The sequence below is a fragment of the Prevotella sp. TF12-30 genome, from assembly GCF_003436715.1.
GTDB lineage: Bacteria > Bacteroidota > Bacteroidia > Bacteroidales > Bacteroidaceae > Prevotella > Prevotella copri_A.
Window position 1 is genome coordinate 1 of sequence record NZ_QSQJ01000018.1, and the last position, 57,671, is coordinate 57,671.

The following is a 57,671-nucleotide window of genomic DNA, read 5'->3' on the forward strand; positions in this document are numbered from 1 at the left end:
CTGGTGGAGCTGCTGATATCCAAGACTCCGGAAATCTATCAGCCTGCTGTGGCGCACGCTATTTTTCCTTCGCTCGCTACCCATCTCTGGAGAACCAGATTCAGATATATCGACAACGTGGAGCACGAAGCTACCCTGATGACTTGTCTGCTTGCAGGCACAGGCGCAGGTAAAAGTTGTGTGCAGAAACCTATCGATTTCATCATGGAGGATATCCGTAAGCGCGACCAGGAAAACCTGAAGCGTGAGAAGGAATGGAAGGATGAAATGATGCGCAAGGGTGCCAACAAGGATAAGCGCAAACGTCCTGAGAATCTGATTATCCAGGAGATTGATGCCGATATGACCAACCCAGCCTTCGTGATGCGTACCGCTGAAGCCAAGGAACATTTCCTTTATACTTCGCTGAACGAAATCGACCAGTTTGATGCACTCAAGGGTATCGGCAATCAGCAGTTCCGTATTATGTGCCTCGCCTTCGACCCAGGTAACTTATATGGACAGACGCGAGTCGGAACCCAAAGTGTAACCGAGCGTGTTACCATCCGTTTCAACTGGAATGCTTCTACCACCATCCATAAAGGCATCAGGTATTTCAAGCGTGTGCTGACCGATGGTCCGGTTTCCCGAATCAACTTCTGTACCATCCCCGAAAGAGATATCGGCGAGGACATTCCCGTCTATGGAACCTACGACGATGAATTCAGAAATTCTCTGAAACCTTACATCGATAATCTCTGCATGGCTTCGGGTCTGGTGGAGTGCAAGGAGGCTTTTCAGCTTGCTGAGGTGCTGAAGGATGAGAATGCGGAGTTCTCCCGTCTGTCGCAGGACAGAGTCTATGAGAATCTGAGTTTCCGAGCCAACGTAATCGGCTATCTGAAGGCTTGTGTGCTCTATGTGGCGAACGGTTACCAGTGGGAGCCGGAGATTGAGGATTTCATCCGCTGGAGCGAGCGTTACGACCTCTACTGCAAGATGCGTTTCTTCGGTGATGCCATCAAGAAGGCGGAGCGTGACGGTGATCAGGAAAGCAAGAAGGGACCTGCGAGCATTCTGGCATTCCTGCCCGACAAGTTCAGTTATCAGCAGGTAGAGAGCCTGCGTCTGAAAAACGACATGAACGCCAAGGGTACTGCCAAAATGTTGAGAAACTGGCTGCATCGCGGGTATATCGAGAAAGAAGAAAGTGACTCAGTGACTCAGAAACTCAGTGACTCAGTTTATTTCAAGACCCATTCCTAGAGTGGGGAATGAATCGCATCAGGAAAATTTTCCTGAAAATAATGAACGAAAAAAATCTTTTGTTTATGGAAATAGTTTTAGAGCGTATAGCGAAGAAGAATACTTATACCATCGGCCGACTGTATCTGTTGGCTGATGGTGATGTGAAGCGCAAGGTGCTTTCCGGCAAGTTTGCCGGCGACAAGCGCAGTTTCGAACATACTTTCGACTTGAAGAAGTTGTCTAAGGACAGCTACTTCTGTGACACCCTGGAGCCTACGTGGCGCAACCTGAAGGGGGATAGCGCTGAAGCCCGAGGAAGTGAATGCCAAGTACAGCCGTCAGAGCGGCAAGGTGGCAAGAAAGATTCCGGGGCATACTGCCATCCCCGAGGGATCGTATCGTGTGCTCGTTACCCTATCGCCCCGATTCAAGAAGTGGCTGCCGTATGTGCAGGGTGTTCCGGGTTTCGAGGGCATCCGTATCCATACCGGCAACTATCCCGACGATACGCAGGGCTGCATTTTGGTGGGCGAGAACAAAGTGAAAGGTATGGTGGTGAACTCCCGTATCTGGCTCACCCGACTGATGAAGCGCATCCAGGCGGCTGAGAATCAGGGAGAAGGCATCTGGATTACCATCATCTGATTTTCGGATTATCATCATCTGATATCGCATAACCGTATGAAAAAAAAGCGGCAGCCGTATCTTCCGGTTGCCGCTTCTTTTACATTATACGCTTTTACAAGCTTATCTTTTTTCCAAATCCTTATTCAGCATCCTCAGCCTTCTTGCGGCGGGAAATGCGCTTGCGCTTTGGCTTCTCATCTGTATTCGGAGTCTCGATCTTCACACCTGCCAACTCTGGGTCGATGAGGATACGGCCGCAGTACTCACAAGGGATGATCTTCTTGTGCATCTTGATATCCAACTGGCGCTGAGGTGGAATCTTGTTGAAGCAACCACCACATGCATCACGCTGCACGTAAACGATACCCAGACCATTGCGGGCACCCTTGCGGATACGCTTGAAGCTGGCGAGCAGACGTGGCTCAATCTTCTTCTCAAGCTCGAGAGCCTTCTCCTTCAGGCGCTCCTCCTCCTCGTGAGTCTCCTCCAGGATGTCTTCCAGCTCAGCACGCTTCTCTACCAGTCCGTGCTCCAGGTCAGCCTTCTTCTCCTCAGCCTTGTGGAGGTCGAACTCGCGCTCGCGCATCTTAGCCATGCCCTCGCGGATCTTCTTGTTGCAAAGCTCGATTTCCAACTCCTGGAACTCGATCTCCTTGCTCAAGGTATCATACTCGCGGTTGTTGCTCACGGTATCGAGCTGCGCATGATAGCGCTCCAGGCTAGCCTGTGCATCAGCAATCTCGTTCTGCTTCTGGTAAACAGCATGGTCGAACTGCTCGATTTCGCGCTGGATGTTCTCAATACGAGTGGTGAGACCGGCGATATCATCTTCCAAGTCCTGAACTTCGAGAGGAAGCTCACCACGCAACTCACGGTTCTCGTCGATGCCCGACAAGGTTACCTGAAGCTGGTAAAGAGCCTTCAACTTCTCTTCAACTGTCAAATCTGTAGGATCTTTCTTTGCCATAATTTCTTTATTTTATCTTTAAACCTTATTTTTTATTTTATAAATAGATGATGGGATTGGTGTTGATCTCCGAGATGCAGCATTTGGCATCTGGGAAATGAGAGAGGATGATGCTACGGAAGATTTCGCTGGTAAACTGCTCACTCTGATAGTGGCCGATGACGCAGATCTGAATCTCCTGCTCATGACCGAAATACTCGTGATAGCTCATCTCGCCCGTGATGAAGGCATCGGCTCCCGCCGCAATGGCATCGCCCAGCAGGAACGAACCCGAACCGCCGCAGAGCGCCACCTTGCGGATAGGGCGACGCAAGAGTTGGTTGCACTGCACGCACTCCACTCCGAAACGATCCCTGAGCAGCAGCACCAGGTCATCGGCAGCGATACCCTCGGCGAAATGCTCCTTCACCTCATCCGAAAGCTTGCCAGCCTGGGCAGCCTTCAGGATATCCTCGTCAGAGATCTCTCCTATTACGCCGCTGCCGCCTTTCACGCCATCCACTTCCTTCTCGCCACCGAAAAACTGCACGTTCTTCAGGCCCAGCTTCTCGGCAATCTTGAAGTTCACTCCGCCTGCCGCTGCATCCATGTTGGTATGCATGGAGACGATGGTAACATCATTCTTGATCGCCTTGCGAACGGTGCGCTGCACATAGTTCTCATCCGATATCCTGGAAAGCTTTCTGAAGATGAGCGGATGATGGCTTACGATGAGGTTGCAGCCCTTCTGGACCGCCTCATCCACCACCGCCTCAGTGACGTCAAGACACAACAATGCCCCTGACATTTCTACCGCCTCTGTCAATCCAACTTGCAGGCCGGCATTATCATATCCTTCCTGCAAGGGCAGAGGCGCGTAATGTTCAAGGGCATCAACTACTTCTCTTATTTTCACGCTCCTAATATGTCTTATTTTATAATTTAGGCTGCAAAGTTACGCATTTCTCACGAAATTAGCAAGCGTTTCACTAAAAATTTTCAAAAAATTATGTAAGTTGCCGATTTTTTTAGTATATTTGCACGCATAAAACATTAAAAATACAAAAGCTTATGCATCACTCAATATTACCTTGCGATTTCGCACTTCCCGCAGAATGGGAACCACAGAGCGCCATCATGCTCACGTGGCCACACGGCGGAACGGACTGGAAGCCGTATCTGAGACAGATAACCAACACGTATCTGCAGCTCGCAGACATCATCACCCGCTACGAAGACCTGCTGGTGGTGACACCTATCCTGGAAAGCACCCAGAGAATGCTCGCCGAAAAGCTGTCGGAGGGACAGATGGACCGCGTTCACCTCTACGAGATGGATACCAACGATACCTGGGCGCGCGACCACGGACCTATCAGTATGGTTTCGCGCGGCAGACACAATTCGCACATCATCCCTATCCATCTGCTCGACTTCAAGTTCAACGGATGGGGCGAGAAATTCGCATGGAAGAAGGACAATGCCATCAATCTGCAGCTCTACTATCAGGGAGCCTTCAATGCGGCGCTGGAGAATCACCAGGGCTTCGTGCTCGAAGGCGGAAGCATAGAGAGCGACGGCAGGGGTACGCTCTTCACCACATCGCAGTGCCTGCTGGCACCTCACCGCAACCAGCCTTTAACACGCGAGAACATCGACAGCCTGCTCAGGAATTTCTTCCATGTAAGAAACGTAGTATGGCTCGACCATGGTAATCTGGTGGGTGATGACACCGACGGACATATCGACACCATCGTGAGAGTGGCTCCGCACGACACCTTATTATATGTAGGGTGTGATGATGCGGAGGATGATCAGTATGAGGATTTTCAGGCGCTGGAGAAGCAGCTGCAGAAGCTCTTCACCTACGAGGGATACCCTTACCGACTGCTGAAGCTCCCAATGCCGGATGCCATCTATGACGAGGGCGACAGACTGACCACAGACAGGAACAGCAAGGGCGACAGACTGCCTGCCACCTATGCCAACTTCCTGATTCTGAACGGCGCCGTGATTTATCCTACGTACAACCAGCCTGAGAAGGACGAGGAGGCGAAGCGACAGATTCAGCTTGCCTTCCCAGACAGAGACGTGATAGGAGTAGATTCGCTCACCATCATCCGCCAGCACGGAAGCATCCACTGCCTCACCATGCAGCTGCCGGAGGGGGCTATCAAATAAAGTATTAGAAAAGACACAGACATAAATGAAACTCGGATTATTACAACTTCACATTACGGCGGACATCGCCGATAACAAGACCCGACTCGCTGAGGGCATCATCGACCTGGCGAAGCGTGGCGCAGAACTCATTGTACTGCAGGAACTTCACAACACGCTCTACTTCTGCCAGGTAGAAGATGTAGAGAATTTCGACTTTGCCGAACCGATTCCCGGTCCATCTACCGAATTCTACGGCAGGCTGGCAAAGGATCTGGGCGTGGTGATCGTTACTTCGCTCTTCGAGCGCCGTGCTCCGGGGCTGTACCACAATACGGCAGTGGTGATAGAGAAGGACGGAAGCATAGCCGGAAAGTATCGCAAGATGCATATTCCGGATGATCCTGCCTACTACGAGAAGTTCTACTTCACCCCTGGCGACCTCGGATTTAAGCCGATACAGACTTCCGTGGGCAAGCTTGGCGTATTGGTGTGCTGGGACCAGTGGTATCCGGAAGCAGCCCGCCTGATGGCGCTGCGGGGCGCAGACATCCTGATCTACCCTACTGCCATCGGCTATGCCACCTACGATACAGAGGAGGAGCAGCAGCGCCAGCGTGAGGCGTGGACCACCGTGATGAGAGGTCATGCCGTGGCAAACGGTTTGCCGGTAGTGGCTGTAAACCGAGTGGGATTCGAAGCTGACCCAAGCGGTCAGACCGACGGAATCCAGTTCTGGGGCAGCAGTTTCGTGGCAGGTCCTCAGGGCGAGCTTCACTATCGTGCGAGCGATGATGAGGAAGAGAGTCTGGTGGTGGATATCGACCTGAAGCACAGCGAGGATGTACGCCGCTGGTGGCCATTCCTGCGCGACCGCCGCATCGAGAACTACGGCGATATCACCAGAAGATTCATAGATTAAGGTAAAAGAGATTAGATTTTCGGGATAATGGAGAATTTGGAAGTGATGGTGGTTCTGTTCATCATCGTAGTTTTAGGTTACGTCGCCTGCAAGCTTGGCTATATGGGCGACAAGTTTGACAAGAAGCTGTCCAGCATCGTGGTAGATATCACCTGCCCGCTGCTGGTGCTCTCGTCTGTGATGGGAGATGAACTGCCCGACCGCACGCTCATTCTCCCGCTCCTGGGTGTAGGCTTTCTCACGTACATCTTATTACTGGTGTTCGGATTCGGGGTGCCTCGGCTCATCAGCAAGAACCATGACGACCAGGGAATGATCGGTTTCGCCCTGATGTTTGCCAACGTGGGATTCATCGGATATCCTATCGTTTCGAGCATCTTCGGACCCAAGGCAATCTTCTACGCCGCCCTGCTCAACATGCCGAACACGTTTTTCATCTTCACGGCTGGCGTGATGCTCATCAAGGGCGAATACAGCGTGAAGCAGTTTAACCCGAAGGTATTGCTGAGTCCGGCTCTGATTGCGGCTGCCGTGGCAGCCCTGCTGGTGGCGCTGGGGGTTCATACGCCTGATGTCATCGCCCGTCCGGTAACGATGGTGGGCAACGTAACGGTTCCTGTCGCCCTGATGATTATCGGAAGCAGCATGGCGAAGCTGCCCCTCAAGGAGATTATCGGCAGCCCGAAGGTTTACGTAGCCTCGCTGCTCCGCCTGGTAGTGGTTCCGCTGAGCCTCTACTTCTTCTTCAAGGTATGCGACGTGAGCGATGTGGTGAATAATATCAACACCGTGGTGATTGCGATGCCTGTAGCTAGCTTCGGCACCATGTTCTGCCTGAAATACGGCAGGAACCCGGCGCTCATCACAGAGTTGACATTCATCACTACGCTGGGCAGCATCATTACCATCCCGCTTATCACCCTGCTTTTCGGGTAGGGACAGGCGATGGGACAAAACCTAAATGCTACAACTTAACATAAAAAAGAAAGTATGAGAAAAAATAAAATGATAAAAACCAGCCGCCTCCTGCTGCTCGCTATGGCGCTCGGAGGCTTTACTAATCCTACAATGGCGGCACCGATAGAACACATCGGCGACCGCTACATCATGCACGTATCAGAAATGGAACTCACAGGCGAGGAATCGCTCCTCGACGTGCTGATGATGTGCCCCGAAGTCCTTACGATAGACGGCAACAACATCATCGGCGGTGATCCTTTCGCCAATCTCTACGGCAAGTTCGTCATCCGCATCGACAACCAGGAATATGGTCTCGACTACGCTACCCTGCTCCATCATTTCAAGGCGAGGGAGATAGAGAGCATCAAGGTTTGCCAGAACTCTGAGGTGATGAAGGGATGCAGCAGTCTGAAAAAGGTGATTGACATCACCCTGCGCAAGGGTGAGAACGGAGTGAGCGGAAGAGTAGGTTTCTTCGGCGACACCTATGGCGGAGGAAAGGGCATCGTGAGCGTATTGAGCCAGCAGGACAAGCTGCGCATCCTGAGCCACGTAGAGGGCAACATGCAGCGCACATCCAACAACGATCTGGGTTCCTATGCCGGTGATGGCCCAAGCCTCATCAATCACTATTCGCACGAGGGAGCCAAGATGAACATTCTCTGGACTCCTACCGAAAAGGACATGCTGGAAGTGGATGCGATGCAGACCTACACCCGAAACCATATTACCGGTACGCCAGCCGACTATGTGCGCGCCTACCATCTCCAGGCAGACTATACCCGCCTGCTGGGCGACAAGGGAGCGAGCATCCTCTTTACCCTGGGTGCCGAGAACATCAGCGACAACGGCGGAAATGCGGCAGATGCCAGTGCGGCACCTTATCGCAGCCATGCCACCTATCCGTTTATGGTGGTGGAATATGCCACTCCGGTGATTTCAGAGAACCTCTGGCTTACAGCCGGTTTCGAGGGCGGACTGTCTATCGAGAAGAACTGTGTGGCTGATTACACCAACCACTCCAACTATCAGGATCTGTATGCGCAGCTGGATTATACCATCGGCAAATGGGGCTTCATGGTGGGCGACCGATTCCGCACCATCAATTTCCGTCCGAAGCAGATTGCTACAGAAAAGAACTGGAAGCATAGTACCCACAACCATAGCTATACGGTGAGCGTATATCACAACTTTGCACCGGGCCATACCCTGCAGGGCACCTTCTGCCGCCGAATCTTCAATGCCGATTTTGGCGATTTCATTACAGCAGGCGATATGGAGGGGGCTTGGCGTCCATACTACACCAAGGACATCAGCGAGCGCCTTGCTTACGTGGCAGAGCTGAAGCACACCTACAGCAAGCCGAATCTCGTGGTAAGCAGTTCTATCAAGAATATCCATCAGGATCTTCCGGGTATAGATCGCGACAATACACTGGGCATCGGAACTACTGCCTTCTGGCATAAGGGAATGCTGAGGATTACCGCCGGAGTGAATTACTTCTGGGAAAAGGCTGAGATTTTCAGAGAAGAAGAAGGAATGAACTCTAAAACCAGCAAATACAGCAATTTTGCGATATTCAAGCTGGCTCCACAGCTGTCATTGCCTGCTGGCTGGCGCCTGACATCCAATATGATCTGGTGCACACGTCGCCACACGCTTACACCAGCCTATACGCCAGCCAATCTCTATGCCGAGGTGGGCGTATATAAGAACATAGGCAAGCATCTTACCCTGGAAGGCAGGTTCCACGATATTGCCGGTCAGCATTTCGGCAACCGTGCAGCCACCATGGGTTTCACCTATTACTTCTAGTTTTTTTCGGAAACAATTCTATCTGTACGGTCGAAACAATTCGGAAAACCTCAGGAAAAAACAATCATAAAAAGATATCCCGACTCTCCAAGAAAAAGGAGGGTCGGGATTCTCTTTATATAATATTTATGAACTTATAATCGTATGTTGATCCTAAATACATTTATGTTGATAATCTCTCTTTACTAAATCTTATGATCTTATGCTGAATCTCTCTCAACTATATCTTATAATCTTATGCTGAATCTCTCTCAACTATATCTTATGCTGATATCTCTCTTTATAGAGAATCTCTCTGATATTCATTAAAAAACTATGTTGATATGACCAGGATTCTAACCCAACAATCTTTTCTTATCTTTCTTATCTTTCTTATCTTTTTAGATGAGCGGCATTCCAGCCTTCTCACATTCTTTTCTCATATCTTCCGGCCAGATACTAGCCTGAATCTCGCCGATGTGCGCCTTGTGGAGCAGCACCATGCAGAGACGGCTCTGACCGATACCACCACCGATACTCAATGGCAACTTGTCGTTCAGGAGCTGCTGGTGGAAATAGAGCTTCTCTCTATCTTCCTTGCCTTCCAGCTTCAACTGGCGAAGCAGGCTCTCCTTGTCAACACGGATACCCATAGAGCTCAGCTCGAAGCTTCTGCCCAACACCGGATACCAGATCAGGATATCACCATTCAATCCCTCCTTGCCATTCTCGGCTATGGTACTCCAGTCGTCATAGTCAGGAGCACGGCCATCATGCTTCTTTCCATCGCTCAACTTTCCGCCGATACCCTCTACAAATACGGCACCATATTTCTTGCAGATAGCATCCTCGCGCTCCTTAGGAGTCTTGTCAGGATACATATCGAGCAAATCCTGCGCATGGATAAAATGAATCTCCTTTGGCAGGAAAGGCTTCAGCTGTGGATAGTGCTCGCAAGCCAGGAACTCGGTGCGGAGGATGGCTGCATAGATGCGGCGAACCACATCTTCAAGGAATGAAATGGTACGATCACCCTTCGTAATCACAGCCTCCCAGTCCCACTGGTCCACATAGAGCGAATGAAGATTATCAAGCTCCTCATCGGCACGGATGGCATTCATATCGGTATAGACACCATAGCCCGGCTCTATCTCATATTCTGCCAGGGTCAAGCGCTTCCATTTAGCCAGAGAGTGAACCACCTCAGCCTTTGCATCACCCAAATCCTTGATAGGGAAAGTTACAGGGCGCTCCACTCCATTCAGGTCGTCATTGATACCCAAACCCTTCAATACGAAGAGAGGGGCGGTGACACGGCGCAAGCGCAACTCTGTGGACAGGTTCTGCTGGAAGAACTCTTTTATCATTTTGATACCCATTTCGGTCTGGCGCATATCCAGCAGCGCCTCATACCCTTCGGGTTTTATCAGATTACTCATTTTATCTATTATATATCGTTTATAGTTTCTTATTTTACTGTTTATCTTACTTTCACGCTGCAAAGATACAAATTTATTATTAATCTGCAAGCGTTTTTCGAAAATATTTCGCAAAATGATAGCATTTTTTAGATTTTAAGTATCATTTTGTAGAGAAATTCACCGCATTTTCTCCCTATACATTATATATATAGAAAAAAAATGAGCCAAATATTTGGTTATTCGAAATAAAAAATGTACTTTTGCAGTCAATTACTCCTAAAGGGTAGGCGGCGTTTGCCGATTAATCGCCATTTCTGGTCTCGTAGCTTAGTTGAATAGAGCGTCAGATTCCGGTTCTGAAGGTCGTGGGTTTGAGTCCCACCGAGATCACTACTACATTAAAATTTAATTTAAGAACATGGATTTAGTAGAACGTTTCATAAACTATACAAAATTCGACACACAGTCGAGCGAAGACTCTGAAAGTGTGCCAAGCACGGCAAAACAGTTGGATTTTGCCAAGTACCTGAAGCACGAACTGGAGGAAGAAGGTCTGAGCGACGTAGAGATGGACGATATGGGCTACATCTACGCCACCCTGAAGGGCAATACCAAGAAAAAGACTCCTACCATCGGCTTCATCTCTCACATGGACACCAGTCCTGATGCCAGCGGAAAAGACATCAAGGCACGCGTCATCAAGAACTACGACGGCGAGGATATCGAACTCAGTCCGGGCATCATCTCCAGCGTAGAAAAATTCCCAGAACTCAAGGCGCACAAGGGCGAGGACATCATCGTAACTGATGGAACTACCCTGCTCGGTGCAGACGACAAGGCGGGCATCGCTGAAATCGTACAGGCAATGTGCTACCTCCGCGACCATAAGGAAATCAAGCACGGAGACATCCGCGTGGGCTTCAACCCAGACGAGGAAATCGGCATGGGCGCCCATCACTTCGATGTAGAGAAGTTTGGCTGCGACTGGGCTTACACCATCGACGGCGGCGACCTGGGCGACCTGGAATACGAGAACTTCAATGCTGCTGCTGCCAAGATCTACATCAAGGGCGTGAGCGTGCATACAGGCTATGCCAAGGGCAAGATGATCAACGCAAGCCGACTGGCTGTGGAATTCCAGAACATGATTCCTGAGGCAGAAACACCTGAGCAGACCGAAGGTTACCAGGGCTTCTATCACCTGCTCGGCATCGAAAGCCGCTGCGAGGAAGCCAAGCTCAGCTACATCATCCGCGACCACGACCGACAGAAATTTGAGGCGCGCAAGGATTTCATCGAAGACTGCGTGAAGAAGATGAACGAGAAGTACGGTGAGGGAACTGTTACGGCAGAAATCTACGACCAGTACTACAACATGAAGGAGAAAATTGATCCAAACATGCATGTCATCGACATCGTGCTCCGTGCCATGCAGGAGAGTGGTGTTCCACCTCGCGTAGAGCCTATCCGTGGCGGTACAGATGGTGCGCAGCTCAGCTTCAAGGGTCTTCCTTGTCCAAACATCTTTGCCGGTGGCGTCAACTTCCACGGTCCTCACGAATTCGTGAGCGTACAGGTGATGCAGAAGGTAGTGGATACCATCGTGAAGATTGCGGAAATCACAGAAGAGTATAACGACTAATATATATGGGGAATTTAGGAGAAATCTAAATTCCCCATTTTCATAAACTGACTATTTTTTAGAAAGAACATCATTTTCATAAAAAGAAAAATATGGCAGAAATTCCCTATTTAGTAAAAGACCTCGCCCTCATCCTGATGGTGGCTGGCATTGTTACCCTCATCTTCAAGCGGCTCAAGCAGCCCCTGGTGCTGGGTTACATCGTGGCGGGCTTCCTCGTGTCGCCCCACATGCCATATACCATGTCGGTGATGGACGAGACGGATATCCAGACCTGGGCAGACATCGGTGTCATCTTCACCCTCTTCTCGCTCGGTCTCGATTTCTCCTTCAAGAAAATCGTGAAGATGGGAGCCTCGCCCATCATCGCCTGCATCGTCATCGTCTTTTCCATGATGATGCTGGGCATCAGCGTGGGTCACAGCTTCGGCTGGGGCAGGATGGACTGCATCTTCCTGGGTGGTATGCTCGCCATGAGTTCCACCACCATTATATATAAGGCTTTCGATGATATGGGACTGCGGCAGCAGAAGTTTGCCTCTATGGTGATGAGCGTGCTCATCCTGGAAGACATCCTTGCCATCGTGATGATGGTGATGCTTTCCGCCATCGCCGGAGGCAACAATCCGGATGGCGAACAGATGTTTACATCGGTACTGAGGATTGGCTTCTTCCTGGTATTATGGTTTATCGTGGGCATCTTTGCCATTCCGCTCTTCCTGCGTTCGGTCAGGAAGTTCATCAATGGTGAAACCCTGCTCATCGTTTCCCTGGGACTGTGCTGCGGCATGGCGGTATTATCTACCAAGGTAGGTTTTTCAAGCGCTTTCGGAGCCTTCGTCATGGGTAGCATCCTGGCGGAAACCATTGAGGCAGAGAAGATTATCAAGCTGGTAGAACCGGTAAAGAATCTCTTCGGAGCCATCTTCTTCGTATCGGTAGGTATGCTGGTAGATCCCAACATTCTGGTAGAATATGCCGTTCCTATCCTCGCACTCGTGGCAGCCATCCTGATAGGACAGGCAACATTGGGAACCTTCGGATTCATGCTGGGCGGCGAATCTTTGAAGTCGGCAATGCGCTGCGGATTTTCGATGGCGCAGATTGGCGAGTTCTCCTTCATCATCGCCTCGCTGGGATTGTCGCTGGGAGTTATCAGCAACTTCCTCTATCCGGTAGTGGTGGCAGTTTCAGTCATCACCACCTTCCTCACCCCTTATATGATCCGACTGGCGCAGCCTTCCTATCAGCTGATGGAGAAGCATCTGCCTAGCAAATTCATCAATATTCTGAACCATTTTGCGATGAGCCGCCCCTCTACCCAACAGCAGAGCAAGTGGAAATCGCTGATTCGGCAGATGGTCATCAATACCGTGGCATACTCCATCCTTTCGGCTGCGGCGATAGCGATGATGTTCACCTTCGTCTTGCCTCTGATGCGCAATATGCTGCCAGGCTGGAATCTCCACTGGTATGCCAACGCCATCACGGGTCTGCTCACCATCGTACTCATCTCGCCTTTCCTGCGAGCCATCGTGATGAAGAAGAATCACAGCCAGGAATGGAAGCGACTGTGGGTGGAGAGCAGCATCAACCGCATTCCGCTGCTCTTCACGATATTCGTGAGATACGTCATTGCCCTGGGCTTCATCTTCTACATCATCAACTATCTGTCTCGCTTCACCAATGCGCTGATGGTATGCATCGGAGCCGTGATCGTACTGCTGATGTTGGGGTCGCGCCGCATCAAGAAACGAAGCATCGTGATGGAGCGCCTCTTCCTGCACAACCTTCGTTCGCGCGACATTGCCGCACAGGTAAACGGCGAAAAGCGCCCGCTCTACGAGGGTCATCTGCTGGATAGAGATATCCATATCAGTGAAATCGAGGTACCGGAAGACAGCATCTGGTGTGGCAAATCACTGAAGGAACTGCACCTCCGCCAACGTTTCGGCATCGATATGAGCAGCATCCGAAGGGGTTCGCAGCGCCTGAACATCCCGAATGGCGACACCGTGATATTCCCTGGCGACAAGCTTCAGATCATCGGTAACGACGACCAGGTACACAAGTTTGCCCAGGCGCTCACCACCGAGCTAGCCCCGGAAGATCTGGAGATAGAGAAGCGGGAGATGAAGCTCCGCCAGCTCATCATCAGCGGCGGCAGCGAATTTCTGGGCAAGACGCTGGAAGAGAGCGGAATCCGCAACAAATACAACTGTATGGTTGTAGGATTGGAAGAGGGTCAGGAGAACCTTACCCACATCCTCCCTTCCCGCGTATTCGAAAAGGGCGACATCATCTGGCTGGTAGGCGAAGAAGCCGACCTGCAGAAGATTCAGGAAAAGAGCTAAATAAAAGAACGAAAAAAGCTAGCAGGAAAAATCTGCTAGCTTTTTTGTTTTTTTGCCATAAAAGATTAATCTTATGGTAATAACCTTATCTTACGGTGATATGGAAGCAACCCTGTTTTACCTCGTATTTGATATAACAGCGGTTCTTCTCACGGAAATCCCTCAACACCTCGCTGAAAACCCACTTCAGGGTATCATTCTGCACCTGACGGCGAGGCTGCTTCTCCGTCTGAATCTGCTTATACCGATTGTAGCAGACATCAAAGGTAGTACCATAAAGATGGCACGAATTCTCGGTAGCATTGCCGTTTCGGGTTCTCAGTTTCGACACATCATCCTTGGTACGCAAGATACTGGTAACGATGATCTTATGCAAAGGAATGCCCTTAATCTGCAACGAATCAAAATACGCCCTACCGATATCCTGCAACAATACCGAAGCCCTAGGCACCAGATAAGGAATACTGTTGTTCAGCTTATCCACATAAAAGAAAGGATTGCTGCCCACATACACCAGCTTGCCCTTGCTATGCTCAGCCTCCTCACGGTTCTGAACCGGAGCCACGCCATGCTTGCTGGCAGCCACAATCTGTACATCCTGCTGATCAGGGAAGGTATTTCCGAAATGAGGCACCGAGAAAATGCGATGCTTCACCTCCTTGCCATTCTTATCGAAAAATATCGAAAAACTGCCATCAGAGGCAGTATCAGGAGTTACCGACAGTTCATCCTTCTTCAAATCCTCAGCCACAGTTTCAGCAGAAGAAGCATCAGAAGCCTCACCGGAAACGGCATTCTGAGCACCAGCCGAAGCCATTAAATCTCCTCTCAATGAATCGATTGCCGTACTATCTTTCCCTTCCGAATGAGCCGTCAACCTAGGCTCAGCCACACTCGGAAAAATAACACGGACCAGTGCCAGCAACAGCACGACTACCAAAAAACCTTGCAAATATCTATTCTTACTAATCTTCATAACTAAAAATTTCCTGCAAAGGTAACAAAAAGTATTGAAATATTTGCTCAATTCACAGAAAAGTAGTAATTTTGCAGCGTTATATAACATTATTTAGAACATTAAGGTTGCAAACCAAATAAGAAATATAAATATTTTGATAGAGAAACATATTATACTCGAAGATATAGATCCAGTGATGTTCTATGGCGTAGGAAATGGTAACCTACAGATGATTAAGTCACTGTATCCTAAGTTGCGTATCGTTGCACGCGACAACGTGATTCGTGTGCTCGGCGACGAAGAGGAAATGGCGAAAGCAGAAGAAGACATTGAGCTGATGCGCAAGCACTTAGCTAAATACAACATGCTCAATGAAGAGGATATCCTTGATATTGTGAAAGGCAAACAGACCAAAGCAGACTCCGTGAAAGGCGTGCTGGTATATAGCATCAGCGGCCGACCTATCAAGAGCCGCAGCGAGAACCAGCAGCAGCTCATCGAGGCTTACGAGAAGAACGATATGATATTTGCTGTGGGTCCTGCCGGAACCGGCAAGACCTACCTCAGCATCGCCCTTGCCGTGAAAGCCCTCAAGGAGAAGGCTATCAAGAAAATCATCCTCTCAAGACCTGCCGTAGAAGCAGGCGAAAAGCTCGGATTCCTGCCGGGCGACATGAAAGATAAGATAGACCCTTACCTGCAACCGCTCTATGATGCGTTGGAAGATATGATTCCTGCCGTCAAGTTGCAAGACATGATGGAAAAGCACATTATCCAGATTGCGCCACTCGCCTTCATGCGTGGACGCACCCTCAGCGACGCCGTCGTCATCCTCGACGAGGCGCAGAATACAACCTCACAGCAGATTAGAATGTTCCTCACCCGTATGGGTATGAACACCAAGATGATCATCACCGGCGACCTGACACAGATAGACTTGCCTCGCGAACAGCGAAGCGGACTGAAAGAGGCGCTCAAGATCCTGGAAGGAGTAGAAGGAATCGGAGTCGTGAAACTGGGGCAGAAGGATATTGTGCGACACAAGCTCGTAACCCGCATCGTCAACGCATACGACAAGTATGACAAGGAGAGAGCGGAAGCACGGGAAGCTCAAAAAACAAATTAATTATAAATTAAATAAAATGAAAGCATTAACAAAAACAGATTTCCATTTCGATGGACAGAAGAGTGTTTACCACGGTAAAGTACGTGATGTGTATGACATTAACGACGACATCCTCGTGATGGTCGCTACCGACAGAATCTCAGCATTCGATGTTGTTCTGCCAAAGGGTATTCCATTCAAGGGTCAGGTGCTCAATCAGATTGCAGCTAAGTTCCTGGACACAACTACAGATATCTGTCCAAACTGGAAGTTGTCTACTCCAGACCCAATGGTTACAGTAGGTTTGAAGTGCGAAGGTTTCCGCGTGGAGATGATCATCCGTTCTATCCTCACCGGTAGTGCATGGCGTGACTATCAGAAGGGATGCCGCGAGATCTGCGGTGTGAAGTTGCCTGACGGAATGCGCGAGAACGAGCGTTTCCCAGAGCCTATCATCACCCCTACTACAAAGGCTGACGAGGGTCACGATATGAACATCTCTAAGGAAGAGATCATCGCCCAGGGTATTGTTAGTGCAGAGGATTACGCTGTAATGGAGGACTATACACGCCGCATCTTCGCCCGTGGTCAGGAAATCGCAGCCAAGCAGGGATTGATCCTCGTTGATACCAAGTACGAGTTCGGTAAGCGCGACGGTAAGGTTTATCTCATCGACGAGATTCACACTCCAGACTCTAGCCGCTACTTCTACGCTGATGGTTACGAGGAGAAGTTTAAGAAGGGTGAGCCTCAGCGCCAGCTTTCTAAGGAGTTCGTTCGCCAGTGGCTCATCGAGCACAACTTCATGAACGAGCCTGGTCAGACTATGCCAGAGATTACCGACGAGTATGCAGAGAGCGTATCTGACCGCTACATCGAGCTGTACGAGCACATCACAGGCGAGAAGTTCGACAAGGCTGCTGAGGAAGGCGACATCGCTGCCCGCATCGAGAAGAACGTAAGCGAGTGGCTTGCTGCACACAAGTAATATATAATAAGGTATATTGCTCGACAAAAGTAAGTAATATATAAATAATGTATAAACAAGAACAGATTAAGCCCTACGAGGGCACAGGAGAAAAGGGAAAGTTGGTAGAGGAGATGTTTGATAACATCGCCCCTACCTACGATACCCTGAACCACCGACTCTCGTGGGATATCGATAAGGGATGGCGCAAGAAGGCAATCAAGCGGCTTGCGCCCTTCTCTCCAAAGAAAATGCTCGACATCGCCACAGGCACCGGCGACTTCGCCATCCTATCCGCACAGATGCTGCATCCCGACAAACTCGTGGGAGCAGATATCTCGCAGGGAATGATGGAGATAGGAAGACAGAAAGTGAAGCAGCTGGGACTGGACCACGTGATCCGCTTCGACAAGGAAGACTGCCTCAACCTCTCATACGAAGACAACACCTTTGATGCGGTAACAGCCGCCTTCGGCATCCGCAACTTCCAGAACCTGGACCAGGGACTGCGCGAAATGTGCCGAGTACTGAAGAAGGGAGGACATCTCTGCATCGTGGAACTCACCACTCCGGTCAGCTTCCCGATGAAGCAGCTGTTCCACATCTATTCGCATACCGTATTGCCTATCTACGGCAAGCTGATATCGAAAGACCAGAGTGCCTACAGCTATCTCACCAAGACCATCGAGGCATTCCCACAGGGAGAAACGATGATGGAGGTATTCAAGAAGGCTGGATTCGAAAAGGCTGAGTTCAAGAGACTCACCTTTGGTATCTGCACCCTTTATTTCGCAACAAAATAAAACAAAGATATTATGGACAAGTATGGACTCATAGGTTATCCCCTAGGACATTCGTTCTCAAAAGGCTACTTCAACGAGAAGTTTGAGAACGAGGGCATCGACGCCCAATATATCAACTTCGAGATTCCATCTATCGAAGATCTCACCGAGATTCTCGACTCTAATCCGGAGTTAAAAGGCCTCAATGTAACCATCCCTTACAAGGAGAAGGTAATCAGTTATCTTGATCAGGTTAGCCCCGAGGCAAATGCCATCGGAGCTGTCAACGTGGTAAAAGTGGAGCATAAAGGCGACGAGACTATCCTCAAGGGATACAACAGTGATGTCATCGGTTTCACCCAGAGCATCGAACCATTCATCGAGTCTTTCCACAAGAAGGCTTTGATTCTCGGTACTGGCGGTGCTTCAAAAGCGATTAACTACGGCTTGAAATCGCTCGGACTGGAGACTGTCTTCGTGAGTCGATACGAACGTCCTGGTACTATCCAGTACGATAAAATCACCCCTGAGGTCATCAAGGAATACAATGTCATCGTGAATTGTACTCCTGTAGGTATGTATCCTCATGTAGATGAGTGCCCTCCACTGCCTTACGAGGCGATGGATACCCACACTCTGCTCTACGACCTCATCTACAATCCCGATGAAACCCTCTTCATGAAGAAGGGAAAAGAGCACGAAGCCACAGTGAAGAATGGCTTGGAGATGCTCTTGCTGCAAGCTTTTGCATCATGGGATTTCTGGCAAGAAGAAAAATAAGCATATCATAAAGTTCAATGTTCAAAGATCAAAATAAGAATATGAGTAACAATAGATACATGATGCGCGGTGTAAGCGCAGCAAAGGAAGATGTTCACAACGCTATCAAGAACATCGACAAGGGTATCTTCCCACAGGCTTTCTGCAAGATTATCCCTGATATCCTGGGAGGTGACCCAGAGTATTGCAACATTATGCATGCCGACGGTGCAGGTACCAAGTCTAGCTTGGCATACATGTACTGGAAGGAGACTGGCGACCTCTCTGTATGGAAGGGTATCGCTCAGGATGCTATCGTGATGAATACCGACGACCTGCTCTGCGTGGGTGCCGTAGATAACATCCTCGTCAGCTCTACCATCGGCCGCAACAAGATGCTCATCCCTGGCGAGGTAATCTCGGCTATCATCAACGGTACCGACGACCTGCTCCACGAGATGCGCGAGATGGGTATCGGCATCTATCCTACTGGCGGTGAGACTGCCGATGTAGGCGACCTGGTACGTACCATCATCGTTGACTCTACCGTAACCTGCCGCATGAAGCGCAGCGACGTCATCGACAATGCCAACATCCGTCCGGGTGATGTTATCGTAGGTCTTTCTTCTACCGGTCAGGCTACTTACGAGAAGAAGTACAACGGCGGTATGGGTAGCAACGGTTTGACTTCTGCCCGCCACGATGTATTCGCCAAGTATCTCGCTGAGAACTATCCAGAGAGCTACGACCACGCCGTGCCAGACGAGTTGGTTTACAGCGGTAAGTATAAGTTGACCGATGAGGTTGAGGGTTCTCCTATCAACGCCGGAGAGCTGGTACTCTCTCCTACCCGCACCTATGCCCCAGTAATCAAGAAGATTCTGGATGAGCTTCGCCCAGAGGTTCACGGTATGGTTCACTGCACAGGTGGTGCCCAGACCAAGGTTCTGCACTTCGTAGGCGAGAACTGCAAGGTAGTGAAGGACAACATGTTCCCTGTACCTCCACTCTTCAAGGCAATCCACGACTGCTCTGAGACCGACTGGAAGGAGATGTACCAGGTATTCAACATGGGTCATCGTATGGAAATCTACGTTCGCCCAGAGGTAGCCGAGAAGGTTATCGCCATCAGCAAGAGCTTCAACATCGATGCCCAGATTGTGGGTCACATCGAGGAAGGCAAGCGCAGCCTGACCATCAAGAGCGAATTCGGAACATTCGAATACTAAAAAAGAATTTAAAATTAATGGATAATAACAACATATTACAGAAGCTAGAAGGCTTAGAGAGCCGATACGAGGAAGTAAGCACCCTCATTACCGACCCTGATGTCATCGCCGACCAGCCACGCTACGTGAAGCTCACCAAGGAGTGGAAAGACCTTGGCGACATCATGGACGCACGCAAGCGATACATCAACTGTCTGAACAGCATCAAGGAGGCTAAGGATATCCTCGCCAACGAAAGCGACCCAGAAATGAAGGAGATGGCGCGCGAGGAACTCAACGAGAACGAGGCGCTGCAGCCTAAGCTCGAAGAGGAAATCAAGATTGCCCTGGTTCCTAAGGACCCAGAAGATGCCAAGAATGTTCAGATGGAGATTCGTGGCGGTGCCGGTGGCGACGAGGCTGCCCTCTTCGCTGGCGACCTCTTTGCCATGTATAAGAAATATTGCGAGTCTAAGGGATGGACCATCAGCGTGACATCTGTCTCTGAGGGCGCTGTGGGTGGATATAAGGAAATCGACTTCGCCGTAAGCGGAACAGACGTTTATGGTACCTTGAAGTATGAGTCTGGTGTTCACCGTGTTCAGCGTGTGCCTGCCACAGAGACTCAGGGCCGTATGCACACCTCTGCCGCTACCGTGGCTGTATTGCCAGAGGCAGATAAGTTCGAGGTGAACATCAACGAAGGCGATATCAAATGGGATACCTTCCGAAGCTCAGGTGCCGGTGGTCAGAACGTGAACAAGGTGGAGTCTGGAGTTCGCCTCCGCTATCCTTGGAAGAACCCTAACACAGGCGAGGTAGAGGAAATCCTCATCGAGTGTACCGAGACCCGTGACCAGCCAAAGAACAAGGAGCGTGCCTTGAGCCGCCTCTATACATTCATCCACGACCGTGAGCATCAGAAGTATGTTGACGATATCGCCAGCCGCCGCAAGAGCCTCGTATCTACCGGCGACCGCAGTGCGAAGATTCGTACCTACAACTTCCCACAGGGCCGTGTTACCGACCACCGTATCGGTTACACCACCCACGACCTCAATGGTTTCCTGGCTGGTAACATCCAGGATATGATTGATGCCCTGACTGTGGCAGAGAATGCTGAGAAGCTGAAAGAAACAGAATTGTAAAACCTTACCAGGGTTTCGTATGTGGCTCCGCAGTTTTAAAGCTTTTGCCCTTACAGGGCGACAGGCTTGATGCCATGACTACCCAGGGTGTTGCCCTGGGCTAGGGGCTTCTGCCCTTTCAGGGCGTGTGGAGCAAACATCTGAAATTCAAATAACTTAAAAAGAAATGAACAGAAAAGAACTTGTAGAGCAGATTTTCGCCAAGAAGAGTTTCTTGTGCGTAGGTCTTGATACAGATATCAATAAGTTGCCTAAGTGCATCACTGAGAGTGAAGACATCCAGGGCGCAGAAGCCGAGATGATGTTTAAGTTCAACCAGGCTATCATCGACGCCACCGCTCCTTACTGCGTGGCTTACAAGCCAAACCTGGCTTTCTACGAGAGCCGCGGCATCGACGGCATGATCGCCTTCGAGAACACCATCAAGTATCTCAAGAGCCACTATCCAAACCACTTCATCATCGCTGATGCTAAGCGTGGCGATATCGGCAATACATCCAAGATGTATGCCCAGACTTTCTTCGAGGAGTATAATCTCGATTCTGTAACCGTAGCTCCTTACATGGGCGAGGATTCTGTCAAGCCTTTCCTCGAGTATGAAGGCAAGTGGGTCATCCTCCTGGCTTTGACCAGCAACAAGGGTAGCCACGACTTCCAGCTCACAGAGGATAAAGAAGGCGAGCGCCTTTTCGAGAAGGTTCTGAAGAAGAGCCAGGAATGGGGCAACGATGAGAACATGATGTACGTAGTGGGTGCTACTCAGGGTCAGATGTTCGAGGACATCCGCAAGGTAGCTCCTAACCACTTCCTTCTCGTACCAGGTGTAGGTGCCCAGGGTGGAAGCCTCCAGGAGGTTTGCAAGTATGGCATCATCAAGGATTGCGGTCTGCTCGTCAATTCATCTCGCGGCATTATCTACGCCAGCAATGGCGATGACTTCGCAGAGGTTGCAGGTCAGAAGGCAAAGGAACTCCAGGAGGAAATGGCAGCCGAGCTTGCCAAGCTGGGCTAAGCCTCCCCTAGGAATCCCGCTAGGAATCCCGCTAGGCGTCCCGGCAAGAAAGTCTTCCGCTAGGCGTCCCGGCGGATTTGAAATCCGCCGTAAAAAAGGTTCGACCTATTAAACCTGGGGATTTGCAATCCCCACCAAAAATAAGATTTTAGGCGCAAAGTATCTTGAAAAAGAGGCTTTGCGCCTAAAAAATACCCATTTGTTGGCGAAAAAAGCAAAATATTACGAAAGAATGACGAGAATCTAAATTTATTTTGTTATTTTTGCAAACAAAATGTGTTTCCTAAAAGAGAATCTTGCAAGGAGACCCTAAGTAAAACAAACTAGAAGATTGATAAATATGGAATTTACCGCAGCGCAAATAGCCCAGTTCGTTCAGGGCCGTGTGGAAGGTGATGAGAACGCAACAGTCAACACCTTCGCTAAAATCGAAGAAGGCAAGGAAGGCGCTATCTCGTTCCTTTCAAACCCTAAATATACTCACTTCGTGTACGACACAAAGTCGAGCATCGTACTCATCGACGAGAACGTGGAATTGGATCATCCTGTTTCTACCACCCTCATTCGTGTGAAGAATGCATACGAGTGCGTGGCAAAGTTGCTCCAGATGTATGAATCAATGAAACCTAAGAAGACGGGCATCGATCCATTGGCTTTCGTTTCTCCAAAGGCTAAGGTGGCTGAGAACGTCTATATCGGTGCTTTCGCCTATATCAGCGATGGCGCAGAGGTGGGCGAAGGTAGCCAGATTTATCCTCACGCTTACATCGGCGAGGGTGTGAAGATCGGCAAGAATGCCCTCATCTACCCTCACGTAACCATTTATCACGGCTGTAAGCTCGGCGATAACGTGACTTTCCATGCAGGTTGCGTCATCGGTGCTGATGGTTTCGGCTTCGCTCCAGGACCTGATGGATACGACAAGATTCCTCAGATCGGTATCGTAACCATCGAGGATGATGTGGAGATTGGTGCCAACACCTGCGTTGACCGCTCTACCATGGGTTCTACCTATGTTCGCAAGGGCGTGAAGCTCGACAATATGGTTCAGATTGCCCATAATACCGACATAGGTGCCAACACCGTGATGTCTGCACAGGTGGGTGTAGCCGGCAGTACCAAGGTAGGCGAATGGTGCATGTTTGGCGGACAGGTGGGTCTCGCCGGTCACATCACCATCGGCGACAAGGTGTTCCTCGGAGCACAGAGCGGTGTGCCAGGCAGCCTCAAGAGCGGTCAGCAGCTCATCGGTACTCCTCCTATGGAGCAGCGTGCTTACTTCAAGTCACAGGCCATCTTCCGTCGCCTGCCTGAGATGTACAAGGAACTCAACGACCTGAAGAAGCAGATTGAAGAATTAAAGAAAAATAAATAAAACTATATATAATTATGTCAAAACAGAAGACACTGAAAGGTAGTTTCTCTCTTTGCGGCAAGGGATTGCACACAGGCTTGAGCCTCACCGTGACTTTCAATCCTGCACCAGAGAACACCGGTTATAAGATACAGCGCATCGACCTCGAAGGCGAGCCTATCATCCAGGCTGTGGCAGAGAACGTCGTTGAAACCCAGCGTGGCACCGTACTCGGTAAGGGCGATATCCGCATCTCTACCATCGAGCACGGTATGTCAGCACTCTATGCCCTCGGCATCGACAACTGTTTCATCCAGGTAAACGGTCCTGAGTTCCCTATCCTCGACGGCTCTGCATCCATGTATGTAGAGAAGATTCAGAGCGTGGGCATCCAGGAGCAGAATGCAGAGAAGGACTACTATATCATCCGTCATAAGATTGAGGTGAAGGACGACAACGGTTCTGTCATCACCATCCTTCCAGACGAGGAATTCAGCATCACGGCGATGTGTTCTTTCGAGAGCAAGTTCATCAACAGCCAGTTTGCCACCCTCGACAAGATGGAGACTTATGTTGACGAGATTGCTTCGGCACGTACCTTCGTATTCGTTCGCGATATCATGCCATTGCTCCAGGCTAACCTTATCAAGGGTGGCGACTTGGACAATGCCATCGTTATCTACGAGCGCCAGGTAGAGCAGGCTCAGCTCGATCAGCTCGCCGACCATCTCAAGGTGCCTCACATGGATGCCAGCAAATTAGGCTACATCCAGCACCGCCCATTGCAGTGGGAGAACGAGTGTACTCGCCATAAGCTGCTCGACATCATCGGCGATATGGCGCTCATCGGTAAGCCTATCAAGGGTCGCATCATCGCTACCCGTCCTGGCCACACCGTGAACAACAAGTTCGCCCGTCTCATGCGCAAGGAGATTCGCAAGCACGAAATCCAGGCCCCTATCTATGATCCAAACGAGGAGCCAATCATGGATAACATCCGCATCCGACAGCTCCTGCCTCATCGCTACCCTATGCAGTTGGTAGATAAGGTCATCGCCATGGGTCCTACCAGCATCGTGGGCGTTAAGAACGTAACCAGCAACGAGCCTTTCTTCACCGGTCACTTCCCTGAGGAGCCAGTAATGCCAGGCGTTCTCCAGGTAGAGGCGATGGCACAGTGTGGCGGTCTGCTCGTATTGAACCAGCTGGAAGAGCCTGAGCGCTGGAGCACTTACTTCATGAAGCTCGACGACGTAAAGTTCCGCAAGAAGGTGGTTCCGGGCGATACCCTCCTCTTCCGTGTGGAGTTGCTCGCACCCGTACGTCATGGCATCAGCTCTATGAAGGGCTACATGTTCGTAGGCGACCAGGTGGTGGCAGAGGCTACTTTCACAGCACAGATTGTTAAGAACAAGTAATAATAAGATAGAAATATGAATCAGATTAGTCCATTAGCGTTTGTTCATCCAGAGGCAAAACTCGGTAACAACAACATTATCGGTCCTTTCTGCTATATCGACAAGGACACCGTTTTGGGCGATAACAACGTATTGCAGAACAGCGTTACCATCCACGTGGGCGCTCGTATCGGCAACAATAATGAATTCTTCCCAGGCGCCAGCATCTCTACCAAGCCTCAGGACTTGAAGTTCAAGGGCGAGGTGACAACCTGCGAGGTGGGCGACAACAACAGCATCCGTGAGAACGTTACTATCTCTCGTGGTACAGCCTCTAAGGGCAAGACCGTGGTAGGCAGCAACAACCTCCTGATGGAGACTGTTCACGTGGCTCACGACTGCGAGCTGGGCAGCGGCTTGATTATCGGTAACTCAACCAAGTTTGCCGGCGAGGTGGTTGTAGATGACAATGCCATCGTCAGTGCCAACGTTCTCGTTCATCAGTTCTGCCACATCGCAGGCTACGTGATGATCCAGGGCGGTTGCCGTTTCTCTCAGGACATTCCTCCTTATATCATTGCCGGCAAGGAGCCTACCCGCTATTGCAGCATCAACCTCATCGGTTTGCGTCGCCGTGGTTTCAGCAACGAGACCATCCAGAACATCCACGAGGCTTATCGCCTGCTCTACAGCAAGGGCATCCTGAAGGAAGGTATCGAGGAAATCAAGAAGAATCTTGAGGTGACTAAGGAAATCCAGTACATCATCGACTTCGTAGAGAGTTCTCAGCGAGGCATCATCCGATAATGAAAACTTTAATTGTAGTGCTCGGTCCTACCGGTGTAGGTAAGACCGAGCTCTGTCTTTCTCTGGCAGAGCATCTCTCTATACCTATTATCAATGCCGACTCCCGCCAGATCTTCGTCGAACTCCCTATCGGAACCGCAGCGCCTACTGCCGAACAGCAGCAGCGGGTGAAGCATTATTTCGTAGGAAACCACCACATCGAAGATTATTACAGCGCAGCCCAATACGAGGCCGATGTGATGAATCTCCTGGAAGAAGAAATCTTCAAGAATCACGATGTGGCGCTTCTTACAGGCGGCAGCATGATGTATATCGATGCCGTATGCAAGGGTATCGACGATATTCCTACCGTGCGGGATGACATCCGTACCTGGATGAAACAGCGCCTGGAAGACGAAGGCTTGGAAGCGCTGGTAGAAGAACTCCACAAGATGGACCCGGAGCATTGGGCGATAGTAGATAAGAAGAATCCACGCCGCGTGGTACATGCCCTGGAAATCTGTCACCAGACCGGCAAGACCTACACTTCTTTCCGTGTAGCCGAGAAGAAGCAGCGTCCTTTCCGCATCATCAAGATAGGCCTGAACCGCGACCGTGCCGAACTGTACGACCGAATCAACCAGCGTGTGTTATTGATGATGGAGAAAGGCCTGGAGACAGAAGCCCGCAGCGTATATCCACACAAGGGTCTCACTGCCTTGAGAACCGTGGGCTACAAGGAGATGTTTGCCTATTTCGATGGCGAGATAGACAAGGAAGAAGCCATCCGACAGATACAGTCGCATAGCCGTGAATACATGCGCAAGCAGCTCACCTGGTTTAAGCGAGATGCCGAAATCCACTGGTATCATCCCGACCAGCAGGAAGAAATCATCCGATTGATTGATGATACAATAGGGAAATAAATGTATACACCCACACGCCCTGAAAAGGGCAGAAGCCCCTAGCCCAGGGTAACACCCTGGGAATATAGCAAATAACCAAGTCGCCCTGAAAGGGCAAAAGCTTTAAAAACAATATGCTTTTGTTCCTTCAGGGCGACTTTTTATTCCTACATTTCCACCTGATTCACAATCTCACCATCAAACATATTGATGATTCTATCAGCATAATTGGCATCGTGCAGCGAGTGGGTTACCATTACGATGGTGGTACCTTCCTTGTGCAACTCAGAAAGCAGTTCCATCACCTCCTTGCCATTCTTGGAATCCAGATTTCCCGTAGGCTCATCGGCAAGTATCAGCTTAGGATGCGGAAGGATGGCACGGGCGATAGCGGTGCGCTGCTGCTGACCGCCCGAAAGCTGCGACGGGAAATGCTTGGCACGATGGGATATCGCCACTCGCTCCATCACATCCTCTGCACGCTTACGGCGCTCCTTGCCCGAAACTCCCATATACAGAAGCGGCAACTCGATGTTCTCCACCACATTCAACTCATCTATCAGGTTGAAACTCTGGAACACAAAACCTATCATTCCTCTTCTTATCAAGGTGCGCTCACTCTCCTTCAGCGTGCTCACATCCTTGCCGTCGAGCAGATAGCTGCCGCTTGTAGGATTATTCAGCAAACCTATTATATTAAGTAATGTGGATTTGCCACATCCCGAAGGTCCCATGATGGCAACAAACTCGCCTTCCTTCACCTCCAGACTGATATTACGCAAAGCCCAGGTCTCCACTTCCTCTGTCTGAAATACTTTCTTGATATTATCTAATTGAATCATAATCATTATCTTTTCTTTAAATTCATATTATATTTTATACTTTCAAATTACACATTTTATTCCTTAGCCAGAATCTCCGAAGGATCCACCTTCATGATCTTACGTACCTGACAGGCGATGATAGCTGCAATGAAGCCAATGACTATCACAACACTCAAACTAATAGGGAAGGCAGGATTGATTTCTACCATATCGAAAGTCTGACTCAGAACGATATGGAACAGCAACATGGCTACCACCGCAAATACCATGGCGATGAGCGAAATCACCAGATAAGTTCTTCCGAAGAGTTTGGTAATATCCTTTGTCAGGGCACCATTCACCTTGCGGATAGCCACCTCCTTCTTCCGGGTCTGCGTATCCAGCATCACCGTACTGAAGATGCTTATCAGACAGATAGCCAGACTCACGATAGCCAGGATCCACGCAATATTTTGCAGTATTTCCAACGCAAACATGCTCCTTGCCATATAGTCACGCAGATTGGATGACATCGGTTTTACCACAGCAGGCTCCAATTTCTGTATCATTCTATCTACAGCAATCTGCATCTCCTTATATTCACCCGGCTTTGCCACAAGAATATAATGTGTGGCACCATAAGCCTCTTTGGGGTCTATGACTATGAATGAGTATATATCAATTTTAAAACTCCCCTGATAAGGTATCGACTGGAACGTTCCGGCTATCTGATACGAATCCATCTCATCTACGGTCAATATATCATTAGGAGCAACATGATGCTGGCGCATCTGCTTATACAACTCCTCATTTACCAGGATGCATTTCTTCCGGTTTGCCTTCGGCTTCCAATTCACCTTGATCTTGAAGAAATCGAGATAGGAGGTATCTGATGTAATCCGAATTTTATAACTCGTCACATTATTATAGCTAGCATAAGGATCGCCTTGCCAAGCCGCCTTGCTGAACTCCTCGTTCTCTGCCAGCTCGTTAACTTGCAAAACTCCCCAGCTATAAGGAATCCATCGTTCCACCTGCGGCAAATGGATGAGCTTGTCTCTAAGGCGCTGACCATTTTCTGCCGCATTTGTCTGCAGATACAGACTCTGCTCGTATGCACGCTCGTCATCAGGAATATGATTGAAATCAGCCATCTTGCCCACCCAGCACAGGAGGCAGAAAGTAACACCCAGGAAGAACATACTGATCATCACCTGCACACCCAGCATCGTATTGCGGAACCAATGGTTATGGCTTCTTCTCATTCCTGATTCGAGTGCTTGCGTATGCTTACAAATGCGACTCAGCACAACCCAGATGATGGCGAGACACAACATCATAACCACCAGCCCAATCACCAGACTATAGAGATACAGATGACTGATGGTTCCTAACTCGGAGGTGACTTCTGCAAACTGAGGCCTTGCCAGATAATCACAAATCCAGGATCCCATCAATACTGCTACAAAATAAGCCCCCAGCACGATCATCACCACCTCGGTAGCAAACATAGAGAAGAGTTGGAGGCGTGTGGCACCATTGGTAATTCGAAGCGAGATTTCACGTCTGCGCATCCTGAACAGCTGCGTCTGCATCCTCAGAAAACCGATGATGGCAGCCAGCAGAATCAACGAGCCTATCAGATAAGTGATGGAACAAGCAATAGCAACGCTTGAATACTCTTTGCTCAACCGATCTTTCAGCTTTTCTATTTTTACCTTCAACCCCAATGGTTTCAACCTGCCGTTCACCTCAGCTTTCAACTGCTGTGGCGTGCATCCCTCTTTCAACACCACATACAAATTCCCAGCATAAAATTGATCAGAATCCATATCTTCCAACTCACATGGCGAGTAAAAGAGAGCGGAAATGGATATGTCTGGCTCAGTCAATGATAAGTCTTGATAGACATCCACCAATCTCAACTGATAATTCCCATAGTTCTTAGTCAAACGAATGCTTGCACCCACAGGATTCTTGTCACCAAAGATTTGCTTTGCCTGCTTTTCGTTGATAATGGCATCATGAGGACCCAGCACCTTTATCTTTTCTCCCGTAATGGCAGAACGGATACCTACAAAGTTGGGATAATGACGATCAAGGGGAACTGCATCCAACTGCATCTTTCTCCTTGTCTTGCCGCTTAGGGTAAACTCAGCCCAGCCGCCTGTTAGCGTACCATTAGGAGCATAAGGTCCCTGCTCTATGCAACGAGGTCCTCCATTCGCCTTCACCGCCCTTACGATATCACCATTAATACGAATTGAATTTTCCGATTGATGTTTTTGGATGGAATCGAATCGGAGGTTATAAACCCTGTCATAATAAGGTTCATGGTTAATGGAAGCCATGCGGAAATTCAGCAGAAACGAATGCACCACGGCAAGCGTCACCATACCGATGGCAAGCGACAGGATGCTGCCCAGCGTCTGCACCTTGTACTTGAGAATGTTGCGCAGGGCAACCTTCAGGTTGTGTAATAACATGTTCATATTTTTTAGTCTTTATAATTTATTTACGTGAAATATTGAATTTTATTATCTATGAGAGATTTTGTTTTTTATTATCTCAGATAAAAATCTATCTCAAATCTATTTCTTTTTCGCTGGCGATTTGGGTATATCCGCTTACGATAACCTTGTCGCCCGGCTTCAAGCCGGAAGTAATTTCGAATTGCTGCGGATTCTGTCTGCCTACATTGATATTCACCCGCTGCGCCTTTTTGCCATCGTCAGATACCCGGAATATCCAATATCCGTTGGTCGTTTGGAAGAAATCACCATTCGGAATCACCAAGGCTTGTTCCGGCTTGCCCAATTCCAACAGCACCCGATAACTCTTGCCCAAACGGATATTGGCGGGAGTCTTGCCGCTGAAAGTTAATTCGCAGACAAACTGATGGTCTTTCACTTCAGGAATCACCCGCGATACACGAAGTGGAAACTGATGACCGTCATACTCAATATGGGCAGGAAGTCCGGCGATAACGCGGTCGATGTAATACTCAGCCAGCGAAATCTGCAATTTAAACTGGCTCATCACCTTGATCTGTCCGATGCTCGCCCCAGACGAAACCTGCTGACCTTGGGTTACCCCCAAATAACTCAGTTGTCCACTTACGGGAGCCCGAACCACCAACTGCTGGGTACGGCCCTTCATTCTCGATAATTTCTTGTTGGCTTCCATCCGGTTGGCAGCAATCATCTCGCGCTTCAATCGGGTAGATACGGAATCATGCTTCAGGTTTTGCATCTGCAAGAGCACCTTCTGCCGCTGATATTCGTAATCTTCCTCAGCCACTTCCAGTTCCGCCTTACTCTTGATGCCCATACGATATTCCTCCCGGCTCTGCTTGAGCGATTTCTTCAGGCTCGCCATCTGATGCTGGGCATCCAAGGCTTGCTGGCGCAGGTTGATGGTCTTCTGCGTCATCTCAATCTCCTGTTCCTGACAGTTGCGAAGCTTACTGCTCCATGCGTCCTGCTCATCATCGATAGAATGATAGAGTTCCGGATTCTGAAGCACCAGGATGGTATCGCCCTGCTGCAGCATGGCACCTTCTTCAGCCACCACCCGTTCCACGAATCCATTCTCCATCGCATTCACCTGGATGGTCTTGAAGGGATACACCAGTCCTTCTACATCTACATACTCCCAGAAAGGGGCCTTCTTTACTTCGGCTATCACCACGCTATCCATATCCACCCTTCGGGTTCCCGAAGTAACGATCAGGAAAAGAGCATAGACCAGGATGACGATGCCTGCTGCACCCGACAGGATAGGATAGCGGTAGCGGATATACCACGGTTTCGGTTGTTTCTTTATATCCATATTGTTCTGTTGTTATTCATTATTCTATAAGAAGATGATTCTATAGGAAATTTATTCTATAGGAAGTTCTTCCTTCAATTCTTTATTGTGTTCGAAATCAAAACCCGTCATGCTTCGGAGCGTATAGTAAAGACTCCAGTAAGTCTGCATGGTCGAGATGTAATTGCGCCGGGCTGCATCTTTCTCGCTGATGGCTGCATTCAGGTCGAGTATCGAGTTGCGGCCCATGATGTAGAGTCGGCGCGCCACCACATGTCGCTTCTCGGCACGCTGGTCGGTGAGCGATGCCACATACACCTTTCGGGCTTGCATGTTAAACTGCAACACCAGTTTTTCTACGTTCTGGTAGAAATCCCTCATGCCTTGCTCCACCTGCGTCTGAGTAAGCGCCAGCTGCGATTTGGCTTCTCTTATCCTACCCTTTCCCCGTCCCCAATCCAATATCGGAAGGGCGATGGTGATTCTTGCCGATTGCTGACTCATCGGACTGCGATAGGCGGCACCGATATCTGCTCCCGTCTGCGAGAGTCCAAACTGCATATAGAGATCCGCCTTCAATCCGGCGTTGGCACGAGCCTGCGCCAATCGGCTTTCGCTCTCCTTCTGGATGCGACGGTAATAATCGGGATCCGGACTATTCAACAAAGCCCAATCTATCGCCCGTTGCAAAGGAACCTCAAAGGAAGGCACCTCTTTCGGCATCACCAGACAGATGTCCTGCGATTGTTCCAACCCCAGAAACGAGCGGATGGTCTGCATCTTCTCTCGCAGTGCCACCTGAGCATCCATCACATTGGTCTCCTCGTTCAAACGGTTGATTTCCAGCTGTAGCATCTCGTTTTCCGAAATCGTTCCATTCTCATATCGCCCCTTTGCCATCTGATAAAGCGTATCAGCAGAAGCAAAGTTCTGTTTTGCCATCTCCCATTCTGCTTGCGCCGAAGCCAGACCAAAGAAATGCTCACAAGCTTTTGCCGAAACAATCTCCAACGTTTCGGCATATCGCTTCTTGGATTCCCGGAATCGGATGGGTTCTATCCGGCGATCCCACTTCAAGGAGTTATAGCCAAAAAGACTCTGCTCATAACCCACGATAAAGGGTTGACTACTATAGGCTGTTATCTTGTTGTGCAACTCATCCAAGCGGTTGAGCGAACTCTTCACAAAAAGGCTACCACCCGTCAGGGAGATATTCTGGTTGATTTTCAGAGTAAGGTCGGCACTCAACTGATCTTGCTTCAGAAAGAGGGCCGTACCATCCGACTGGGTTATCTTGTTCACCTCCTTATTAATATAAGGTGAAGATGAGAGGGAAAGCGAAGGCAGATAGTTGGCCTGATGATACCGATAAGCCCAGTAAGCAGACAGAAAAGTATTGCGGGCACTCTGCACCGATGGCGACTGCCGCTGCGCCATCGCAATGGTAGCTGCCAAGTCGAGCTGCAAAGTGTCGGCTTGAACATTCAGGGCTGCAAGCGCCCATACTATGAATAGATAATTCTTTTTCTTCATGATGATTTCTTTTGCAAAAACTAACACAAAAGCTATGCCACAAAGATAAAGATATGATTATCAAGAAGATAAGAAATTCCGGATATAAAAAAGCCGTGCGAAACCGCACGAAACGTGTGCGATTTCGCACGGTGCGCACATCCTCAATATGATAGCATCCGTCTCTATCAGGCAGGAAGCACCACGCTAAAGGTGGTTTTATCGCCTGGTTTCGAAGAAGCGGTGATGGTTCCACCATGTAAGGTTACTATCTGCTTGCAGATACTCAACCCGATGCCCGAACCGTTCGTCTTGGTAGTAAAGAACGGCACGAAAATGCGCTCCATCACCTCCGGAAGGATTCCCTTACCATTATCAGTAATGGAAATGATGAAATCGCGCTTGTTGCTCGAAAGATGAGAGGTAAGACGGACATAAGGAGCCTGACTTTGAGCAGATTCAGCCTCATCGAAAAGACCTGCCGCCTCCTCCTTCATCCGAATCTCCACAGCTTCCTGCGCATTCTTCAGCAGATTAATCAGCACCTGCTCTATCTGCGAACGATCCATCAGCAACCTCTGGTCTTCGTTTTCTATCTCATAATGGAATATCGAATCCGGATAAAGATGCTGCAAATCAGCCACCAGATCACCAATCCTCACATTCTCAAACTGAGGTTTCGATATGCGTTGCAACTTTCGATAGTTCTCCACAAACTGCAGCAAGCCATTGCTTCTCCGGTTAATGGCCTGCAATGCCATCAGCAGATCATCATGCTCCAGCGTATCCTGCTCCACCCCTTCGCAAAGCGTATCTGCCAAAGAGATGATAGGAGTCAGCGAGTTCATGATTTCGTGGGTCAATACCCTCACCAGCTGCTGCTGCGCATCCGTTTCATTCTTCTGAATCACCGGTTGCACATTCTGCAAGGTATAGAGGCGATAGGCAAAGCCCTTATTAAAGAAGTTGACCACGCTCAATACAAAGTCAGCCTTCCCCGCATGCTGATTTCCGGCATCCAAAGCCTTCTTGCCAGCAGCCCCCTCGCTGGTCTTGGTCTCCAACTGTACCAGTTTCTGCAATCCCGGCTTCAGCTGCATCATCATTTCCGGCAGCGTCTCATCCAGCACCTGCAAGTCGTGCAAGTGATGAATCGAAAAACCGCAGAGTCCATCCACGGCAGCCCGATTCATCCAATGCACCTTTCCCTGTTCATCCGCCACAATGAGAAAGGCATTGATGGTATCGAGCATCGTTCCAAAATACTGGTATTTCGCTTCCTGCAGCAAAGTGGTTTCCCGAAATTCATTCACCACTTCGTTAATCTGCTCTGCAAGATTCCGCTCTTCTCCCCTCAGATGATCCAATGAATACTGAAGCGAGAAGTCACGGGTGCGGATAGCCTCAATCAGTTGGCGCATCCGCTCATTGCTCTTATGATTGAATAAGTTATTGACGATTGACATAATTTCAAAAATTTCCGAAGCATTAAACCCCGAGTTTGTCGATTTTCCTGTAAAGGGCGAAACGGGTAATCCCCAACAACTCTGCGGCCTGTGTAAGATTTCCATTACTCAAGGAGATGGCGCGCTTGATGGCTTCACGCTCCAAGGTCTGAAGATTGAGCGAATCAACCTTTATGGAACCTGAAGAAGAACTTGATGAAGAAGAACCCAATGCCACCACAGAATCCTCCAATCTGATATCCTCGGCAGCCAGTTCCGTCTTATCCCCCAACACAATCGCCCTCTCTATGCAATGCTGCAATTCTCTTACATTACCCGGCCAGGTATGTTTCAACAGCTTCTGTTTGGCAGATGCACCCAGCACCACATCACCTACACTATATTTTCCCGAATAAATCTTCAGAAAATATTCTGCCAGCAGAACGATATCCTCTCCACGCTCACGCAGCGGAGGAAGATGCAACTCGATGGTATTCAGTCGATAGAAGAGGTCCTGTCGGAAAGCCCCCTCGCCCACCTTCTCACGCAAATTAGCATTCGTAGCCGCCAGAATCCTCACATCCACATGGCTCACCTTGTTGGAACCAATGCGCTGAGTTTCACGCTTCTCTATCACCGTCAGGAGTTTCTGCTGCATCGGCAGGTTCAGATTTCCAATCTCATCCAGAAAGAGAGTACCGCCATCCGCCGTCTCAATTCGTCCTTCCTTCGCATTCCTGGCATCCGTAAACGCTCCCTTCTCGTATCCGAAAAGTTCGCTTTCGAAAAGATTCTCAGGAATGCAACCCAAGTCGATATTCACAAACGGCTTTCTTGCCCTGTCTGAAAGCAGATGCAAGGCATGTGCCACCACATCCTTTCCCGTACCATTCTCTCCAGTAATCAATACGTTGGCATCCGTAGCCGCCACACGCATCATCTGCGCTTTCAGTTCCTGCATGGCAGAGCATTCGCCAATCATTCTCGCAAACACATCTTGAGAAGATACAACAGACTTGGAATCAGAACATTGATTCATATTCAGTTTCTGCTCCGATTCCTTTTCCTGCGAATCCGAAGAATCCAGATTCCTTTCCCTGCTCAATTCCACGGCACTCTTCACCGTATCGAGCAGTTTATTCCTATCCCATGGTTTCGGAATAAAGTCGATGGCTCCCGCCTTGATAGCCCTCACCGCCTTCTCCGTATCCACGTATGCCGTGATAAACAGCACCACGCTCTTGGGGTTATGCGCCAGAATCTTCTCCAGCCATTCATACCCCTCTTCGCCACTGATGGCATCCCGATGGAAGTTCATATCGAGCATGATGACATCAGGCATGAACGAATCCATCATTCCGATGATTCGTTCAGGCGTATTGATAACTCTGATACCCTCCACGTATGGCTTCAAAAGCATATTGAGCGACAAGAGAACATCCTCATTGTCATCCACTATCAGTATCTTTCCTTTTTTCTCCATTGCCATCATTTTTAATTATTTTGCCCACAAAGTTACTGCAAAAAAACGAGATAACTCCAAAAACGGCATCATTTCTTCCAAAATTCTTAATACGAAGCAACTTTCAACCACTTTATCCCGATATTTCAAAGAAAAAGCGATGATTTTTCCGAAAATATTTGGTGATTTCAAAATTTCGTTTTATCTTTGCACCCTAGTTATCAAGAAATCTCGGGGTTGACTGGATTTGACGGCGAGATGAAATGGTACGTAAGCATGCGGAGGCTCGTTGGCTACCTCCTAAATCCTAGTGAACAAAAAATTAATTGGCGAAAATAACTACGCTCTCGCTGCTTAATCGAAGTACAGTAGATTAGCTTTATTCCGGCACAAGGTGCTGGAACGGGACATCGCTCAACGGATGTAGTTCCGAATCTTGTTGATCAAGCGGTGCAGGCAAATCGGAAATAGTTCATGTACGCCTCGTTGCATGGATGAAATTTTAGAGGATAAGGGTATGATTGGTGGTCCAGGTCTTGTCATACCTCGAAAATTGAAGGCTGGAATAAGCATGTAGAAAGCGTATGGTTTCCTTGTGCGGACGAGGGTTCGATTCCCTCCAGCTCCACCCTATAAGCAAATAAGCAGCTGATTTTTTCAGCTGCTTATTTTTTGTTTTTATAATATTCTACAATCTTTATTTCTGCTTTCACACATTCTAAAACATTCTGATTATCAGCAAGTTTAGTATGAAGGCATTTTTAGGAGAAAAGTATGATAGTATAAACACCAGAAACTGATACTTCCAACAGGGGAAGTTCATATTTCCAATAGGGGAAGCTGATACTATCTACTAGAGTAATTGATACTACCAATCATCGGCTGACCCGGGTCATCCATATAGATGACCCGGGTCAGCTATATGGATGACTCTAGTCAGCTATAAGAACTACTCAAACCAATCGATAAAAGATAGCATCTTTCCGCCTTTCAGCTCCTATCATCTCTCCTCACTCCTCATAACCGTTATTCCCTCTTCACACATCACCCACATTCACCCTTCACAATTCTCCTTTCACACTCAAACAACTAAGAAACAGATAGTTAACATAAAGTGTGAAAGCATTTTTAAACAGAAACGCAAAAAGTATAAAGTAATACATAAAAAGGGTGTAGCCTCCTATAAGAAGAAAGCCTAGACTGCATCACAAATAAATGATAATTTAGAGGCAATGGCAAAGCAACTCTATGACTATTGGTTTGTGCAGTTTGACTTTCCTAACGAGGAGGGCAAGCCGTATAAATCAAGTGGCGGAGCTATGGTGTGGAATGAAAAGTTGAAGCGTGAGATACCGAAAGGATGGTCTGTTAAGAACTTAGAACAGATAGCAACTTCATATCAACAAGGACTTATTCGTTCAAATAACCAATTATCAACTGATAGTAAGTATGGTTATTTAAAAATGGGCGATTTAGATGGTAAGGGACAATATACTTTACAAGGTTTAACTCGAACCAATGCTACGAATGAAGAAGTGGATTTATTCTCTTTGCACAAAGGAGATTTCCTCATTAATGTACGTAATAGCAAAGAAATTGTCGGTAAAACTTGTCTAATTGGTTATGTGGAAAGAAATACCCTTTATAACCATATGTTGGTAAGATTGGACTTTAAAGATGTAAGTACATTTTATATGAACTTGCTTTTCAATTCTGAGTTTATGTATAAAGCGCTTGATGGATTGAAGCAAGGTACAACAACTGTAATAGCCTTATATCAAAATGATTTATATCGATTACCAATATTAGTACCGGCACCTTGCGTTATGGAACAGTTTTCAAAAACAACAGACTCCATTCTTGATCAGAAAGAAATTATATCTTATGAAATCGAAGAACTCACTAAGCAACGCGATGATCTTTTGCCACTCTTAATGAATGGTCAAGCCACGGTAAATTATCATTTATCTGATGATTAAGAGCAATTTTGCGGTCAAGTGCATATAATATAGAGACAATATCTTTCTGATATTTAATACCAGGAAGGTATATCTCTATTTCTTCAAATACCGATTTCGGTAATATTGGAGTTGTTGTAGAACCTGCTATTTTCTGAAAGTAAGGTTTCATCGTGGAAAGCAGATAGTACACATACAATGGTTCTGCACCATTTTTAAACTGGGTTATTGAGTTTATTTGTTGGTTCGTTGCACACGTGATATTTGAATACGCAACATTTCCCATATCTGAACCAATACACCCCACCAATACACTTTCGCCAGAAATAGTATTACTTGCAATTTCTTCAAATCCTGTTTGAGAAATGAAACGATTGTTTCTTCCCATCATCCCCAATCCTTTTGCAACATCTTCAGGAGTGTAGAACGGAATATTACCACAAGCATAGTTTTCTGCTATGCTTGTGGATGGGGTTTTGCCTGTAATCACCTTGCCGATGTCGGCAAGTCTATATTTTTTCAATTTCATTTATTCCTATATATATTATGGTTGTTTCCAAAATGGAAATAACCACGTATTACTCTTTATCCGTTTTTTCCTCAGATTCTTCAAGTTTCTCCTCTATTTCCTCAATCTGTGGTAATGCCGATGCAACATCAGCAAAAAGCTTTTCTGTTTCATATTGCGCAATACCCATAGGTTGGGTTATGCCACGAAGCGAAAACTCGGCTTTCTTGTTACTCTTAGTTCGGCAGAGAAGCAAACCAATTGTAGGTTTGTCTTCTGGAGATTTTACAATGTCATCAACAGCAGAAATATAAAAGTTCAGTTTGCTAACAAACTCTGGTTTGAACTCCACGGCTTTTAACTCCACAACAACATAGCAATGCAGTTTGAGGTGGTACATCAGCAAGTCGATATAGTAGTCATCACCATCTACCGAAATGTGGTATTGCCTGCCAATGTATGCAAAGCCACGTCCCATTTCAAGGAGAAAGTCTGTAATCTTGCTTGTCAATGTTTTCTCAATGTCAAGCTCATTTTGGAGTGCCACTGTGCCCAAAAAACTAAAATTGTATGGGTCTTTAAAAATATACTTCGCCAAATCGGACTGAAGAGGTGGCAAGGTTTGCTCAAAGTTATTGATTGCATGCCCTTTAGCATGGATATATCCATTTGCTATCTGCATAAGCATCACATCACGACTCCACCCATTCTGCGCAGTTTCTGTGATGTAATAAGCTCGTTCGGCAATGTCTTTTACTTTCGATAGAAGCGAAATGTGATGATACCAAGTAATTTGTGCAAGTGGAACTTGCACAAAGCCTTTGTCATCTTCTTTAAATTGGTCAAGTGCCACTTGACCAATTGGAATATTTTCCATTTTTGCAAGCGGCACTTGCAAAAATGGAAAATCTGGATACGCTTCAGCGAAACGTCTCATACTTTTGAGATTACTCAAAGAGTATCCTCTATCATTAGGGAACTTTTGGGATAAATCAACAGATAATTTTGATATGATATTTGCTCCCCAGCCTAATTGTCTCTGCTGTGCTAAAATTCGTTTGCCCAAAGTCCAATATAACGCCAATGTGTCAGCATTGACATTAATTGCGGTACGTAGTTTTGCTACCTCTATAAGATGCTCTATGTCTTTGCGCCATTCTGCATAACCATCAGGCAGCAAATCGGTATTTGCGTTCATAATTTCATTCATACCTTTATTCCTTTCCTACATTTCTATTAAAGCTAAGACTTCCGAGTTGTTTCATAATCTCCTCTTCCAAACGATGACTTTCTGTGAATTGTTGTGTAAGCGTAGTTTTATAATCGCTCATTCGCTTATTGAACTCTTCTTCCGTAATATCCACATAGTCTATCTTGATATCAAAATACTGTCCGGCAGAGAGGCTATATCCCTTCTCTTTGATTTCATCGTAGGTCACATTGACAGAGAAGTCATCCACAGCTTCCTTATTTTGAAAAGTGCTGACTATCTGGTCAATCTCCTCGTCACGAAGACGAACCTTTTTCAAGCCATTGCTATCTTTGTATTCCTCACCAAGTTTGCTGGCATCAATCAATACCACTTTATCACTCTTCTTTGAATCATCGAAGAAGAGTACAGAAACATTGGTTCCTGTGTTGGCAAAGACATTACTTGGCATGGATACGCAGCCATAAACTATCTTGTTGTCAACGATATGTTTTAGGATTTTGTTCTCAATGCCACTCTTGGCGGTGATGAATCCTGTTGGAATAACAATAGCTCCCTTGCCTGAGTTTTTCTTCAAAGAATTGATAACATGCTGGATGAAGCAGGTATAGATTGCCATGCTGTCTTTTTTCTTCGCTGGCACTTTTGGTACTCCTGCCCAGAAACGAGCAGGAAAGGCTGCTATCTTCTCTCTTGTATCGCTGAAATCCATCTTGAATGGTGGATTGCTTACCACAAAATCGAACTGGCGAAGGCTTTGTCCGTCATCGCTTTTATGGTAAGGTGCAACGAGTGTGTCACCTTGAATGGCATGATCAAGTGAAGATACCAAACCATTGAGCAACAGGTTGAGCTTGAGCATCTTGTTGCTTCGTTGAGAAATATCTTGGGCAAAAATAGTACAGCGGTCTTCTCCGATTTGATGTGACAATGCCATCAGCAAAGTACCTGTACCTGCTGATGGGTCGTAGCATTCAATATTATGGAGGTCGGCATGATCACCCACTAATAATCTGGCCATAATGGTAGCGATGGCATGAGGAGTGTAATATTCTGCATATTTTCCGCCTCCAGCTGTGTTGTAGTCTTTGATGAGATATTCAAAGATATTGGCGAAGAAGTCGTAATGCTCTGAAAATGCTTCCTCAAAAGAGAAATTGGCAAGCTTATCCACCATGGCACGTGCAAATGGTGCTCTCTGAGCCACATCTGTCACATATTGGGTTAATGGCTCAAAGAGAGGTATCTTGGTGTTTTGTGTGGTCTGTGTAGAGAATATGGCAAGATTCTGCTCCGCAATGTCGCTCATCGTATTGTCGAAGATAAAATCAAAATCACCCTTTGCCTGCTGGTTCCAGAGGTTTGCAATCAGATGCTCTGGTTTCAAACGTGGCAGGTCTGGAGACAAGGAAGCCAGCAACATCATGCGCTCCATGTCACTCAACTCACTGTAAGCGGTTTCCCATTTCTCTGCTGTGCAAATTTTCTCAGCATAGCGGTTTCCTGAGTGTTTGATGGCATAGCCAAACTTGTCATTCAAGAATTTATATAGGAATACCTGTGTGATAATTTTATACTCATTGCCGTCATTGCCCATGCCGTATGTCTTGCAAGTTGCTTTCAGGGCATCGATGAGGGCTACGGTTTTTTCTCTTATTGTCATATTTTTATATTTAATTACTTGGATATGTTCTATTATATTGATTGATGTATTGACGAGCTATTCTGGTTTGAATGAAAGTGAAATCGTCCATTTGAGCCTCTATGCTCGGATAATGATTGAGAGATTGGGCTATCTCTGTCATAACAGTACAATCGAAATATTCATCTTTCTTCAGAATGTCTGCACGGTCGTAAACTTTTTGATCTATTTCTGATTTTATGTCAGAAAGTATCGCCACAATATCATTATCATAATAACTGAAGATGAATGGCTTGTGCTCTTTCAATCTTCGTTGGTTTTCTTCGTGAATCCGCTTGTGGACATTGGCAAACTTCGTGTCACCATTATATTTCTTCAGCAAGCGGTTGTTGCTTTCCTGTAATTTCACCAATCGTTCGATGATTTCATCAAGCTCCTTACTTTCCTGATTAAACTTAGCGATACTATCAACGACGAAGCCATGCTCCTTGAATCTTTGCATGAAGGCATCACGCAGAGTGATATATTCAGGATCGTCAGGGTCTGTATTTTCTGTGAATTTGTGAATCACTAAAGCCCATTTTTCCTGTAACTCCTGTCCACCTGCTATCATTTTCATTTCTTCCTCTCCAATTTTAGAAAAATTGAAGCGGATGTCTTGCATAGCTTCATTGACGAGTTGCTTGGTCTCATCAGATATGGCAAAGGCTTCCTTTTGGTTGATGATGTCGATGTGGTGTTGCACTTCCTTTAGCATATCTGGGAGTTTGGTCAGTTCAACCTTACTGAAAGCATCCTTCAAGCTGTCATCACCGAATGTACGTACTATATTGGCACAATCCTTGGCTGAAACCAGCGCTTTCTTCAAGTCGATCAGCACTTGCTTGTCTTCGATGGAAGAAATCTCAGACGAAAAATCCTCTACATTGTTTGTCGTGTAATCAAACAATGTTTGGCGTACATCTTTCATCTGTCGAATCAATTCCTCAGGGTCTTCTATAACCTGTGAGAAAGTATCGGTGGTATGATTGCCATCCACTTCGTCTGGATTGTTGAATCGGTTCAACTCTTTGAGGTAAGCCTCGTTGGTCTCTTCAAAATTTTGCTTGATGTTAGCAAAGTCGATGACATACCCATAACGATTGTTCTTGTATGGTCGATTGACACGTGTGAGTGCCTGCAAAAGGTTATGGTCACGGAGCTTGCGACCAAAATAAAGTCTCTTTAAGCGTGGCGCATCGAAACCGGTCAAGAGCATATTGAAGACAACAAGCAAGTCGATGCTCATGTTCTTCTTGAAGTCCTTGATAATTTGCTTGCGAGTTTCCTTGTCATCGCTATCGTGCAAGATGAGTCCTACTTTCAATGGATGCTTCTTATAACCTAGCGTCGGTATGGCATTGGCTACCATCCACTCTTGTCCATCCATTTTGATTTGGATAGGCTTGGCATATCCATTGTCAAGTGTATTAGCAAAGCCACCATCCGAGAAGTTTTGAAAAGCCTCATATAACTTCCTTGCTTGTTCGCTTGTCTCGCAAATAACCATGCCTCCAAGTGTATCATCACCTTGTATCTTGCGGAATTTGGTTAAGTCGTCAGCAATGTAACGAGCTAACTCCCCGACATAACTATCGTGCTCCATGATTTGTGAACGCTTGATGTCTTTTTTATGTACAAGAGTTTCCAACTTATCGTAAACCTCAGACAGACGTTCCTTATATGAGGTCTCTATATCCTCACGGATAATCTTTAATGTATATCCGTCAGCAATAGAACGGTCATAATAATAAGTATGGAAGTAGCGTTGGAAAACCACCCTCGAAGCACAATCTTTCTTTAGCAGAGGAGTTCCTGTCAAGGCTATCTTGATGGAATTTGGATCTGCATCAAAAAGATTGGCTAGAAAACAACCACCAGGTTTGTAACCACGATGTGCCTCGTCCATAATGAAAACACGCTGTAGGTTTGTTGCGTAAGCCGGAAGTTCTACCTTTTGCTTGTCTTCGGCAAAGCGCTGGATGTTCACAACTGTTATCTCTTGCTGTCCACTGGTACCTTCTTGTGCATGATTGTTGCGGAACTGAGTCATTAATTCCGCACGAGTATTGGCTGTTGAAACAACGAGTCCACGAGCCTCAAACTCTTGGGTGGCTTGTTCTAGTAAGTCTATTCTATCTACTATGAAATAGAATTTTGCAACCATATTCTTCTTGGCATAATAGTCGGACAGAACATAGGTGAGATAAAAGGACAGAGCCGTTTTTCCACTACCTTGTGTATGCCATACTACGCCAGAAGTAGCTCCTTCTGAGAGTTGTTGGCGGATAGCGAGTGCGGCAAACATCTGCTGGTAGCGCATGATGTGCTTTTGATCGGTGCTTTCTATTTTACCATCTACTTCTTTCTCCATTTTAACGTATGCTATGCCATACTTGATGATAAAGAGCAATCGCTCAGGGCTGCACATGGAGGTAAGCATACGGTTCGTAGGAGTATTGACGCCAAGATTGGTTTGATACTCCGGTGTATGATGAATAACTTGACAGTTGAAGTCTGCCAAGATTTGTCTTTCTTCTTTTTGGTTGATTCCCTTATATGGATAATTCGCATTATAAGGTGCTATCGGGAGATTGGAAGGATTCTCCTCACGGAAGCAATTGAAGGGGGCGTTTTCTCTTGCAGCAGTGCAATAGAAAGCTCCTTGGATAGGAACTATTCCCCCCATCGTATCGTACTCCATATTATTAGAAAATATCATCAACTGTGTGATGTTGATGAAGCTACGAAACTTTTTGTTTGGGAAACGCTCTTGATTCATTCGCTTGCTTTCAGCTACAATTCCTCCATGATTGTTTGGCTTTTTTACCTCTACGAAGCAAAGAGGCAAGCCATTGACAAACAAAGTAATGTCTGGGCGGAATTCATCTTGCCCATTTTTACAAGTGAATTCAGCGGTAAAATGAAAAGTGTTGTTCTGAGGATTTTCAAAGTCTATCAATTTGATGGGAGATACAGCCTGTAATCTTTTGTAAAAAGACTTACCGAGGTCATCATTCTTTAGTTCTTGGCGAATGGAGCGCAAAATGCTCTTGAACCCATCTTTCTTTGCTGATGGGTTCAACTTATAAAATTGTTCTCTGAAAATTTCAGTCAATATATTCGTGTCAGGGTCATAGACTGTCCCTGCCATATCTTCGCTAATCTTTCCGAAATAAGAATAGCCTAATCGAGTAAGGTGAACCATTGCTGGCATCTGAACTCTTGTTGCTTCGTTGAATTTACTCATTGCTTCATTTTATTGCTTTAGATGCAAATATAGTGATTTCTTTTTATAAATATCTGATTCAAAGCTAATCTTTAACAAGATATAACAAAGAAAGTGAGCAGAGAGAGCAGAAACATAAATTCGTATTCATATGCTATCGAAACAGGCTTCATATGCGATTGAAATAGGCTTCATTCACCATCGAAGCCTATTTCATTTGGAACAGAAGGAATCTTTCTCAGCAACAAGTGTTATTTCTGTCAATACTTATAACCAAATTTTGCATACTGGTAAACTTGGAATCTAGCAACGAAAACAGGGCGTTTTGAGCATCTCGAATACCCTATTTTCTGCTTCTAATTAATCGAATACCCTATAGTTGTACGACTATAAAGTTGTAGTCGTACGACTATATAGGCTATAGTCGTACAACTGTAGAGTTATAGTTGTACAACTATAGGGGTTATAGTCGTACAACTATAAAATTTCTATTTCAACGCTATTAACCAGCAAAATCATAATCATTTGATTATTAACACATTACCATTTTCTTCCATATTTTCAATATTCCTCAAGAAATAAGAACCGTTTGAAAACACGAGAATCTCAGCAAGGGAAATGTATAAAAATAAAACAACCCGCACATTTGAGCATCGTTGAGAGGCTTGGCGGGTACTAGTGCTGCAAAGGTACGAAGATTATTCGAAGTTACTCCGCCCCCATGCGGTAATTCTTTGGCGACAACCCGGTATGCTTCTTGAAGAAGGTGCCGAAGGATGAGGCATTAGGGAAGCTGAGATCACTGGCTATCTGCTGAATCGTCATGTTCGTATTCTTCATCAGATAAATGCTGCGACGGATAATCGCCTTGAAAATCAACTGCTGAACCGTCTTGCCACATACCGACTTCACTATCACCGAAAGATACTTCGGAGTGAGACAAAGCTGGTCGGCATAAAAAGCTACCGTACGCTCACGCATAAAGTTCTCCTCTATCAGCTTCACCAACATCTCGAAAGTCTCTATCTTACGTCGCATCTCCTTACCTTCCTTCTGGAACGAAGCAGAGAAGATGCTGCAAAGACGATAGGTTACCGCCATCAGAAGCAACTTCTGCTCATGCAAACTGTAGGTGTCATGCTTCTCCTTCTGCTCTAAATCCAAAAGCATCCGGGCATAAGAGGTCAGCATCTCCTCATATCCCGTATGAGCCACCGTGCACGACTTGGGATAGAGCGTAGAATAAAGCCGCATGCTGACTACGGTATTTCCCAGCATATGGAGAATCTGTTCCACACGATAAAAAAGCAACGTGTATCGGAAGTCTGCAGAGACTTCCTGCACATGAAACAGGATTCCGGGAGAGAGAAAAACGGTCTCTCCCATAGACGCAACAAAGGATGTTCCATCTACACAGAAACGTAACATCCCTTGATGACAAACTACTATTCCGACATAATCAGAATAGAAAGGCTGCATCAGAAAATGAGGGAAATCATGAGCCTCATATATGATTATATTGTCTGTTATCTCCATTCTAAAAAATTGCTTTAGCTGCGAAGATAACAAAAATATCAATCTCCTCTGATGATTGCCTTGATTATTTATGATATTTTAGCAGAATCCTGTCGCTTCCGGAAGAATCTGCTTTCTTGTCTTTACCTTCTTCCCAAGTTTTTCTCATTCACATTCTTCAGCAGATACTCGCGGGTCAGCTCCTTGATGTTGCGCTTGCGCCAAGGTATCACGAGCATCAGTCCGGCACATACCAGACAGCCATAGAAGGTCCAGCCTGCCATCTCCTTGATGGATACCAGCGTAGCCTGAACCTGTACCTTTCCCTTCACACTCATGGCAGCCATGTTCTGCGCCTCGGTCTCTGTCTTGCCCTGATACTGCATGCCTCTTACCGTCTGGTCATAGGTCTTTGCCGTCTCCAAGCTGGTACGGTCGTAATCCTGTGCAAAGCGGGTGACGTAATACTGCTGGCGATGCTGAAGCACATTGGTGTAGAGCGCCGAACCGATGCAAGGGGCGATGACCATACGCACGGTGAGCATGATGCAGACCCAGGTGGACATGAAGCGGTAAGGCATGCGCTGATTGGCTATCGTGGAGATGAGCGAATAGAGCAGCATCATTCCCGTAGAACGGATAATGATAGGCCATTTCATACGCTCATACATGCCGTCGTTCTGTACCTCGAAATACATAAAGAGGGCGTAGCCTCCGATAAAGAGGAAGCCCAGACAGTACATCCACTTCAGATGAACATTCTTGGCTCGGGCGATGACCGCAAAAATCAAGCCCACGGTATATCCCACCATCACCCAGTTGCCCAGGGTGGCATTCTGCCAGTTGTCTATCTTCATTCCCACATTGGTGAATACATTCACGAACATGGCGCTGGAGTTGCAGACCATCAGGAGGAAGAACAGCATGATGCCGTAATTGATAACCCTGAGCTGGAATACCTCCATGATAAAATAAGGTGAGCGGCGGGTCTTCTCCAGATAGACAAACAGGGCGGTGAAGATGAGACAGACCACCGTAGAGTAACGGATAGTAGGATCATCAAACCAATCCAGCGTCTTGCCGAACACCATTACATAGGCAAACGAGCAGAGCATGATGCTGAACACCGTGACATTGCCGAACTTCGACATCGTAATCGGGAACTTCGGCATCGGATACTTATGATAAGGCATGGTGAAGAACACGATGATGATGCCCGCCAGCATGAATGCCATCATGAAATGATACACATACTGCCACTCGTAAGCATAGGCAAGCCAAGCCGTGAGCCAGGTGCCCAACTGTCCGATGATCATGAAGAAGAGATAGATGACCGGCTGGGACACCATCTTTTCTGAATCCACCGCATCCCAAGCCTCCTCGGTGGTAGGCTCGCAACCCGGCGTGATATTCTTCGTTGCCTCGATACCGAAACCATATCGGATGAGTACAAAAAGATGCGCCATCAGAAGCGTCTGGCGAACAAAACCCATCAGCAGACTGCACAGTCCGAGGATGAACAGCGAATCGGTCTGGGCGCAGACAAAACTGAGCAAAAAGAGAATGGAGAATCCCACGATACACATCATCTTCTCTCTCCGGATGCACACCAGTTCGTAGAAGAACGGCGAGAAAGCCGCCATTCCTATCGACGTGCAGAAGCCCGCAAAGGCGATGTATTCCGACTGGATGCCCAGTCCGCTCATCATCTCTCCGCTGTTGGCGGAATAGACACCACTCATCGTAATCATCGGCACGAAGAGGATAATCATGAAGATGATGCCAAGCGGTTTCGGCACCCAGTCATAGAACGGATAATTCTTATATTCTTCTTCCATATATTACTTCATTTCCTTCAAGCTACTTTTTATTTCTCTCCGCCTTCACAATCACCATCATACCTGCTGCCAGGCGGGCATTGTCTTCCTTACTGAGGTTAGTGAAGTCGATTCTTACAGGCACACGCTGCTGGATCTTCACGAAGTTGCCGGCTGAGTTATCGGTAGGAACAAGAGAATACTTGGAACCGGTAGCACCGGAGATAGCGGTAACGGTGCCCTCAAACTCCTTGTTGCTGATGGCATCCACCGTCATGCGTACCTTCTGCCCCACATAGAGATTCTCTACCTGAGTTTCCTTATAGTTGGCGATGACCCACTTTTGGGCATTAGGAAGGATATAGGTGATGGTGGTTCCGGCGCTTACCATCTGTCCCTCTTCCAGGGTGCGGCGACCCAACTTACCATCACATGGTGCAACAACCACACAATAAGAGAGGTTCAGCTTCGCCATCTCCACCGCAGCCTCAGCCCGTTGGATGGCAGCAGCCACATTCTGCTTGCGGGTAACTACCTCGTTCACGCCCTTATAGGCAGCAGCCTGCTGTCGCTTTACCGACTCCAGTTTCTTCTTGGTAGCCGCATATTCCACTTCCAGCTGCTCCAGCTGGATAGGTGTAGCCGCCTTCTTCTCTACCAGGTTGCGATAGCGCTCGCAGTCTTTGGCAAGTTTGGCAAGGCGCACCTCTATCTCATCAATAGATGCCGAATAGACGGAAGCCGAAGTCTGGGTGGTCTGCTGGGTAGCATCAATCACGTTGGCACCCGCCTTGGCATCCTTCAGTGCCGCCTCAGCCTCCATCAGGCGGATGCGATACTCACGGTCGTCGAGGATAAGAAGGGTATCACCCTTATGAACCTCCTCGTGTTCCTTGAAGCAAACCTTGGCGATATAGCCCGATGCACGGAGGTTGACAGGAGAGATATACTGCTCTACCTGGGCATCATTGCTGGTTTCGTTGGCATTATAATCCAGAAAAAGGCAGACGATCTTCCAGAGACCGAAGGCGAGAATGGCTACGCCGATGAGACTGGCGATGATCTGACGGATGCGCTGCTTCTTCAGTTTCTTCTGCATTTCCTCGTGAGAAGTCTGAGTGGTTGCTGCATTATCCTCACGAGCGGTTTCTATCTTGTTGTTTTCGTTCTGTTCCATTGTTATATTCTGATTGATTGTTCTTATTATTACATGATTACTTTGCTATTTTACCTGGTCCAACTGTCCGGTGAGTTTCAGGAGCGAGAGATTCGCCACCTTATATTTATAATAGGCGGTGAGATAATTGTTCATGGCTTCGCTCATGCGCATCTCATCCTGAAGAACGGCGGTCATCGTTCCTACACCTTCCTTATACTGGTCGGCAGTTACGCTATATACATCCTGCGCCAGGGTGTAGTTGTCAAACTGCTTCTTGTAGTTGCGCTGACTGTTGTTCACCTCGCTCACGGCGTTCATATAGTTTGCCTGCATGCCTTTCAAGGCATCCTCGTATCCGATGCGGGCATTCTCCTCCTCCACCTTGGCACGTCTGATCTTGGAACGCTTCTCGAAACCATCAAAGACTGGCACTCTCAGCTGGATGCCGATGCCGTTGGAACCATACCAGTGGTTGGATTCGCCCGAATGAATCCAATGTTCTATCTTATCGGTGAAGGCAGAATACATCAGGCTTCCGGTAAGGCTCACCGATGGCAGATAACCGTCCTTGGCGAGCTTTGTCTGCTTCTGGGCAAGTTCCTTTCTCTTCTCCAGAAGCTGGAGTTCGTAGAGATTGGTGTTCAGTCCGTTGGCATTCACCGTTTCTATCTCCCCCGGATTCACATCACTTACCTTGATTTGCCTTTCTGCAGGATAATCTATCACATACTTGAGCATGGTATATTGCTGGTCGAGCATAGCGATGGCGTTATCGCGCTGCACGGTGAGATTCTCGATGTTGAGTTTCACACGCTTCACATCCACCTCCAGACTCATCTGATTATCGTAGAAAGCCTTGGTAATACCATAGAGTTCCTCCAGACGCTTGATGTTGTCGTTCACCAGACGGATCTGCTCAGCCGTATTCTGCGCCATATAATACATCTTGGCGGTCTGCACGATGAGATCTTCACGTGCCTTCTCGTAAGAGAGCTGGTTGAGATGGTCTGCAATCTTGGCAATGTCGATGGCAGTATTCACCATCTGGTTGTAGAGTGGCATCTGGAGCTGCAAGCCTGCCGAAGCATTATACTGCAGGGTTTTGGTTACATTATAAGGTTTGCCGTAGGCAGAACCATCCGTCACGGAAACGGGAGGGGTGAAGTTGTCGTTCAACTGTGCCACGGCATTAATCTGCGGCAACAGCTTCGCCTGGTTCTCGCTGATGGAATACTTTCCCTTAGCAATCTCGTTCCTGCTTTTCTGCAGCGACAGGTTGTTATCCACTGCCATCTGCAGGCACTGGCTCAGCGACAGAGTTTCCTGCGCCATCATAGCAGAAAAAGCCCCGAGAGCCAGACAAAAACACAATATCTTTTTCTTGTTCATCTTTAATATGTTTCTTATGATATACAATATGATTGTTTTCTGGTGCAAAGGTACTGCTTTTCTGTCGATTATCACTATTCACAAAATATCACAAAATGTTCAAAATTGCCGTTTCTTTTCCATATCTGTATCCAGAAAACAAAAATCCCTCACAGATGTCGTCTGTGAGGGAAGTGTTTATTTTTTCAGTTTATACATTTTTACCCAATCAATCTCCATTTTCACCGGCAACTGGGATGGGTCTGCCTTTCCTACCCAGCTGCCTTCTATCTGCATATCAATGAGCAGGTAAAAAGAATCACCGAAAGGATACTGTCCTTCCTTATCGGTCTGAATGCGAGGATAGGAGAAGGTCTTCTCACCATTGATAGAGAAGATGAGTTCATCTGGCAGAATCTCTACCGCATACACATTATATCCATTGGTATCTATCTTGCCAGTAGCAAAATGAGGAGGATTGGAATCCAGCTTCAGGGTATGCGTATAATAGGTATGAACAGTCTGATAAGCCATCGGATCATAGTTGAGATGCTCCATGATGTCGATTTCTCCACCCATTGGCCAGGCAATATCTCTATCCGGTAACATCCAGATTGCTGGCCAAGCGCCCTGTGCCTGTCCCAACTTGGCTCTTACTTCCACCTTACCATATTCTATCGTCTTCTTGTGCTTGGTGTATAAGCCGCCGGTGACAAAGCGTGCAGTATCAGCTTCCAACTTGCCATCACCGTTCAGATCATACTGATAGGTACCATCATTATTTACGCCATAGAGGATGAGTTTGCCGTCCTTTACTTCATAGAGACGGTCGTCATAAGACATGTGGCGCTTCCAGTCGGGTCTGTCACGCGGAATCTTACTCCATGATTTAGCATCAAAGGAGCTTCCCTTGAAATCTTCCTGCCAAACCAGTTTGTACTTGTTGCTTTTGTTAGTCTTGTTGTCTTTGGCCATGCCTGGAATGCCCAACAGCATCAGCAGGCAGCACGCCATCCATGTAGATTTCATGTTCATAGTTACTGATATTTTTAAATCCAAAAATTAGGATTTCATTTTATAGACGTTGGTTTCTCTCTTTTCGAAGCCCAGGCTCTGATAGAGCTGGTTGGCAACGACACGGGATGGGCGCGAGGTGAGCATCAGCGTTACCTCTCCCCTCTTCCTGCACAGTTCCATCACCTGCAGAATCATCAGCTTGCCATATCCCTTGCCACGAAAGTTTCTATCCACCACCACATCTTCTATCCATGCCTTCCATCCGGTAGGGCATTGATAAAGGCAGAGGGTGGTCATACCGATGAATTGTCCATCGGCTTCCAAGACATAGAGATGACTTTGGGATGAGGAGAGCAAAGAGTTCAATTTTTCCTCGGTGATAGTATGTACGCTATCACTCAACTGCGACAATAAGTTATTGATACTTGCCAAATAACCTGGTTTCAATTCTGTTAATTCTATCAATCTAGGTTCTTTCATGGTGCAAACTTAGCATATATTTCGGAGATTGCCAAGAATTGCAGGGAATATTTTATTTTTTTAATAAAAGAAGAAAGGGCAAAAGCTTTTTAAATTCAAAGCTTTTGCCCTTCATATTTTTACTTCCAAGGATTCTCGGTTGGATAAGGCAGGCTAGCTGGCTGGTTGTAAGCGATATCCTTGATGCCAAGATACTTGAATACCTCGAACAGGGTCTTGCCTACATGAGAGAAAGCTACTGCTCCGTGGTGTGGATAGCCCTTCTGAACCAAGACGTGGCGATAGAAGCGGCCCATCTCGTTGATGGCGAAGATACCGATACCACCGAATGAACGTGTAGGAACATCGAGAACCTCACCCTCTGCGATGTAAGAACGGAGGTTACCCTCTGAATCGCACTGCAGACGATAGAATGTGATGTCAGATGCAGCGATATCACCCTCCAAAGTACCACGGGTGAAGTCTGGTGTGCCACCATTCTCCAACAAACGATTCTGGATCAACTGATACTTGATCTTACGGCTAGAGCACATCTTGCACTGTGGAGTGTTACCACAGTGGAAGCCCATAAAGGTATCAGTCAACTTATAGTCGTACTTGCCCTTGATATCCTCATCATAGATATACTGAGGAACAGAGTTGTTGATGTCGAGCAATGTAACGGTATCATCAGATGCACACATACCGATGTACTCAGACAATGCACCATAGATATCAACCTCGCAAGCTACAGGAATACCGCGGCTAACGAGACGGCTGTTAACATAGCAAGGCTCGAAACCGAACTGGCTTGGGAAGGCTGGCCAGCACTTGTCTGCGAATGCTACATACTGGCGAGAACCCTTGTGAGCCTCTGCCCAGTCGAGCAATGTCAACTCAAACTGTGCCATTCTGCGGCTGAGATCAGGATAGTAGCATCCCTCGCCCATCTCCTTTGCCATATCAGCGCAAACCTCGTCGATACGTGGATCGTTCTCGTGCTCCTTGTAAGCTACGAGGAGGTCGAGCTCTGAGTTTTCCTCAATCTCTACACCGAGTTCATACAAGCCCTTGATTGGAGCGTTGCAGGCGAAGAAGTCCTGAGGACGTGGACCGAAAGTGATAATCTTCAAGCCCTTCAAACCGAGGATGACGCGAGCCACAGGTACGAAGTCTGCAATCATCTTAGCTACTTCCTCTGCTGTACCAACAGGGTACTCTGGAATATAACCCTTCAAGTGGCGCATACCGAGGTTGTAAGAGCAGTTGAGCATACCGCAGTATGCATCACCACGACCATTGATCATGTCGCCATCACCTTCAGCAGCTGCTACGAACATAACAGGACCATCGAAGTTCTTTGCAATCAAAGTCTCAGGGGTCTCAGGACCGAAGTTACCAAGGAATACAACCAGAGCGTTGCAGCCCTGCTCCTTCACTTCAGCCACAGCCTTGAGCATATCTTTCTCGTTCTCAACTGTAGTCTGACAGTTGAAAATCTCACCTTTGTACTCTTTTACGATGTTCTCACGGCGCTGAGTAGAAAGCGCAATTGGAAAACAGTCACGGCTAACGGCAATGATGCCGAGCTTTACTTGTGGAATGTTGTTGCTTACCATAATTCTTGTGTTTTATATTAAGTTTTTATATAATCGACTTGTTTTTGCTGAGCGCAAAGGTACTAATATTTTTTGTTTCAGCAAGCATTTTAAGAGTTTTTTTATGGTGAAAAAAGTTAAAAACAGAAGATTTCCGCTGGAATGAAACATCCGATAAAGTTCCTGAAACATTTCATACACATCGATTGAGACTTTATAACAAATAAAAACACAAAGATTGATGGTTTTTCAAATTATTATTGTACCTTTGCACCGACAAAAACAGAAAAACGATTATGAACAAAGTCAAGACTATCTTTGCCTGGATATGGCAAAAGCTTTGCGCCTTTTGGCCTTGGTACAAGACATTGTATCAGGGAAGAGCGTGGTACACCAAGACGGTAGTCGCCTTGGCAAGTTGTATTGTCGCCTTTATCCTTTATTTAGGTGCTGTCGATATTAACTTCTTATGGCTTTTCGGTAAGTCACCTGGTTATTTTTCAGGTATCCTGAATCCGCAGACTTCCGAGGCTTCCTTGATTTATAGTGCCGATGGCAAGCTCATCGGTAAGTATTTCAATGAGAATCGTACTCCTGTAGAATACGACGAGGTGAACCCAGCCTTCTTCAAGGCTCTGGTAGATACCGAGGATGAGCGTTTCTACAAGCATATCGGTATCGACCCTATCGGCGTTTTCGCTGCTGCCAAGGATGCTCTCCTGCATCACAATGGCCGTGGTGCTTCTACCATCACGCAGCAGCTGGCAAAGAATATGTTCCGCGTCCGTTCGCAGTATTCTACGGGATTGCTCGGCAAGGTGCCTGTACTCCGCCTGCTCATCATCAAGAGCAAGGAGTGGATCATCGCCGTGAAGCTGGAGACGGTTTTCTCGAAGAAGGAAATCATCACCATGTATGCCAACACCGTGGATTTCGGTAGTAACTCTTACGGTATCAAGACTGCCGCCAAGACTTACTTCAATACCACTCCTAAGGAGTTGACCACCGACCAGGCTGCCGTACTCGTGGGTATGCTGAAGGCTACCACCTATTACAATCCACGTACCAATCCGGAGAACAGTCTGGCACGCCGCAACACCGTATTATATAATATGGTGACACACGGCGATCTGTCACATGCAGAATACGACCAGCTGAAGGCTGAGCCTATCAAGCTCGACTTCAAGGTAGAGGAAAACTACGACGGACAGGCTAAATACTTCCGTGAGGCTGTAGCCAACTACCTGAAAGACTGGTGCAAGGAGGAAGGTTACGATCTCTATACCAGCGGATTGAAGATCTACACCACCATAGATACCCGCATGCAGAAGTATGCCGAGGAGGCAGCCCGCAAGCAGATGAAGCAGGTGCAGCAGAACTTCAACAACCACTGGAGCATCCGCCGCACACAGGCAGGAAAGGGAAAATGGATGGGACAGGAACCTTGGCAGGATGAGAACCACCAGGTGATTCCAAACTTCATCCAGGGCATCGCCGAGCGACAGCCATTCTACAAGGATCTGGTGGCTCGTTTCCCTAACAATCCAGACTCCGTGAACTACTATTATAAGGAGTGGGTTCACCCGGTTAAGGTATTCGATTACGACAAGGGAAGCATCACTATCAACATGACTTCTGAAGATAGTATCAAGTATATGACTACCTTCATGCACAGTGCTTTCGTGGCTATGGAGCCACAGACGGGAGCCGTGAAGGCATGGGTGGGCGACATCGACTTCGACCACTGGAAGTATGACAAGGTAACAGCCGAGCGCCAGCCGGGTTCTACCTTCAAGCTCTTCGTCTATACAGAGGCAATGAACCAGGGATTGACTCCTTGCGACAAGCGCCGCGACGAATATATCTCTATGGAGGTATATGACAAGAAGAAGCACGAGATGACCATCTGGAGACCATCCAACGCCAACGGTTCGTTCTCGGGTGACAGTATCCCATTGAAGAGTGCCTTCGCCAAGAGTATCAACTCCGTGGCAGTACGCCTGGGACAGGAGATGGGCATCAAGCGCATCATCGAAACCGCCCAGAAGATGGGTATCAACAGTCCGTTGGATGATACACCAGCCCTTGCCTTGGGTTCAAGCGATGTCAACCTGCTTGAAATGGCTTGCGCATACAGCACTATTTCAAACAATGGTAAGCACCACGACCCGGTATTGGTTACCAAGATTGTGGACCATGACGGAAAGGTGGTATATGAAGGTCCTTCTACAGAGGAGCAGGTAATTCCTTACAAGAGTGCCTTCCTGATGCAGCAGCTGCTGCAGGGCGGTATGAAGGAGCCAGGCGGTACTTCGCAGAGCCTTTGGGGATATGTAGGCAAATACCGTGACACCGAATTTGGCGGAAAGACGGGTACGACCAACAACCACTCAGATGCCTGGTTCATGTGTGTAAGTCCTAAACTGGTGGTTGGTGCCTGGGTAGGCGGCGAATACCGCTGTCTCCACTTCCGCACCGGAGCCTTGGGTCAGGGTTCCCGAACAGCATTGCCAATATGCGGTTACTTCATGCAGTCTGTATTCGGCGATCCTGCCTTCCAGCAGTATCACGCCAAGTTCGACAAGCCACAGGATGGCGACATTACACGAGATATGTATATCTGCGCAAGCTATGCACCAAAACCAAAGGTAGATACTACCCGTGTGGATAGCACCGCATTCACAGAGGAAATCATCCTCGACGAAAACGGCAATCCTATTACCAAGGAGGTTCCTGCAGTCAAGTCGGAAGGAGAATCTTCTGCTTCAGGAGCTACAGAAGAAAAGAAAGAGAAGAAGAAGACAAAGCCAACAGAACAGCCTGTCAACTTCGACGACCTTTAAAAATAAAATATGATTGATCTCGACAATGCGGAGCTGCAGAATGCACTCCAAATCATACAGTTTACCCGTCGTTCGCTTTTCCTCACCGGAAAGGCGGGGACGGGTAAATCTACTTTTCTGCGGTACATCGCAGCCAATACCAAGAAGAAACACATCGTTCTGGCACCAACAGGCATCGCAGCCATCAATGCCGGCGGAAGCACCCTGCACAGTTTCTTCAAGCTGCCCTTCCACCCCCTGCTGCCCAACGACAGTATGTATTCCGTGCGCAACATCAGGAATACATTAAAGTATAATTCCGAGAAAATCAAGATTATCCGTGAAGTGGAACTCATCATCATCGATGAGATCAGTATGGTGCGTGCCGACATCATCGATTTCATCGACAAGGTGCTGCGTGTGTATTGCCGCAATATGAGGGAGCCGTTCGGTGGAAAGCAACTTCTGCTGGTGGGCGACATCTATCAGTTGGAACCGGTGGTAAAGGAGGAGGACCGCAAACTGCTGAATCCTTTCTATCGCAGCAGCTTCTTCTTCGATGCCAAGATCTTCCAGCAGTTCCAGCTCGTCAGCATCGAACTCAAGAAAGTTTATCGCCAGAGCGACCCTGTCTTCATCGGAATCCTCGACCATATCCGAACCAGTCAGGCGCAGAGTCAAGACCTTCAGCTGCTCAACCAGCGGGTGGGTGCCCAACTCGATGAGAGTGATTCCAAGCTTGCCATCACCCTCTCCACCCGCCGAGATACCGTAGATTTCATCAACGAGAACCAGCTCAAACTCCTGCCAGGAGAGCCAACACTCTTCCGGGGCAATATCCAGGGCGAGTTTCCGGAAAGCAGTCTGCCTACCCCTATCGAACTGTACCTGAAGACCGGAGCACAGATTATCTTTATCAAGAATGATATCGAGCACCAATGGGTGAACGGTACTCTGGGCACCATCATCGGGTTCGATGATGAGGATGATGCCAAGATATATGTACGCACGGAGAATGGACAGGATGTGATGGTAGAACCTGCCGCCTGGAGTAATATGCGCTATCATTTCAACGAGGTGGAAAAGAAGATTGAGGAAGAGGAAATCGGCAGATACGAACAATACCCTATCCGACTTGCCTGGGCAATTACCGTTCACAAGAGTCAGGGTCTGACTTTCAATCAGGTCAAGATTGATTTCACGGGAGGTGTCTTTGCAGGCGGTCAGACCTATGTGGCATTATCCCGCTGCACCAGCCTGGAAGGTATCAGTCTGCAGGAGCCTATCCGCCCCAGCGAGATATTCGTGCGCAACGAGGTGAAGCAGTTTGCCCGCCAGTATAACAACCAGAACACCATCCACACGGCGTTGACGCAGAGTAAGGCAGACAGACAGTATCATGATGCCGTAAAAGCGTATGACAAGGGTGACATGCAAACCGCCTTGGATAATTTCTTCCTCGCCATCCACAGCCGTTACGACATCGAGCATCCGCTAGCCAAGCGCTTCATCCGCAAGAAGCTGAACAAGGTGAATGAGTTGCAGGCAGAGAACGAGCGTTTGCGTGAAGTTATCAAGCAGAAGGATGAAGAAAAGAAGAAGCAGGAGAAATTCCTGAAGCGCCTAGCCACGGAGTATGTAATCATGGGTAAGGAGTGCGAGAAGGAGGGCATGAAAGAAGCGGCTGTCACCAATTACAGAAAGGCGCTCACCCTCTATCCTAGCCATCCCGAGGCAAAGAGAAGGCTGAAGCATCTCAACGAATAATCATAAAAAAATGTGGTTGACAAAACGGAAAACAAATCCGTTTTATCAACCACATTTTTTTATTGATTAAAATCTAACCTCATAGGTCTTGCCCTTCTGG

Annotated in this window: 41 protein-coding genes, 1 tRNA gene, 1 other RNA gene and 5 pseudogenes (1 of these 48 running past the window's edge); 26 read left to right on the forward strand and 22 right to left on the reverse strand. The window is 47.6% G+C overall.

The annotated features are described in order from the left end of the window. Both DXD25_RS08380 and DXD25_RS17165 read left to right on the forward strand, forming a co-directional pair. Positions 1 to 1,245, forward strand: a pseudogene (locus tag DXD25_RS08380) (hypothetical protein); the annotation flags it as partial. Positions 1,246 to 1,545: 300 nt separating this feature from the next. Then, positions 1,546 to 1,872: a DUF5675 family protein gene (locus DXD25_RS17165; protein ID WP_233522238.1), complete on the forward strand. Its 327-nt coding sequence runs from the start codon at positions 1,546 to 1,548 to the stop codon at positions 1,870 to 1,872. Between the two features lie 121 nt (positions 1,873 to 1,993). Here the strand turns inward: DXD25_RS17165 and DXD25_RS08390 are convergent, their stop codons facing one another. Together DXD25_RS08390 and DXD25_RS08395 are read right to left on the reverse strand one after the other, a co-directional pair. After that, on the reverse strand, positions 1,994 to 2,821 hold the full coding sequence (locus DXD25_RS08390; protein WP_089543537.1) for a zinc ribbon domain-containing protein: 828 nt from the start codon (positions 2,819 to 2,821) through the stop codon (positions 1,994 to 1,996). A 37-nt stretch (positions 2,822 to 2,858) separates the two neighbouring features. Next, positions 2,859 to 3,716, reverse strand: coding sequence for a Nif3-like dinuclear metal center hexameric protein (locus tag DXD25_RS08395; protein ID WP_117662887.1), 858 nt, complete (start codon positions 3,714 to 3,716; stop codon positions 2,859 to 2,861). Positions 3,717 to 3,871: 155 nt separating this feature from the next. Between DXD25_RS08395 and DXD25_RS08400 the strand changes: the two genes are divergently transcribed. The 4 genes from DXD25_RS08400 to DXD25_RS08415 are packed head-to-tail and all read left to right on the forward strand — an operon-like array spanning position 3,872 to position 8,654. After that, positions 3,872 to 4,978: an agmatine deiminase family protein gene (locus DXD25_RS08400; protein WP_117662889.1), complete on the forward strand. Its 1,107-nt coding sequence runs from the start codon at positions 3,872 to 3,874 to the stop codon at positions 4,976 to 4,978. Positions 4,979 to 5,003: 25 nt separating this feature from the next. Continuing rightward, positions 5,004 to 5,879, forward strand: coding sequence for a carbon-nitrogen hydrolase (locus DXD25_RS08405; protein WP_117662891.1), 876 nt, complete (start codon positions 5,004 to 5,006; stop codon positions 5,877 to 5,879). Between the two features lie 27 nt (positions 5,880 to 5,906). Next, complete coding sequence (locus DXD25_RS08410) at positions 5,907 to 6,815, forward strand: AEC family transporter (protein ID WP_117662893.1); 909 nt, start codon at positions 5,907 to 5,909, stop codon at positions 6,813 to 6,815. 54 nt (positions 6,816 to 6,869) lie between these two features. After that, a complete protein-coding gene (locus DXD25_RS08415; RefSeq protein WP_147327878.1) occupies positions 6,870 to 8,654 on the forward strand; it encodes a hypothetical protein in 1,785 nt (594 codons plus the stop codon). Between the two features lie 380 nt (positions 8,655 to 9,034). On the opposite strand, the gene asnA is transcribed toward DXD25_RS08415, so the two are convergent. Further along, entirely contained in the window at positions 9,035 to 10,072 is a 1,038-nt protein-coding gene (gene asnA, locus DXD25_RS08420) for an aspartate--ammonia ligase (RefSeq protein WP_117662897.1), read from the reverse strand. 298 nt (positions 10,073 to 10,370) lie between these two features. Between asnA and DXD25_RS08425 the strand changes: the two genes are divergently transcribed. The 3 genes from DXD25_RS08425 (at position 10,371) to DXD25_RS08435 (ending at position 14,050) form a co-directional block, all read left to right on the forward strand. Further along, positions 10,371 to 10,444: transfer RNA gene (locus DXD25_RS08425), tRNA-Arg, on the forward strand. 28 nt (positions 10,445 to 10,472) lie between these two features. After that, complete coding sequence (pepT, locus tag DXD25_RS08430; RefSeq protein WP_117662899.1) at positions 10,473 to 11,696, forward strand: peptidase T; 1,224 nt, start codon at positions 10,473 to 10,475, stop codon at positions 11,694 to 11,696. A gap of 92 nt (positions 11,697 to 11,788) precedes the next feature. Then, entirely contained in the window at positions 11,789 to 14,050 is a 2,262-nt protein-coding gene (locus DXD25_RS08435) for a cation:proton antiporter (RefSeq protein WP_117662901.1), read from the forward strand. An 85-nt stretch (positions 14,051 to 14,135) separates the two neighbouring features. Here the strand turns inward: DXD25_RS08435 and DXD25_RS08440 are convergent, their stop codons facing one another. After that, positions 14,136 to 15,026 (reverse strand): DUF5715 family protein, encoded by an 891-nt coding sequence (locus tag DXD25_RS08440; protein WP_187360459.1) that lies wholly within the window; start codon positions 15,024 to 15,026, stop codon positions 14,136 to 14,138. A gap of 136 nt (positions 15,027 to 15,162) precedes the next feature. On the opposite strand from DXD25_RS08440, the gene DXD25_RS08445 reads away from it, so the two are divergent. The 11 genes from DXD25_RS08445 to miaA all read left to right on the forward strand — a co-directional run bounded on the left by DXD25_RS08445 (position 15,163) and on the right by miaA (position 26,452). Next, entirely contained in the window at positions 15,163 to 16,134 is a 972-nt protein-coding gene (locus tag DXD25_RS08445) for a PhoH family protein (RefSeq protein WP_089543527.1), read from the forward strand. A gap of 16 nt (positions 16,135 to 16,150) precedes the next feature. Continuing rightward, complete coding sequence (locus DXD25_RS08450) at positions 16,151 to 17,101, forward strand: phosphoribosylaminoimidazolesuccinocarboxamide synthase (RefSeq protein ID WP_117662905.1); 951 nt, start codon at positions 16,151 to 16,153, stop codon at positions 17,099 to 17,101. 47 nt (positions 17,102 to 17,148) lie between these two features. Beyond that, the gene (gene ubiE / locus DXD25_RS08455) at positions 17,149 to 17,883 is read left to right on the forward strand and encodes a bifunctional demethylmenaquinone methyltransferase/2-methoxy-6-polyprenyl-1,4-benzoquinol methylase UbiE (protein ID WP_117662907.1); all 735 of its coding nucleotides are present in this window, start codon (positions 17,149 to 17,151) and stop codon (positions 17,881 to 17,883) included. Positions 17,884 to 17,895: 12 nt separating this feature from the next. After that, positions 17,896 to 18,642, forward strand: coding sequence for a shikimate dehydrogenase (locus tag DXD25_RS08460; protein WP_089543524.1), 747 nt, complete (start codon positions 17,896 to 17,898; stop codon positions 18,640 to 18,642). Between the two features lie 59 nt (positions 18,643 to 18,701). Beyond that, positions 18,702 to 19,850, forward strand: coding sequence for an AIR synthase-related protein (locus DXD25_RS08465; RefSeq protein WP_089543523.1), 1,149 nt, complete (start codon positions 18,702 to 18,704; stop codon positions 19,848 to 19,850). Positions 19,851 to 19,867: 17 nt separating this feature from the next. Next, on the forward strand, positions 19,868 to 20,977 hold the full coding sequence (prfA, locus tag DXD25_RS08470; RefSeq protein WP_117662908.1) for a peptide chain release factor 1: 1,110 nt from the start codon (positions 19,868 to 19,870) through the stop codon (positions 20,975 to 20,977). Positions 20,978 to 21,143: 166 nt separating this feature from the next. Then, complete coding sequence (gene pyrF, locus DXD25_RS08475; RefSeq protein WP_117662910.1) at positions 21,144 to 21,989, forward strand: orotidine-5'-phosphate decarboxylase; 846 nt, start codon at positions 21,144 to 21,146, stop codon at positions 21,987 to 21,989. Between the two features lie 340 nt (positions 21,990 to 22,329). Next, complete coding sequence (gene lpxD / locus DXD25_RS08480; protein WP_117662912.1) at positions 22,330 to 23,364, forward strand: UDP-3-O-(3-hydroxymyristoyl)glucosamine N-acyltransferase; 1,035 nt, start codon at positions 22,330 to 22,332, stop codon at positions 23,362 to 23,364. A 14-nt stretch (positions 23,365 to 23,378) separates the two neighbouring features. Next, the gene (locus DXD25_RS08485; protein WP_153097943.1) at positions 23,379 to 24,761 is read left to right on the forward strand and encodes a bifunctional UDP-3-O-[3-hydroxymyristoyl] N-acetylglucosamine deacetylase/3-hydroxyacyl-ACP dehydratase; all 1,383 of its coding nucleotides are present in this window, start codon (positions 23,379 to 23,381) and stop codon (positions 24,759 to 24,761) included. Between the two features lie 15 nt (positions 24,762 to 24,776). Beyond that, positions 24,777 to 25,547 (forward strand): acyl-ACP--UDP-N-acetylglucosamine O-acyltransferase, encoded by a 771-nt coding sequence (gene lpxA / locus DXD25_RS08490; RefSeq protein ID WP_117662914.1) that lies wholly within the window; start codon positions 24,777 to 24,779, stop codon positions 25,545 to 25,547. Beyond that, positions 25,547 to 26,452: a tRNA (adenosine(37)-N6)-dimethylallyltransferase MiaA gene (gene miaA / locus DXD25_RS08495; RefSeq protein WP_117662916.1), complete on the forward strand. Its 906-nt coding sequence runs from the start codon at positions 25,547 to 25,549 to the stop codon at positions 26,450 to 26,452. Before lpxA ends, miaA begins: the two co-directional genes overlap by 1 nt. A gap of 146 nt (positions 26,453 to 26,598) precedes the next feature. Here the strand turns inward: miaA and DXD25_RS08500 are convergent, their stop codons facing one another. The 6 genes from DXD25_RS08500 to DXD25_RS08525 all read right to left on the reverse strand — a co-directional run bounded on the left by DXD25_RS08500 (position 26,599) and on the right by DXD25_RS08525 (position 35,484). Then, positions 26,599 to 27,273: an ABC transporter ATP-binding protein gene (locus DXD25_RS08500; RefSeq protein WP_117662918.1), complete on the reverse strand. Its 675-nt coding sequence runs from the start codon at positions 27,271 to 27,273 to the stop codon at positions 26,599 to 26,601. Positions 27,274 to 27,329: 56 nt separating this feature from the next. Continuing rightward, on the reverse strand, positions 27,330 to 29,726 hold the full coding sequence (locus tag DXD25_RS08505) for an ABC transporter permease (protein ID WP_117662920.1): 2,397 nt from the start codon (positions 29,724 to 29,726) through the stop codon (positions 27,330 to 27,332). A gap of 88 nt (positions 29,727 to 29,814) precedes the next feature. Continuing rightward, the gene (locus tag DXD25_RS08510) at positions 29,815 to 31,065 is read right to left on the reverse strand and encodes an efflux RND transporter periplasmic adaptor subunit (RefSeq protein ID WP_117662922.1); all 1,251 of its coding nucleotides are present in this window, start codon (positions 31,063 to 31,065) and stop codon (positions 29,815 to 29,817) included. Positions 31,066 to 31,116: 51 nt separating this feature from the next. Beyond that, positions 31,117 to 32,577, reverse strand: coding sequence for a TolC family protein (locus DXD25_RS08515; RefSeq protein ID WP_117662924.1), 1,461 nt, complete (start codon positions 32,575 to 32,577; stop codon positions 31,117 to 31,119). Positions 32,578 to 32,744: 167 nt separating this feature from the next. Next, positions 32,745 to 34,022 (reverse strand): PAS domain-containing sensor histidine kinase, encoded by a 1,278-nt coding sequence (locus DXD25_RS08520; RefSeq protein WP_158556316.1) that lies wholly within the window; start codon positions 34,020 to 34,022, stop codon positions 32,745 to 32,747. A 22-nt stretch (positions 34,023 to 34,044) separates the two neighbouring features. After that, complete coding sequence (locus DXD25_RS08525) at positions 34,045 to 35,484, reverse strand: sigma-54 dependent transcriptional regulator (protein WP_117662958.1); 1,440 nt, start codon at positions 35,482 to 35,484, stop codon at positions 34,045 to 34,047. Between the two features lie 212 nt (positions 35,485 to 35,696). Here DXD25_RS08525 and ssrA point away from each other — a divergent pair. From ssrA to DXD25_RS17540, 4 genes and pseudogenes are all read left to right on the forward strand, one after another. Continuing rightward, positions 35,697 to 36,094, forward strand: a transfer-messenger RNA (tmRNA) gene (gene ssrA, locus DXD25_RS08530). 580 nt (positions 36,095 to 36,674) lie between these two features. Next, positions 36,675 to 36,843: pseudogene (locus tag DXD25_RS17530) on the forward strand (restriction endonuclease subunit S); the annotation flags it as partial. A 32-nt stretch (positions 36,844 to 36,875) separates the two neighbouring features. Then, positions 36,876 to 37,223, forward strand: a pseudogene (locus DXD25_RS17535) (hypothetical protein); the annotation flags it as partial. A gap of 126 nt (positions 37,224 to 37,349) precedes the next feature. Next, positions 37,350 to 37,442, forward strand: a pseudogene (locus DXD25_RS17540) (restriction endonuclease subunit S); the annotation flags it as partial. Between the two features lie 34 nt (positions 37,443 to 37,476). Here DXD25_RS17540 and DXD25_RS08540 read toward each other — a convergent pair. The 11 genes and pseudogenes from DXD25_RS08540 to DXD25_RS08590 all read right to left on the reverse strand — a co-directional run. Beyond that, positions 37,477 to 37,950: pseudogene (locus DXD25_RS08540) on the reverse strand (restriction endonuclease subunit S); the annotation flags it as partial. A 49-nt stretch (positions 37,951 to 37,999) separates the two neighbouring features. Then, positions 38,000 to 39,139, reverse strand: coding sequence for a YhcG family protein (locus tag DXD25_RS08545; RefSeq protein ID WP_117662932.1), 1,140 nt, complete (start codon positions 39,137 to 39,139; stop codon positions 38,000 to 38,002). A gap of 4 nt (positions 39,140 to 39,143) precedes the next feature. Continuing rightward, complete coding sequence (locus DXD25_RS08550; RefSeq protein WP_117662934.1) at positions 39,144 to 40,802, reverse strand: N-6 DNA methylase; 1,659 nt, start codon at positions 40,800 to 40,802, stop codon at positions 39,144 to 39,146. A 10-nt stretch (positions 40,803 to 40,812) separates the two neighbouring features. After that, positions 40,813 to 44,070, reverse strand: a complete 3,258-nt coding sequence (locus DXD25_RS08555) for a type I restriction endonuclease subunit R (RefSeq protein WP_117662936.1) — start codon at positions 44,068 to 44,070, stop codon at positions 40,813 to 40,815. Positions 44,071 to 44,757: 687 nt separating this feature from the next. After that, the gene (locus DXD25_RS08560; RefSeq protein WP_117662937.1) at positions 44,758 to 45,585 is read right to left on the reverse strand and encodes an AraC family transcriptional regulator; all 828 of its coding nucleotides are present in this window, start codon (positions 45,583 to 45,585) and stop codon (positions 44,758 to 44,760) included. 122 nt (positions 45,586 to 45,707) lie between these two features. Then, entirely contained in the window at positions 45,708 to 47,402 is a 1,695-nt protein-coding gene (locus DXD25_RS08565) for an MFS transporter (protein WP_117662939.1), read from the reverse strand. A gap of 22 nt (positions 47,403 to 47,424) precedes the next feature. Beyond that, a complete protein-coding gene (locus DXD25_RS08570; RefSeq protein ID WP_370453410.1) occupies positions 47,425 to 48,480 on the reverse strand; it encodes an HlyD family secretion protein in 1,056 nt (351 codons plus the stop codon). A gap of 123 nt (positions 48,481 to 48,603) precedes the next feature. After that, on the reverse strand, positions 48,604 to 49,929 hold the full coding sequence (locus DXD25_RS08575) for a TolC family protein (RefSeq protein WP_117662941.1): 1,326 nt from the start codon (positions 49,927 to 49,929) through the stop codon (positions 48,604 to 48,606). A gap of 177 nt (positions 49,930 to 50,106) precedes the next feature. Continuing rightward, positions 50,107 to 50,943: a glycoside hydrolase family 16 protein gene (locus DXD25_RS08580; RefSeq protein ID WP_370453409.1), complete on the reverse strand. Its 837-nt coding sequence runs from the start codon at positions 50,941 to 50,943 to the stop codon at positions 50,107 to 50,109. A gap of 27 nt (positions 50,944 to 50,970) precedes the next feature. Then, the gene (locus tag DXD25_RS08585; protein WP_158556317.1) at positions 50,971 to 51,390 is read right to left on the reverse strand and encodes a GNAT family N-acetyltransferase; all 420 of its coding nucleotides are present in this window, start codon (positions 51,388 to 51,390) and stop codon (positions 50,971 to 50,973) included. A gap of 134 nt (positions 51,391 to 51,524) precedes the next feature. Further along, positions 51,525 to 53,003 (reverse strand): L-fucose/L-arabinose isomerase family protein, encoded by a 1,479-nt coding sequence (locus DXD25_RS08590; protein WP_117662945.1) that lies wholly within the window; start codon positions 53,001 to 53,003, stop codon positions 51,525 to 51,527. Positions 53,004 to 53,278: 275 nt separating this feature from the next. On the opposite strand from DXD25_RS08590, the gene DXD25_RS08595 reads away from it, so the two are divergent. Together DXD25_RS08595 and DXD25_RS08600 are read left to right on the forward strand one after the other, a co-directional pair. Further along, positions 53,279 to 55,825, forward strand: coding sequence for a transglycosylase domain-containing protein (locus tag DXD25_RS08595; RefSeq protein WP_117662947.1), 2,547 nt, complete (start codon positions 53,279 to 53,281; stop codon positions 55,823 to 55,825). A gap of 9 nt (positions 55,826 to 55,834) precedes the next feature. After that, positions 55,835 to 57,571 (forward strand): AAA family ATPase, encoded by a 1,737-nt coding sequence (locus DXD25_RS08600; protein ID WP_187360461.1) that lies wholly within the window; start codon positions 55,835 to 55,837, stop codon positions 57,569 to 57,571. 66 nt (positions 57,572 to 57,637) lie between these two features. Here DXD25_RS08600 and DXD25_RS08605 read toward each other — a convergent pair whose 3' ends face one another. Further along, positions 57,638 to 57,671, reverse strand: partial view of a glycoside hydrolase N-terminal domain-containing protein gene (locus DXD25_RS08605; RefSeq protein ID WP_117662949.1) — the 3' portion only. 2,423 nt of this gene lie beyond the right edge of the window; the window shows 34 of its 2,457 coding nt (coding positions 2,424-2,457); the start codon falls outside the window, past its right edge; the stop codon is at positions 57,638 to 57,640.

Excerpts from the sequence above, each read along its gene's own strand:
- DXD25_RS08390 (WP_089543537.1), bottom strand. The coding sequence starts at position 2,821 with ATGGCAAAGAAAGATCCTACAGATTTGACAGTTGAAGAGAAGTTGAAG.
- DXD25_RS08400 (WP_117662889.1), top strand. The coding sequence starts at position 3,872 with ATGCATCACTCAATATTACCTTGCGATTTCGCACTTCCCGCAGAATGG.
- DXD25_RS08405 (WP_117662891.1), top strand. The coding sequence starts at position 5,004 with ATGAAACTCGGATTATTACAACTTCACATTACGGCGGACATCGCCGAT.
- DXD25_RS08410 (WP_117662893.1), top strand. The coding sequence starts at position 5,907 with ATGGAGAATTTGGAAGTGATGGTGGTTCTGTTCATCATCGTAGTTTTA.
- DXD25_RS08415 (WP_147327878.1), top strand. The coding sequence starts at position 6,870 with ATGAGAAAAAATAAAATGATAAAAACCAGCCGCCTCCTGCTGCTCGCT.
- asnA (WP_117662897.1), bottom strand. The coding sequence starts at position 10,072 with ATGAGTAATCTGATAAAACCCGAAGGGTATGAGGCGCTGCTGGATATG.
- pepT (WP_117662899.1), top strand. The coding sequence starts at position 10,473 with ATGGATTTAGTAGAACGTTTCATAAACTATACAAAATTCGACACACAG.
- DXD25_RS08435 (WP_117662901.1), top strand. The coding sequence starts at position 11,789 with ATGGCAGAAATTCCCTATTTAGTAAAAGACCTCGCCCTCATCCTGATG.
- DXD25_RS08440 (WP_187360459.1), bottom strand. The coding sequence starts at position 15,026 with ATGAAGATTAGTAAGAATAGATATTTGCAAGGTTTTTTGGTAGTCGTG.
- DXD25_RS08450 (WP_117662905.1), top strand. The coding sequence starts at position 16,151 with ATGAAAGCATTAACAAAAACAGATTTCCATTTCGATGGACAGAAGAGT.
- ubiE (WP_117662907.1), top strand. The coding sequence starts at position 17,149 with ATGTATAAACAAGAACAGATTAAGCCCTACGAGGGCACAGGAGAAAAG.
- DXD25_RS08460 (WP_089543524.1), top strand. The coding sequence starts at position 17,896 with ATGGACAAGTATGGACTCATAGGTTATCCCCTAGGACATTCGTTCTCA.
- DXD25_RS08465 (WP_089543523.1), top strand. The coding sequence starts at position 18,702 with ATGATGCGCGGTGTAAGCGCAGCAAAGGAAGATGTTCACAACGCTATC.
- prfA (WP_117662908.1), top strand. The coding sequence starts at position 19,868 with ATGGATAATAACAACATATTACAGAAGCTAGAAGGCTTAGAGAGCCGA.
- pyrF (WP_117662910.1), top strand. The coding sequence starts at position 21,144 with ATGAACAGAAAAGAACTTGTAGAGCAGATTTTCGCCAAGAAGAGTTTC.
- lpxD (WP_117662912.1), top strand. The coding sequence starts at position 22,330 with ATGGAATTTACCGCAGCGCAAATAGCCCAGTTCGTTCAGGGCCGTGTG.
- DXD25_RS08485 (WP_153097943.1), top strand. The coding sequence starts at position 23,379 with ATGTCAAAACAGAAGACACTGAAAGGTAGTTTCTCTCTTTGCGGCAAG.
- lpxA (WP_117662914.1), top strand. The coding sequence starts at position 24,777 with ATGAATCAGATTAGTCCATTAGCGTTTGTTCATCCAGAGGCAAAACTC.
- miaA (WP_117662916.1), top strand. The coding sequence starts at position 25,547 with ATGAAAACTTTAATTGTAGTGCTCGGTCCTACCGGTGTAGGTAAGACC.
- DXD25_RS08500 (WP_117662918.1), bottom strand. The coding sequence starts at position 27,273 with ATGATTCAATTAGATAATATCAAGAAAGTATTTCAGACAGAGGAAGTG.
- DXD25_RS08505 (WP_117662920.1), bottom strand. The coding sequence starts at position 29,726 with ATGAACATGTTATTACACAACCTGAAGGTTGCCCTGCGCAACATTCTC.
- DXD25_RS08510 (WP_117662922.1), bottom strand. The coding sequence starts at position 31,065 with ATGGATATAAAGAAACAACCGAAACCGTGGTATATCCGCTACCGCTAT.
- DXD25_RS08515 (WP_117662924.1), bottom strand. The coding sequence starts at position 32,577 with ATGAAGAAAAAGAATTATCTATTCATAGTATGGGCGCTTGCAGCCCTG.
- DXD25_RS08520 (WP_158556316.1), bottom strand. The coding sequence starts at position 34,022 with ATGTCAATCGTCAATAACTTATTCAATCATAAGAGCAATGAGCGGATG.
- DXD25_RS08525 (WP_117662958.1), bottom strand. The coding sequence starts at position 35,484 with ATGGAGAAAAAAGGAAAGATACTGATAGTGGATGACAATGAGGATGTT.
- DXD25_RS08545 (WP_117662932.1), bottom strand. The coding sequence starts at position 39,139 with ATGAATGAAATTATGAACGCAAATACCGATTTGCTGCCTGATGGTTAT.
- DXD25_RS08550 (WP_117662934.1), bottom strand. The coding sequence starts at position 40,802 with ATGACAATAAGAGAAAAAACCGTAGCCCTCATCGATGCCCTGAAAGCA.
- DXD25_RS08555 (WP_117662936.1), bottom strand. The coding sequence starts at position 44,070 with ATGAGTAAATTCAACGAAGCAACAAGAGTTCAGATGCCAGCAATGGTT.
- DXD25_RS08560 (WP_117662937.1), bottom strand. The coding sequence starts at position 45,585 with ATGGAGATAACAGACAATATAATCATATATGAGGCTCATGATTTCCCT.
- DXD25_RS08565 (WP_117662939.1), bottom strand. The coding sequence starts at position 47,402 with ATGGAAGAAGAATATAAGAATTATCCGTTCTATGACTGGGTGCCGAAA.
- DXD25_RS08570 (WP_370453410.1), bottom strand. The coding sequence starts at position 48,480 with ATGCAGAAGAAACTGAAGAAGCAGCGCATCCGTCAGATCATCGCCAGT.
- DXD25_RS08575 (WP_117662941.1), bottom strand. The coding sequence starts at position 49,929 with ATGAACAAGAAAAAGATATTGTGTTTTTGTCTGGCTCTCGGGGCTTTT.
- DXD25_RS08580 (WP_370453409.1), bottom strand. The coding sequence starts at position 50,943 with ATGAACATGAAATCTACATGGATGGCGTGCTGCCTGCTGATGCTGTTG.
- DXD25_RS08590 (WP_117662945.1), bottom strand. The coding sequence starts at position 53,003 with ATGGTAAGCAACAACATTCCACAAGTAAAGCTCGGCATCATTGCCGTT.
- DXD25_RS08595 (WP_117662947.1), top strand. The coding sequence starts at position 53,279 with ATGAACAAAGTCAAGACTATCTTTGCCTGGATATGGCAAAAGCTTTGC.
- DXD25_RS08600 (WP_187360461.1), top strand. The coding sequence starts at position 55,835 with ATGATTGATCTCGACAATGCGGAGCTGCAGAATGCACTCCAAATCATA.